The organism is Nocardioides sp. Root151, assembly GCF_001427925.1.
Taxonomy (GTDB): Bacteria; Actinomycetota; Actinomycetes; order Propionibacteriales; family Nocardioidaceae; genus Nocardioides.
Genome location: NZ_LMGG01000001.1, coordinates 1,124,349 through 1,178,822 on the forward strand (window position 1 = coordinate 1,124,349; position 54,474 = coordinate 1,178,822).

A 54,474-nucleotide genomic window follows, 5' to 3' on the forward strand; every position below is an offset into this window, starting at 1 on the left:
CGAGGATGTCTCTGGCGTGCTCATGAGGCCAGGCGTCCGGTCTGCTGGCGGGCCAGCTCGCCGAGGGTGCCGTCCTGTACGGCGCGTTCGATGCCGGGGTCGCCCTCGAGGAGCCGCAACGCCACCCAGCGCGCGTTGGCGATGCCGGGGAACTCCTCGACCAGCTGGGCGGCCAGCTCGTCGACGGCCCGCGAGACGTCCGGCTCGAAGCGCTGCGTGCGCAGTCGCCGCCCCGATCCATGACCGTGCCCGTGGGTGTGCCCGAGTCCGGGTGTGTGTCCGGGTGTGTGCCCGTGTGGGTGTGTGTGTGCGGGTGCCGATTCGGCGATCGCGGCCAGCAGCTCCGACATGCCCTCGCCGCGTCGCGCCACCATCGGCACTGCCGGTACGCCGAGTGCCCGGGTCAGGTGGCGTACGTCGATCTCGACGCCATGCCGCCTCGCCTCGTCCATCAAGTTGAGGGCCACGACAACCCGGTCGGTGACCTGCAGGATCTGCAGCACCAGGTTGAGGTTGCGTTCCAGCCGGGTCGCATCGACCACCACCACGGTCACGTCGGGGTCCCCGAAGAGCAGGAAGTCGCGTGCCACCTCCTCGTCGCTGCTGGTGGAGAGCAGCGAGTAGGCGCCGGGCAGGTCGACCACCTTGAACCCACGCTCACCGAACCCGTAGGAGCCCTCGGCCCGGGTGACCGTCGTACCGGGCCAGTTGCCCACGTGCTGCCGCAGGCCGGTCAACGCGTTGAAGACCGTGCTCTTGCCGGTGTTGGGGTTGCCGGCCAACGCCACCACCACGTCGGCGTCGTCGGCGGCCACACCGAACCTCCGAAGGTTCGCGACACCGTGGAGTGCACAGGTTCCGCAGGCCGGACCGGCGGGCCCGGGAGACTCGTTCGGCATCGGCAGATCGACGTTCATCGGTCGCCCCACAGGACGACATGGATGCCACGGGCCTGCACCCGACGCAACGCGATCACCGTGTCCCGGACCCGGTACGCCGTCGGATCCCCCAGAGGACTGGTGCCCTCCGCCGTCACCTCAACACCCGGCAACACACCGAGGTCCATCAACCGACGCCGCGCCGCACCCTTCGCGTCGAGACCGGTCACCATCGCCCGCCCGGAGCGGGGCAACTCGTCGAGGGTCATCGCCGCACCTCAGAGGGAACCAGTGCCCTGTCGCCGGCCCGGTCGGGCTCCGGGTCGCCGAGGGCCGCCCTGGCGTGCTCCATCCCGTGCGCGGTCAGGGTCACCCACCCGTTGCCCCCGGCCTCCACGAGACCGTGCTCGTGGAGGCCACGCAGGGTGACCCTGGCCGCAGCGCTCGAGGTGCCGACGCGTACGGCGATCGCCGCGACGGTGGCCCTTTCACGAACGTCGGCGAGGGCGAAGACCGCCGAGAGGAACGCGGCGAACCCCTGCTCCAGCTCGGGGTCGCAGCAGGTCCCCCGGTCGACGGCCGACCGGTCGTGGGAGGTGGACACCATCGTCATGCCGTGACCCTAGGGTGATCCACTTCACACCCCTGTCGCAATTTGAGAAAGCACGATGAGCGCGATGCCACCGAGCAGCACGGCCGTCGCCGCGACCAGGAGGACCGGCGACAGCCGGTTGCTGAGCCGGAGCCGGCCGGCCAGGCAGGTGGGCACCATGTCGGGCGTGACGTGGCCTGCTGCCGCGTTGCGCAGCAGCAGGCTCGTCACGAGCAATGCACCGACGGCCACCAGGAGCAGTCCGCTGTCCATTGCCCGATCACCTCAGTAGATGTTCGAGGGCCGGACCATGCCCTCGGCCAGGTCGCCGAAGCCGGGCGCCATGATCGCTCCCGGGTTCCCGAAGACTTCCTCGACCACTGCGGTCTCGGTGGTGATCAGCAGCGCGGCGATCGAGGCGGCACTCTCCAGCGCGGCCCTGGTCACCTTGAACGGGTCGATGACACCATCGACGAACATGTCGACGTACTCACCCGACAGCGCGTTGAAACCCTGCGCGGGCGGCAACGTGGCCACCTTCTCGACCACCTCGTCGCCGTCGTAGCCGGCGTTGATCGAGATCCAGCGCAGCGGCTCGGCCAGTGCTCGCCGTACGACCTCACGGCCGACCGCGTCGTCGCCGGTCAGCTCCACCCGCGACACCGCGTCCTGGGCGTGCACGAGTGCAGCGCCGCCGCCGGCCACCACCCCTTCCTCGAGCGCGGCCCGGGTCGCGGACAGGGCGTCGTCGACGCGCAGCATCCGCTCCCTGAGCTCGACGCTGGTGGCGCCTCCGACCTTGATCACCGCGACCGTGCCGGCCAGCCGGGCGAGCCTCAGCTGCAGGCTGTCCTGGTCGGCGTCGAGCCGGGCCCGCTCGAACTGGGTCTCCAGCTGCTTGATGCGGGCATCGAGCAGCTCCTTCTCCCCGTGCCCACCGACCATCGTGGTGTCGCTCTCGGTGATCGTGATCCGATCGCAGGAGCCGAGGTGCGCAGCGGTGACCTCGCTCAGCTCGAGCCCGGTGTCCTTGGCGATCACCTGACCGCCCAGAGCCACCGCGAGGTCCTGCAGCTCGGCGACGCGGCGGTGCCCGAAACCGGGAGCGCGGACGACGACCGACTGCATGGTGTTGTGCATGTTGCCGCCGACCAGGAGCTGCAACGCCGGCCCGTCGACGTCCTCGGCGAGGACCACCAAGGGTCGTTCAGCGCGCTTGGCGAGCTCGAGGGTCGGCATGATGTCCTGGACCTGGCTGATCTTCTTGTTCGTCAGCAGGATCACCGGGTTCTGGTAGACCGTCTCCATCTTCTCCTGGTCGGTGACCATGTAGCCGGAGATGTAGCCGTGGTCGAACTCGATGCCGTCGACCACGTCGACCGAGAGGCCCAGGGACTCCGACTCCTCGGTGGTGACGATGCCGTTGCGACCGACCCGGGCCACCGCCTCGGCGATCACGACGCCGATCGACTCGTCATCGCTGGCCGCCAGGGTGGCGATCCGCTCGAGGTCCTCCTGCCCGGTGACGTCGACGGCCATCTCGGCCAGGGTCTCGATCAGGACCGGGATGGTGCGCTCGATCCCGCGACGCACGCGCATCGGGTTGGCACCCGCAGTGACCGCGGCCATCCCCTCACGGACCATTGCCTGGGCGAGCACGGTGGCGGTCGTGGTGCCGTCACCGACCACGCCGTTGGTCTTCATCGCGACTTCCTTGACCAGCTGGGCGCCCATGTTGGCGAACGGCTCCCGCAGCTGGATCTCCTTGGCGATGGTCACCCCGTCGTTGGTGATCGTGGGTGGGCCGGTGAGCTTCTCCAGGACGGCGTTGCGTCCCTTCGGGCCCAGCGTCACCTTGACCGCGTCGGCCAGGGCGTTGACCCCGGACTCGAGCAGTCGCCGAGCGTCTTCGTTGAATCGCAGTTCCTTTGCCATGTCGAGCAACCCTTCACGTAGTGATCGATGGTCTGTTGATGGGTGGGTGGTGCGGGCCGTCAGGGCACGAGGATCGCCCGGCCCCTGACCCGGCCGGCGTCGAGATCGTCGAGCGCCCGCTGGAAGTCCTCCAGTGGGTACGTCGTCGTGTGCAGGCGTACGTCGCCCCTGGCCGCGAGGACCATGAGCTCCTGCAGGTCGTTGTAGGAGCCGACGAGGTTGCCGATGAAGTTGATCTCGGTGGAGATCACGTCGATCGTCGGGACGTCGATGTTCTCGCCGTACCCGACGACGTAGTAGTTGCCGGCCCGGCGCAGCATCGCGATGCCCTCGGCGGTCGCGCCGCCCTCACCGACGAAGTCGACGACGGCCTCGGCCCCGTTGCCACCGGTGAGCTCCAGCACCTTCTCGACGTGGTTGCCGTCGGCCAGGATCGCGTGGTCGGCGCCGATCTCGAGGGCCAGGTCGAGGGCCGCCTGGTTGCGGTCCACGACGACCAGCGTGGCCGCGGAGATCGCCTTCATCACCTGGATGCCGATGTGGCCGAGCCCCCCGGCGCCGATCATCACGCAGACGTCTCCCGGTCGCGTGGCGGCGGCCGTCTTGGCGACCGCGTGGTACGCCGTCAGACCGGCATCGGCGAGTGCGGCCACGTCGGCCGGTTCGAGCGAGTCGTCGATCCTGACGACGCTGCGTGCGTTGGTGAGCAAGTACTCGGCGTACCCGCCGTGGGTGTCAATGCCCGGGAACTGGCTGTTCTCACAGTGCACGTCGTCACCGAAGCGGCACGCGCGGCACAGGCCGCAGGTCATCAACGGGTGCAGGATCACCTTGTCCCCCACTGCGACGTTGGTGACCGCGTCGCCCACGGCGTGCACCCAGCCGGCGTTCTCGTGGCCGATCGTGTACGGGAGCTCGACGCCGGACTTGGCCTCCCACTGGCCCTCGAGGACGTGCAGGTCAGTGCGGCAGACCCCCGCGCCACCGATCCTGACGACGACGTCGAACGGTCCCTGCACCTCGGGGTCGGGAACCTCTGTCAACTGCATCTTGGTGTGGTAGCCCACGACCTGCACTGCCTTCATGACGCCCTCCTTGCTGACCCGCCACTCGAGGAGCGGGTGTTGGTGATGCGGGTGGCGAGGTCCTCCCCCTCCTCGTAGCGCGTGGCCAGCAGCCCGCGGCAGAAGTGGGAGTTGCCCTCGATGGAGATCCGGACGGCCTTGGCGAAGCGGAGTCGCAACGGCACCTCGTCCGGCGGCACGGGTTCCCCGTGCTCGTCGACGAACACCCGTGCGTGGGGGCCGATGCCCAGCCCGATCGCCGTACGCCGCCGCAGCAGCGCCTCCTTGAGTCGTCCGCCCGGCAGGTTGTTCAGCCGCAGGCGGTAGATGTCCGCCACGGTGAGGCCGGAGTGCTTGAGCCGGTCCTCGATGCAGCGCTCCATGGCCGCGGTGTGCGCCTTGCGCTGGAAGATCAGCCGTAGCTCGTCGAGGCTGTCCTCGGCCTCGACCCCGAAGGTGCCCCGGTAGCCGGCGTCCGCGGCCAACCCGGCGTTGATCTTGTCGGAGTCGTGGTGGTCGTCCAGGAACACCCGGACCTGACCGATGTCCTCCACGCGGCGCAGCGCGTCCACGGCGTCGGAGGTCATCAGGTAGGCGAAGTTCGGTGAGCAGAACGACGTCGGCAGCCGCACGTGCACGGTGACGCCGGTGTCGTCGATGTCCACCGAGCGGACGAAGCCCAGGTCCGTGATGGGCTCGTCCAGCTCGGGGTCGAGCACCGTCGACAGCTCGGCCATCACTTCGGACTCGAGGGACGTGGCCAGGAGTGTCATGACGCCACGGCCTGCTTCGCGCCCGGGGCGACCTCCGTCTCGGCGTCGCCGGCCGAGGTCGGCAACCGGAGGTGCTCGGGCACCTCGATGTCGTAGAGCGCGGCGGCATTGAGCCCCAGGATCTTCTTCTTCTGGTCGGTGGTGATCTGCGCGTAGTCGGTGAGGTCCTCGGGGATCTGGAAGTCCACGAACTTCTCGATCAGCCACTTCGGCGTCCACAGCGCGTAGTCGCTGGAGAACGTCATCTTGTCCTCGCCCACCCAGTAGAGGAGCTCGCCGATCACCTCGGCGAAGTAGCGCGGCCGGGTGTGGATGAACGGCATCACGACCGAGAGCCCGGCGTACACGTTCGACTCCTGGGTGGCGATCCAGCAGAAGTCCTCCAGGCGCGGCAGTCCGCAGTGCTCGACGATGAAGTTCAGGTCGAGGTAGTCCGAGGCCACGGCGTCGACGTCGGCGACGTCGAAGGCGTCGCGGTCCAACGGCTTGAGGGTCGGGCCCTTGTGCACGTGGATGTTGGTGATCCCCAGCTCGAGGCACTTCTCGAGGTAGGTGCGACAGCCCGGGTCGCTGAGCTTGTAGCCACGCGAGTCGCCGTTCCATTCAGCCGTGTAGAGCTTGACGCCCCGGAGGTCGAACTTCTCGGCGTCTTCCACGAGCTGCTTGAGACCCGCCTCACCGTTGCGCGGGTCGAAGGAGTGGTTGTAGGTCAGCTTGTCCGGGTGCTTCTGGGTCAGGGCCCAGCTCTCGTCGGAGCAGGAGAACCCACGCTCGTAGAACTCCATCAGCATCGTGGACTGGAAGATGGCGTGGTCGACGTACCCGTCGTCGAAGAGGTCCTTCATCAGGCGCTCGCCGCCGTAGTAGACGTACTCCTCGTAGCTCCACTTCTCGGAGTCGGGGCTCAGGTTGCTGTGGTAGTCGAAGAAGCAGTCGATGAACTCCTGTCCGTGGACGTTCTTCTGGTTCTCCTTGCGGCCGTCCCACAGGTGAACGTGACTGTCGACGATGAAGTAGTTCTCGCCATCCTTGGTGTACATGTCGTGCCTCGCTTCTCGTGCGTCTGGTGGTCTGTTGGTCTGTTGGTCTGCTGCAGGTCCCGCCCGGGGCCACAGACCCGGGCCCCGGACGGGACGCTCGTGGGTGGCTCAGCTGCTGGCCGTGAGGTCGAAGCCGATGTACTCGGCCGCGTCCTCCGGGCTGGCGAACAACATGGTCTTGTCGTCCAGGTGCACCATCCGGCCGTAGTGCGTGGAGCTGATCTCCTCGAAGACCGAGCCGTCGAACTCCGTGCCGAGTGCGTCGGTCAGCTCGTCGTACTCGAACTCGAGGAGCCGGACTCCGTCGACGCGGATCATCGAGGGGTACTCGGTCAGCTCGACGCCGTCCTTGCCGCCCATGACCTCCGCGACGACGCGCCCGATCGGGGTGTTCATCAGGGTGACGCCACACATGTTGGAGAACTCCGTGGCGGATCCGAATTGCATGTTCACTGGTCAAGCTCCTTCGGGATGTCGAGGCCGAGGTCCTCGAGGAGGGATACGAACTTCGCGGTGGCGTTGGCCTGGCTGGTCGCGAACGTGACCGGCTTCTCGGCGGCCTGGGACCAGATCGGCTGGAGGGCGTGGGCTGCCTCTTGGCAGCGGGGCACCCACTTGGCGAGCCACGAGCCGAAGAGCTCCTTGTTGGCCGCGCCGTGCTCCTCGTCCTGGGTGAGCAGGCGGAACAGCACCCGGGTGTAGCCCAGGTCGCGGTCGTAGTCGTTCTCGCCGGTGCCGACCAGGGTCGGGGTGATGTAGTCGCTGTTGCGGGCCGCGACCTGCATCACCAGCTCGGTGCGGAACAGGGACCCGATCAGCTGCTCGAAGACGATGTTGGTGGCGAACAACAGCTCGCACCAGTCGCCCACGGCGGTCAGCTGCTCGACGACCTCACGGGTGGGCTGCCACTCCGGCGCCTCCTGCCAGACCTCCTTGTGCGCCGAACCCTCGAACGCGACGTCGGCCTCCGCGAGGTCCAGGTTGAACAGCGCCAGGTCCTGGGCGAAGCGCATCTTGTGGGCGGCGTTGAAGGCCACGGCGGTGTTGATCATGTTGGTGGGGCCCGAGCGCTGGATCGAGGTGAACACGTGCAGCGCCAGACCGTTCTCGGCGTGCATCCACGCGCCCACGTTGCGCTCGATGAACTTCAGCCACGGGCCGTTCCACGAGTCGTAGACCCGGGCCCGCTTGGCGTTCTTCAGGCACAGCTCGACCTGGTGCACCACCGCGGAGTTGTTGCGGTAGATCGACTGCTCCCACTCCTCGTTGGGGTCGAGGAACGCGTGCCAGTTCGACGACTTCGCCGTCGTCCACTCCTGGGGGTAGCCGCCGGGACCGTCCCCGAAGCCGTAGATCCACCCTTGGGTGAGGTGCCGTTCGGGGTCAGGCTGTACGTCGACGGTGACGTCCTCGTACATCGTGGCCCGCAGCTTGGCCGGCTTGTAGTAGTTGTAGCTGCGGCTCTTCGAGCTCGGGAAGGTCAGCGCTCCGGCCTCCGAGTCGGTGAACTCGATCTTCGGAAAGCTCCGTTCCTTCTGATCGGTGATGTCTGCCATGTCTTTCAACTCCTTGGTTGATCTGCTTGTTGATCTGCCGGGTTGATCTGCTTGTTCGGCTCGGGTGGTGCTGCTCAGTCCCCGGTCACGGGGCTGGTGAACGAGTCGTGGAAGACCTGGTCCTTCGGCACCCCGTGCTGCTCGAGGAACTCCATCGCCGCGTCGACCATCGGCGGCGGACCGCACAGGTAGACCTCGGCCTTGTTCAGGCTCTCCTCGCGGCGGGCCATCACGTCGGTGACGTTGCCGGCCTCGGCCTCGAACGGGTACGCCGCGGGGTCCTCGGGCATCGACTCGGACAGGCAGACGACGAACTCGAAGTCCCGCAGGCCCTTGCCGATCGTGGTGATCAGGTCGACGTAGAAGAGGTCGTCGGCCGTCCTGGCGCCGTAGTAGAAGCGCACCGGCCTGGTGCTCCCGGTCTCCTCGAGGCACCGGAGCAGGGACAGGATCGGCGCCATGCCCGCGCCACCGCCGATGCAGACCACCGGCAGCACGTGACCCTCCTTGAGGGTGAACGACCCGTAGGGGCCGGTCAGCTTGATCTCGTCGCCGACCGACAGGCCGTCGTCGAGCAGGGCGGAGAACTTCCCGCCCGCGTACTTCTTGATCAGGAACTCGACCTCGCCCGGTGTCGACTGGGTCGTCGCCATCGAGAACGAGCGGGTCTCGTCGGTGCCGGGGATGGTCAGGTCGGCGTACTGCCCGGGCTTGAAGTCGTACGTCGTGGGCTCGGTCGCCGTCAGTCGCAGGGACACGATGTCGCGGGTCATCGGCTCGATCGCCGCGATCCTGGTCGTCACGTCCTGGATTGGGACGCCGCCGAGCAGCTCGTCCTCGTCGAAGTTGAGCAGCTCGATGGTGCAGTCGCTGTAGGCGTGCGCCCGGCAGAGCAGGACGTAGCCCTCGTCGACCTCGGCGTCGTTGCAGGCGAACGTGGAGTAGCGCTCCATCTGGATCTCGCCGTCCAGCACGTAGGACTTGCAGGCCGAGCACTGGCCTTCGCGACAGCCGTGCATCAGGTGGATGCCCTGGCGGAACGCGGCGTCCAGGATCTTCTCGTCCTCGCCGACGTCCATCTCGATGTCGACGGGCTCGAAGTAGATCTTGTGCGTCTCGGGCATGGGGGCTCCTCTCGTCGTGATGCTTCGATGTCCGTGGGGGCGGGTTGGCGGGAAGGTTGTCGGCCGGGTCGGCGGCGCCGCTGATTCGTGGCGGCGCCGCCGACCCGTGCTGGCCGAGAGTCCCGGCGGCGGACGTTGGTCGCTCAGGCGATCTTCGACATGTCGTTCAGCCGGTACTCGGCGATGTGCTTCTCGCGCTCGTCGTCGGACATCTGGTTCAGGAGCACGTTGGGGCTCATGAACTGGATGCCGCGCACGTCGTCGAGGGTCCACATCTTCTTCGGGTCATCGAGGTGGAGGTGCGGCTGACCGATGAGGGTCTTGCCGTCGTCGCGCACATAGCCCAGGTCCTCGACGATGTCGGCGAGGTCCTTGTCGTGGTGCAGCGTCTCCCACTCGCGGAAGCCGGTGAGGCGACCCATGTTGGGCGTCTCACGACCCTCGTACTCCGCACGGAACGCGACGGCGTCGGTCCAGTGGCAGGTCTCGGAGCAGTAGGTCTTCCACTGGCCGTCGACCTTCTCGCACACGGTGTCCTCGCGGATGAGGCACGGCACCATGCAGGTCCAGCAGCGGTGCGGGTAGTTGTAGCCCACGTCCTCGAAGGCGATCGGCTTGTTGTTGCCGGGGTAGGCGAGCCGGTTGTAGTTCTCCCACCACGCGCCGAACTTGCTGTACCAGCCTGGGTACTTCTCCTCGAACCACTCGAAGTCCGTGTCGGTCATCGTGTCGATCCGCCAGTAGTTGACCGGCCAACCGGTGGCGAAGAACTGCGCGACGCGGTGCACGTAGTCCTTGTTGACGATCCGGTTCCAGGCCTCCTCGACCAGGTCGTGCGGGATGGTCAGCCCGTACTTCTCCAGCGGGAGGAGGTAGCTGCGGTAGTAGTCGTCGTAGATCCAGCGACGCCACATCTCGGCGTAGCTCTCGCGGTCCTTGCGGCGGTCCTTCGTGCCGTACTCGATGAAGGTGCCGATCGCGGCGTCGACCACGCAGTGGTTGTTCCACCAGGCGTAGCGCATGTCGCGCTCGAGGAGGGGCCGGTTGCGCTCGTCGGCCAGTGCCATCAACAGGATGGAGTAGCCGTTGGAGATGTGCCGGGACTCGTCGGACTGGACCGAGTGGAAGACCGTCGGCAGCAGGTAGTCACCGTTGGCTGCCGCCTCGTCCGGCATCGCGACGAACAGGGTGTTGGTGAACGCCGTCTCGGCGACCACCGTGAGGTAGATGTTGGCTGCGGTGATCGCGTCACCGGTGATGAAGCCCTCGCCGAACTGGCGGCCGATGGTGCCGGCGTAGTTGTTGGCGAACGCCTTCTCCGTCATGTCGAAGCCGGCCGGGTCGATGTAGTTGTTCATGTACAGCTTCTTGAGGTTCATCTGGATCGTCGAGTGACGCACCTCGTCGATCATCTGGACCGCAAGCCCGTTGTGGATCTCCGGGTTCGGGACCGCGTCGATGGCCATCGGCATCGCACGGGCCGCCGAGATCTCCGGGAACGGGATGATCGAGAGGAACAGCTTCTGCCACTCGAGCCAGCGCTGCTGGACCTGGCGGAACATGTTGCCGCGGATGGCGCCGTCCATGGCGCCGTACACACGGTTGTCCTTCTCCTCCTCCATCGGGAAGTAGGACCGCATGATCTGCTTGAGCGGGTCCTTCTTGGGTGCCTTCTCGAACGTGTAGTCGGTGCCGAAGCGGGTTGCCGGGGTGGCGAAGGTCGGCTCCCAGGTGAGTTCGCTGATCTTGGCGTGGGCCTTGGTGAGACTCTGTCTGCTCATGTTGCCTCCTAGGTCGGGGCGGGGAGAGCACTGATGAAACCGGGGGGCGAACCCCGGTCCTGTCTCAATGTGAGACGCGGGTCACATCCGGCGGCGGTAGCCTGAGTTTTCGTGAGCACAGTCCGCCCGTTCATCCGCATCTCGTGGGAGCGCTCACTCGCCTCCCGCGTCGACACGGACCACCCAGACCCGACGTACGTGGAGAGCGCCCCCGAGTCGGTGCTCCTGCGCGCGGCCCGCCCCGTGCTGGCCTCACTCTCCGACGAGCTGGCCAACGAGCCGGCGTGCCTGATCCTCACCGACAGCAACGGCGTCGTGCTCCAGCGCGGCGGCGGCGACTCTCACCTGCTCAAGGCACTCGACGCCGTCCACCTCGCACCCGGGTTCTGCTACGCCGAGCAGGACGTCGGCACCAACGGCATCGGCACCGCCCTGGAGATCGGCGCGCCGATCCTGGTGAACGGCAACGAGCACTACACCGGCAACCTGCGACAGTTCTCGTGTGCCGGCGCCCTGATCAACCACCCGGTCACCGGAGCCCTGCTCGGCGTCATCGACATCAGCACGAAGGCCGAGAACTCCAACTCCCTGCTGCTGTCGTTCGCCAAGCTGGCTGCCCGTCGCATCCAGGAGCGGATCCTGGAGGAGGCCAACGAGCTCGACAGCGCCCTGCTCGGCGGCTACTACGCCGCATGCCGCCACTCCGGGGGCCCGGTGATCGCGGTCGGCGAGAAAGTCTTCATGATGAACGCGCTGGCCCAGCAGCACTTCGACGCCACGGACCAGGCGGCGCTGCTCGACCAGACCCGCGAGGCAGTGGGCATGCAGGACCCGTGCACCTTCCTGGCCGACCTGCCCAGCGGGGTCATCGCACGGATGGCCTACCAGCCGACCTTCGCCGGAACGGCGCTCGCGGGCGGGATCATCCAGATCAAGGAGCAGCGGACGGCCGGACATGTGCCCCGGCCGCGCGGGCCGGCCCTTCCCGGCATGGCGGGTGCCAGCGCGGTGTGGCGCCACGTCACCCAGGAGCTGCTCGAGACCGTCGCCAAGCGCGAGTGGGTGGTGCTCCAGGGAGAGTCCGGCGCGGGCACGCACACGCTGGTCACCGCCGTCCACCAGCACAGCGGGTCCAACCGCCAGCTGAGCGTGCTGGACGTCGAGACCGCGGGCGCGGACCTCGTGCTGCGGGCGCGCGCGGAGCTGGAAGCCGGGACAGACCTCGTGATCCGTCACGCCCACGCACTCGACGAGACGCAGCTCGACGAGCTCACCGAGCTGTTCCAGGAGATCCAGGACGCCTCGGTCGCCCAGGACCCCTGGGTGGCCCTGACCACGCGAGCCGGCGCGGTCGACGACAAGCTCGACCTCCACCTGCTGCACTTCTTCCCGCGCACCGTGCTGGTCCCGCCCCTGCGACACCACCTCGAGGACGTGCCGGCGCTGGTGCGCCTGCTGCTGAACCGTGCCGGCGCACCCGAGCTGATCCTGTCCAAGCCGGCGATGAACCAGCTCATGCGGCTCCCGTGGTCCGGGAACGTCACGCACCTCAAACAGGTGATGAGCGCGATCGTGCGGGTCCGCCGGTCCGGCGTCGTGGAGGTGGAGGACCTGCCGCCGGAGTGCCGTGCCACCACCCGTCGCAACCTGACGCGGATGGAGACCCTCGAGCGCGACGCCGTGATCGACGCCCTCGCCGACCACGGCAACGACAAGTCCGCCGCCGCTGAGGCACTCGGCATGTCGCGGGCCACGATCTACCGCAAGATCCGCGACTACGGCATCGTCACCTGACCCCGCCCCCTCGCGAGTAACGCGGGGTTACGGTCGCTCCACACGCGTTGTGCCGCGGGCGAAGCGTCAACAGCACCGCTGAAGTGCCGGCGTACGGTCTCAAATCGAGACTGAAGTCCTCCGGAATCGTGGTTTGCTGGGCCGATGATCTTCATCACCGCGAAGTTCCTCGTCCGCCCCGAGAGCGCAGAGACCTGGCCCGAGATCACCCGGGAGTTCACCGAGGCCACCCGGGCCGAGGAGGGTTGCCTGTGGTTCGACTGGTCACGAAGCCTCGACGACCCGACGGAGTACGTCCTGGTCGAGGCCTTCCGCGACGGTGACGCCGGCGGCGCACACGTCGGGTCGCAGCACTTCAAGGATGCCCAGAAGAACCTGCCGCCGCACCTGGTCGAGACCCCGCGCATCGTCTCGCTCGAGGCCCCCGGTGACGACTGGTCGCGACTCGGAGAGCTCGCCGTCGACTGATCCACGGTCGCCGGCGTACGGCGGCACTACCGCGCCCCTCTTGACGCTTTGCACCCGGCCAGAGGGGTGCAGAGCGTCGTGGACAGCGCGTTACTCGCGGAGGGCGACGACGCGCCACGGCGGCACGAACCCGTCGCCGATCCGCTCGTCCCAGACATGGAACGTCGCCCGGATGCTCTCGGCGGTCTCGGCAGTGGTCTGGTTCTGCGGACCGGAGGCGATCGCCAGCAGGCCGTAGTGGAACAGCGAGGCCACCTGAGCCTCAGGCGTGTCCTTGAGCCGCTCCAACTCGCCGACCGCGGCGCCGAGGAATCGGGTCACCAGCTGATGTACGCCGTGTCCCCCGCGCCCCGCGAACCGATGCGCACCGTCCACGATCGCCGTACGGGCCGCGGCCGCAGCGGCGTCCCGGTCATCGGGCTCGACGACCAGGTCCACGGCTGCCGAGTCGGCGGCGGCCCTGAGCAGCAGGCTGGCGATCGCGGCACCGTGCTCCACCGTGTACGGCGCCGCTGGCGCGTCCGGGCCGAGCAGGTGAACGGCCAGGGCATCGAGATAGATCAGCTCCATGGCAGGCATGGCCTCTACACGGAGTCGGGCCAGGCCCTCGGCACTGTGACTCTGCCAGTCCACTGGCGCGGCGTTCATCGACGGCTCCTCTGCTCGGCTCGATCCGGCGTCCGCCTCGGTCACCCTCGTCGATCGGAGGGCTCGATGCGGCCACCTGTCATTGAACCGGTGCTGAACCGGCCCGACGTCTCAATGTGAGACGCGGGCCGAGCCGGGACGTCGGCCTCAGGCCTTGGCTTCCTCGTCCTCGCGGCCGTAGTCGTCCTCGAGGCGGCAGATGTCGTCCTCGCCGGTGTAGGCGCCGTGCTGCACCTCGACGATGACGAGCTCCTCGGAGTGCTCGTTGGTGATGCGGTGCGCAGCGCCGACGGCGACGTCGATCGACTCGCCGGGGCCGGCCACGATGGTCTCGCCGTCGATCACGCAGGTGGCGATGCCGAAGATGATCACCCAGTGCTCGGAGCGGTGCTTGTGGGTCTGGTAGGACAGCCGCTGACCGGGCTTCACCTGGATCCGCTTGACCTTGTAGCCCTGGTTCTCATCCAGGACGTGCCACGATCCCCACGGACGCTCGGCAGATTCGAGAGCCATACCTATCCATTCCTTCGACGGGACTACGGCCGACAGCCTACGGGTCGCGGGTTGTCCCGACCAACCACCACCCGGCGACGTTCGACACGCCAGCATCGACAGCGCGGAACATTGCAGGCATCACGTGACCCGGATCTTCCGCGTTGTCGCGTTCCGCGCTCGTCGTGCCGGTCAGCCGCGAAGGTTGGGCCGCACGTGGAGACCGGCGTCGGGGTCGACGATGACCTCCTGGCCGGCAGGCATGCCGTCGACGGTGAGGTCGGCATCCGTCGGGACGTTGCGCTTGACCATCGCCAGCGCGATCGGGCCGAGCTCGTGGTGGCGTGCCGACGTACCGACGAAGCCGACCGCCTTGTCACCGTGGTGGACCTCGGCGCCCTGGTCGGGCAGCCGGTTCTCCGAACCGTCGAGGTGCAGCAGGGTCAGGCGACGCGGCGGACGACCGAGCGTGTGCACGCGGGCCACCGTCTCCTGGCCGCGGTAGCAGCCCTTGTCGAGGTGGACCGCGGTGGTGATCCAGCCGGCCTCGTTCGGGATGGTGCGGTGGTCCGTGTCGAGGCCGAGTCGCGGCTCACCGCGGGCGATCCGCAGCGCCTCGAAGGCCCACAGGCCGGCTGCCGGGCCGGCCGCCTCGGCGTACGCCGTCAAGCGGTCGCGCGGGATGAACTCGTAGCCGTCGAACGGGACGCCGATGCGCTTGGAGGGGCGCCAGGCCACCGCGGTGTCGGCGGTGACGTCGTCGACCTCGACCCGCATCATGAACCGCATCTTGAGCAGGAAGTCGATCAGGGCCTGGGCCTGGCCCGGCTCGACGTGGGCGGTGAAGGTCTCGCTGTCGGCATCGTCCACGCCGTACATCGCGTGCTCGACGTGGCCCTGCGGGCTCAGGATCAACGCCATCGTCGGGCGTCCGGAGCCGAGCTCGCTCTCGTGCTGCGTGGTCAGGTTGTGCAACCAGGTCAGTCGGTCCGGCCCGGTCAGGCGGATGACCTCGCGGTGCGACAGGTCGACGAAGCCGTCGCCGGCCTCGAGCGCGCGCTGCTCGGTGTTGAAGGAGCCGTAGTGCGCGGCGACATCGGCGTCGATTCCGTTGCCGGAGACCGCACCGGGCAGGTCGAGGAGAGGGCTGGTCACGCTCCCCAGCGTACGTCGTGCGTTCAGGGCTGCATGTCGGTGGTTTCCTGACGGACCCGTCCCTCGAGCCCCTCGATGACGGTGGGCGTGGCGGCACCCCCCATTTGGGGGTCGAACGGCTTGACAGATCTCGCTAGTGTGGACGATTGCGCGGGTCGCAGCCCTCCCCCCGATTGGGCTGCGGCCCGTCTCCCTTTTCCGGGGCCGGACGCCACGGCCGCACGCTATCCGGGGAGGCAGTCGGCGCAGTGTCCGAACACCGTGAGGTGCCCGATGTCGGCGACGAAACCGAACTCGTCGTCGAGCCTCCGCGCCACCGGGGCCACCACGTCGGGATCGACCGAGACCACCTTGTGGCAGTCCCGGCAGACGATGTGGAAGTGCTCGTGCTCGCCCACCGAGTGGTACGTCGGAGCGCGGTCGCTGAGGTGCGCGTGGCGAACCAGCCCGAGCTCCTCGAGGACCTCGAGGTTGCGGTAGATCGTCGAGGCGTTGACCGCGGCGGAGTGCTTGCGGACCTCGGTCAGGATCTCGTCGGGGGTGGCGTGCTCGAGCGCCTCGACAGCCCGGAGGATCAGCTCGCGCTGCGCGGTGAGCCGCTTGCCGCTCGAGCGGATCCGGTCCGCGAAGTCGTCACTCATGTCTGGCCACTCACTGGCGCTGGAGGCGCGCCCAGATGTGCGGTTGCAGGCCCTGGCCCATCGCGGCCATGTCGAACGCGTAGAGCAGGTCGCCCTCGACGTACCCGTAGAGACGCTTGCCGGCGGTGTACTCCTTGGCGGTCTCGGTGCGGGCGATCGCGTCGGTGACGATCTCCATGCGGGCCTCGCCCGCGGTGCCGTACCAGATCTCGGTGAAGCCGGTGTTGTGCGCCATCACGACCTCGACCTTTCCCTCGGGCTTGCAGCGCACGAAGCCGGTCTCGATCGCAGCGTCGCGGACCTTGTTGCCCTCGTCGTCGACGACCCAGGCCCGCGCCATGTAGTGGAAGAACGGGCGGCCGTCGTGGGTGAAGATCAGCTCCTGGCCGAACTCGAACTTCTCGATCGTCGGGTAGTCGCCGTGGCCGTTGCCACGCCAGGTGCCCAGCATCCAGGCGATGGGGGCGCAGTCGGGGTGCAGGTTGTCAGGGAGCTCGAACGGCATGGGCGGCAGTCTAGTCCGCGACCCGGACCATCAAGAGTTCCCGGTTCGCGCATCAAGGATCCACGGTTGGCGCATCAAGAACCCACGGTTCGCGCAGATAGGGTCGGGGCATGGCTCGCAGACTCTTGATCAAGGTGACCTGTGGCGTCGAGGACCCAGAACGCTGCAACCAGGCGTTCACGGTCGCCGCGGCGGCGGCCGTGTCCGGCGTCGACGTCGGCCTCTGGCTGACCGGCGAGGCGGCATGGTTCGCCGTACCCGGCAAGGCGGAGGAGTTCTCGCTGCCGCTGGCCACTCCCCTGGCAGACCTGCTGGCCACCGTGCGCGAGGCCGGGCAGGTCACGCTGTGCACGCAGTGCGCGGACCGTCGCTCGATCACGGCCGAGAACGCGTACGACGACATCCGCATCGCCGGAGCGCCGGTCTTCGTCGAGGAAGCCCTGGGCGACGGAGTGCAGGCGCTGGTCTACTGACCCAGGCATCGCTGAAGGGAATCCGGCGGAATCCGCGCGATTTCCTGCAGCGTTGACTCAGACCGGGTCCACCAGGATCGCGGCCAGGCGGTCGATCTGGTCGGCCATCAGTGTGGCGACGCCGTCGTAGGTCTCCGGCGAGCGCCCGATCGGGTCCGCGATGTCGTACTCCTCGAGGCGAAGGGCGCCACGACCTTCGGCGCATTCCTCGACCAGCCGGCGGAGGCGCTGGTCGTCGGACACGACCGGTGCATGCGTGCGCCTGCCGGGCTGTACGTCGCCCGCGGCCCGGTGCGCTTCGGCGAGCGCGACGAACTCCAGCAACGTGAAGGTGCGTCTCAGCGCCCGCGGCGCCTCCTCGAGCAGTCGCGACCGGATGTCGCGGGTGGCGGCCAGGACCAGCCCACCGGTGTCGGCGACGGTCGCGTCGACCAGTCCTGACTGGAACTGGCGCGCGGTGAATCCGTCCGGGGACCCGCCGCGTTCGACCAGGGTGCGCGCCGACTCGGGGTGCATCGGGCGGCCGGCCATCGCCCGGACTCCGGCGCTGGAGACCTCGAACCGGTCACCGATGCCCAGCGCGTCCAGGCGCGTGCGCAGCAACCGTTCGGCGAACGGGGAGCGGCACACGTTGCCGATGCAGACGAACAGGACGGGGAAGCTCACCTCGAAAGGCTAGTTGGTCGGCGAAGTCCGTCAGTAGGCGCCGCGACCGAGCAACACAGCCCGGACCGTCTTCAGCATGATGATCACGTCACCGATCAGCGACCAGTTGTCGACGTAGTACAGGTCCATCCGCACGGCCTCGTCGAACGACAGGTCGCTGCGACCGGAGACCTGCCACAGCCCGGTCAGCCCGGGGCGCACCAGCAGCCGGCGGTGCATGTCGACCGGGTAGTCCTCGACCTCGGCGGGCAGCGGCGGGCGCGGGCCGACCACGCTCATCTCGCCGGAGAGCACGTTGACCAGCTGCGGCAGCTCGTCGAGGGAGAACTTGCGCAGGAAGTGGCCCAGGCGGGTGATCCGCGGGTCGTCCTTCACCTTGAACAGCACGCCGTCGGCCTCGTTCATCGCCGCCACCTCGGCCAGCCGGCGGTCGGCGTCGACGACCATCGAGCGGAACTTCAGCATCCGGAACGTGCCACCGTCGCGACCGCTGCGGGTCTGGCGGTAGAACACCGTCCCGCCGTCCTGCAGCTTGATGGCCAGCGCGATCAGTGCCATCAACGGGGAGAGTACGACGAGCATCGCCGAGGCCACCACGACGTCGAAGATGCGCTTGACCAACCCGCCGGCGCGACCGACCTGGGGCTTGTCGACGTGCACCAGCGGCAGCCCCCCGACCTGGCGCATGTGGATGCGGGGGCCGGCCACGTCGATCAGGCCCGGCACGACGACGAGGTCGACGTCGAGCGTCTCGAGCTGCCAGCCGATGCGCCGCAGCGCCTGGGAGGACGTGTGACCGCCACCGGCCACCAGCACCGTGTCGGCGCCGGTGAGCTCGCAGGCGGCGACGATGTCGTCACTGCCGCCGAGGATCGGCACCGACGGCTCCGAGCTGAGCTCACCGAGGTGGTGGGACGGCACGCAGGCACCGACCAACGTGTAGCCTGCCCACGAGAGTCGTTCGAGGCTGGCCTTCACCTCGTCGAGCGCGGTCGGTGAGCACACCGCGACCACCCGTGCGTGCAGGCGGCCGGTCTGGCGCAGGTGGTGCAGGACCTTGCGGACGGCGTACCGCGTGGAGAGCAGGAGGACCGTGCCGACCGCAAAGCAGAGGATCACGTAGCCGCGGGAGATGTTGCTGCGACTGAGGAACGACACGGTGCCGACCGCGCCCACCGCCATCAGGGAGGCGATCGCGACCCGGCGGAACTCCTCCGTGCCTCCGCCGAGGTTGCGGCGTGCGTAGGCGCCACCGAGGGCAAGGCAGACCAGCCAGAGCAGGAAGACGAACGGGGTCATTCCGCTCAACAACGCGAACTCGAGATAGGTGTCCTTCTCGAGGACCCCGTCGAGCCGGGCCCGGAACGAGACCGCGATGAAGGCGGTCAGGGCCAGGACGAGTACGTCGCACAGCGCCACGACCGCCACCACCCGAGAGAGGCGGCGGGCGAGCGGCACGCGCCGCGGGGGGAGGTCGAGTGCGGCGTCCTGCTGGGCCGTCGGCGCCTGGGCCCCCGGCGCCCGGGGACCGGGCTTTCGGGCCAGCGGAACCGACGCCGTACGCACGGGGTGGACGCTCGGCGTGAGGTCGGTCAGGGCGACCCCGGCTGCAGGCAGCGTGGCACCGTGACGCACCGTGCGCGGAGCGAGCTCCGTCATGCTCGACCTCATTCCCGGATGGCGGGTTCTCGGGAGGTCAACGAGCCATCCGCGGAGAGGTCACGGACGCGCCGGACGAGTAACGGATCGCCCTAGACTTCGTTGACCTGACGACAGCACCTCTATGCAAAGGTTCGGCGTGGACTTCAAAGACCTGATGCGCACTGCCCGGCGACGCTGGAAGACCATCGTCGCCCTGTTCCTGGTCGCCCTGGTGGCCGCCGGTGCGTACTCCTTCCTCGTGACTCCTCAGTACCAGTCGACTGCGCGCGTGTTCATCTCCACCGACGTCGAGGACTCGTCCGAGGCGATCGCCGCCAGCCTCGTGTCGTCGGGCCGGGTGGCGTCGTACGCCGATCTCGCCACGAGCCGCGAGATCATGTTGAAGGTCATCAAGGAGCTCGGCCTCAAGCAGTCGCCCGAGGAGCTCGCCAGCCAGATCAAGGCCGAGGTCGAGCCACTCACGGTCATCATCGACGTCACCGTGACCGACCCCGACCCCAAGGCCGCGCAACTGATCGCGGAGGCGCACTCCGAGCAGCTCACCAAGTTCATCACCCGCGTCGACGCTCCTGACCGCGCGGCGACGCCGATCCGCGCGACGGTGGCTGACCCGGCCAGCTACAGCTCCGACCCGGTCTCCCCGCGCACACTCCTGAACCTCGTCGTCGCGGGCCTGATCGGCCTGGTCATCGGCTTCGGTGTCGCAGTGCTGCGCGAGATCACCGACAACACGGTCAAGACCGCCGAAGACGTGCGCAAGATCAGCGGTGTCGGCGTGGTGGCCTCCATCGGGTACGACGCCGACGTGCCCAAGCACCCCCTGCTGACCGACCTCAACGGCTTCGCACCGCGTGCCGAAGCGTTCCGCGTGCTGCGCACCAACCTCGACTACCTCGACCTCGACGCCCAGCCGAAGTCGTTCGTGATCACCAGCGCACTGCCCGGCGAGGGCAAGACCACCACCTCGACCAACCTGGCCGTGGCGCTGGCCCAGGCCGGACGCCGGGTGCTGCTGGTCGACGGCGACCTGCGCCGTCCGCGGATCGCCGGGCTGCTCGGACTCGAGGGCCGGGTCGGGCTGACCACCGTGCTGGTCGGCAAGACCTCGCTGGTCGACAGCATCCAGCAGCACACCGAGACCGGCGTCGACTTCCTCAGCGGCGGCCCGATCCCGCCGAACCCCACCGAGGTGCTGCAGTCCAATGCCACCCGCGACCTGATCGGCAAGCTGCGCGACATGTACGACGTGGTCATCATCGACGCTCCCCCACTGCTGCCGGTGGCCGACGCGGCGATCCTGGCCCGCGCGGCAGACGGTGCCCTGCTGGTCACCCGTCACGGCAAGACGACCAAGGAGCAGCTGCACGACGCCTGCCAGCGCATCGAGCAGGTCGACGCCAAGCTGTACGGCGTGATCGTCAACATGGCCCCGCGTCGCAGCAACCAGGACTATTACTACTACTACGCCGACGAGGACGACGCGGCGAACAAGACCGGCCGCTGGGTCTCGCTGAAGCCCTGAGATGAAGCCTGTCGCCACCTACGGTTCGGGCCTGCTGGTCCTGGCCGGCCTGCTGGCGCTGGCCTCCGTCAACACGATCACGATGATCCTGGCGGTGGTCCTCGCCGTCGGGCTCACCATGCTGGTCGCCCTCGGCACCGAGCGCCTCGGCACCCTTGCCATGATCGCGGCGATGGTGTTCGCACCGCTCAACAACGTGCGTCCCGCCGAGGCCGTCAACTTCGTGACGTTCAGCGACCTGTTCTTCGCCGCCGGCTTCGGACTGCTGGTGCCGACGATGCTGATGCGCAAGTCCCGGGTGCCGACCGGTTTCGCCGTCGCGGGCAGCCTGATCCTGGTCCTCACCGTGATCGCGTCGCTGCTCAACGAGGCGCCACTGATGAGCCTCAACTACGGGTTCCGGCTCGTCGCCGCGGTCGTCGTACTGCCTTTCCTGTTCCTGTGGTGGCGACCCTCGATCAAGCTGATCGACGGGTTGGCGTGGTCGTTCGTGGCCGGGCAGGTGATCAGCCTGGTCGGCGGCATGGTGGTCGGGGCCAACCCCAACGGCCGCTACATGGGCCTGACCACGCACACGAACTTCTTCGCACTCGGCGCCCTGATGTCGTTCGCGATGTTGATCCACCTCTACTCCCGCTACGAGACCACCGGCATGCGGTTGCTGGTCTGGGCGGCGGGCGGCGCGGTGATCGCCAGCGCGATCCTCTCCGGTTCGCGGGCCTCGCTCCTCGGCATGGTGATGCTGGCGGTGCTCTACCCGCTCGTGGAGCGCTCGGTGCTGTCGGCGTACCTCGTGGTGTCGGCGGCGATCCTCGGCCTGGCATCGCTGAACTGGCTGATCTCGATCGCCGGCGAGAGCTCGGCGCTGGCCCGGCTGAAGGGCGACTCGACCGCGTCGTACTCCGACCAGGCCCGCGAGCGCGCGTTCACCACCGGCGTCCAGGAGTTTCTCGCAAAACCCTTGCAGGGCAACGGATTCGACATCACCGCACTCGACGCGCACAACGTCTACCTGCAGGTCGCGGTGGGCATCGGCATCTTCGGCGCGGTGGCCTTCGTGATGGTGCTCTGGAACCTCGTCGTGCCACTGTTCCGGCCCGGCCCGTTGCGGCGACTGGGCTACGTGCCGCTGGCGTACGCAGCGGTCGCGGTGATCACGAACTCACTGTGGGACAGGTTCGTCTGGGCCGGCCTGGCGCTGGCCGCACTGGCTGCCGTCTACTCGGACGACGACGTTCCCGCCGACCCGTCGCCAGTTCGGGGCGACCCGTCGCCAGTTTTGGGCGACCCGTCGCCAGTTTCGGGCGCCCCGTCGTCGCGGCGCTCCGCGACCAACCTGACTGCCTGGGAGCAGTCGTTCACCGCGGGCAAGCATCGCGCCCCCACCCACACCCCGGAGATCATGTGAGCCGCCGTCCCGCCCTCGCCGCACGCCGCGTGAGGCAGACCCTGCAGTACGCCAACGGCGCGTCGCTGCTGTTCAACCTCGCCTCCGCGCGGACGCCGTGGGCGCGGTCGTCGCTGACCTACCGGCTGCGCGGCGGCGGCACCGTCTCCTGCCCCAACGTGGCCGGTGCCCGGGTGCCGATCTACGAGGTGTTCTCCGAGGACACCTACCGCATGAAGGAGACGATCTCGGGCCTTCCACCGTCGCTGGTCGCCCTCGACATCGGCGGCCAGGTCGGGTGCTTCTCACTTGCCCTGGTGCGTGCCGCCAAGCGGGTGCAGGTGCACGCCTACGAGGCGTCGCCGTCGACCGCCGCGTGGCTGCGCCGCAACGTGACCGACAACGGCTTCTCCGCGTCGATCACGGTCCACGCCACCGCGGTCTCCGACCACGAGGGCACGATCTCGTTCAACGACAACGGCCAGGCCTCCGGCCTGAACGGGCTGACTGCTCCCGATGGCACCCTGGTCGAGGTGCCGTGCATCCGCTTCGCGGCAGCCGTCGCCGCTGCCGGGGGGCGGGTCGACCTGGTCAAGATCGACACCGAGGGCGCTGAGTACGACATCGTCCTGGGCTCCTCGCCCTCCGACTGGGCGTCGGTCTCGCGCGTGGTCATGGAGTACCACGACGTGCCGGGCCACTCGTGGGACGAGCTGCACGCGTTCTTCACCTCGTGCGGCTTCACCCTGCGCCGCCACGAGCCAGCCGGCCCGCGCCAGGGCACCGTCTGGTTGGCGCGCTGACGTGTCCCGACTGCCCAACTGGCTCGAGCCGGCCTTCCCGGTGGTCAAGCGCGCGCACCGCTTCGCCACCCGTCGCGTCGGCGCGCTGACCCGTCGCCAGTTCGTGCCGACCCGTCGCCAGTTCGTGGCCCGAGCCGAAACTGGCGACAGGTCGATGCGGGCAGTGCCGTGGACCGGGACCGAGTCGGTCGACGAGACGTGCCGCCTCGACCCGGCGGCCGTCGTACAACCCCTGGCGCCGGCGCGCCCGGCCCCACGCCTCGAGCCGACCGGTCACTGGTTCTGGCGCGGCCTCGGGTCGTACGACGAACCGCGCCGGTTCCTCCTCACGATCGAGAACGGGCTCGTCGTCGGCGACTACGCGGCACACGTGACACCACGGGGTGTGCTCGACTACGAGACGTCGGAGTACTACGGCGTCAACGGCTGGCAGGAGCACCCGATCTACCTGCGCCGGCGGATGCCGCCGGTCACCCCGGTCGACGGGTCGCTGCTGTCACTCGCCACCCGCGGCACGGGCGGCAACTACTACCACTTCGTGATGGACCTGCTCCCGCGTTGGGGCGTCCACCAGGAGGCCCGGCCCGGGGACCTGCCCGACCACTTTCTGCTCAGCCGCGGCTCGCGCTACCAGGAGCAGCTGCTCGGCATGCTCGGCCTCGACACGGTCTCGACCCTGCAGCCGGCCAAGCACCTGGCGCTGAGGCCCGACACGTTGCTGGTGCCCTCGATGTCGAACCCCGACACGATGGCGCCCCCGTGGACGACGCGGTGGCTCTCGACGAACCTGCCTCCGAGCGCCGCCGCCTCGACCCTGCCCGACCGCATCTACATCACGCGTGGGTCGGCGAGGAACACCCGGCGCCTGGTCAACGAGGACGAGATCTTCGCGGTCCTCGAGCGACAGGGCTTCGTGAAGATCGACTGCGGCGCGCTGTCCGTGCAGGAGCAGATCGACCACTTCGCCGCGGCGTCGGTGATCGTCGCGCCCCACGGTGCCGCGCTGACCAACCTGAACTTCTGCTCGCCCGGCGTGCGCGTGCTCGAGCTGTTCGCACCGCGCTACCTGAACAAGTGCTTCTGGGCGATCGCGTCGAACATCCCGGAGTCGACGTACGCCTTCCTGGTCGGCACGTCTGGCCGCCCGGTGCGCGAGGGCAACCCGATGGGCGGCGTACAGGATGACATCACCGTCCCCGTGGCCGACTTCACGGCCGCACTGGAGTCCCTGCTGGCAACGGCCCCGGTGTCACCGGCAACGCCGTCGCCGGGCACAAGCTTTCCGGGCGCTCTGCCCGGTCGTAGTTGAGGAGTAGATCGAAGTGGGCAACCAACAGCGCGTCGTCGTCCTGGGCGGCGCCGGATTCCTCGGGTCGCACCTGTGTGAGCGGCTGGTCGGGGAAGGACACGAGGTCGTCGCGGTCGACAACTTCATCACCGGCTCGGAGTCCAACGTCGAGCACCTGTCGGGCACCCCGTTGTTCTCGCTGGTCGAGGCCGACGTCTCCGACGGCATCCCCGTCGAGGGACCGGTCGACGTCGTGCTGCACTTCGCCTCACCGGCCTCGCCGATCGACTATCTCGAGTTCCCGATCGAGACTCTCAAGGTCGGCTCGCTCGGCACCCTGAACGGCCTCGAGCTGGCCCGCGCGAATGACGCCCGCTTCATCATGGCCTCGACGTCCGAGGTGTACGGCGACCCGCAGATCCACCCACAGCACGAGGACTACTGGGGCTACGTCAACCCGGTCGGCCCGCGCAGTGTGTACGACGAGGCGAAGCGGTTCTCCGAGGCGCTGGTGACCGGCTTCCGTACGACGTACGGCACCAACACCGGCATCGTGCGCATCTTCAACACCTTCGGCCCGCGGATGCGCCCGAACGACGGCCGCGCGATCCCCAACTTCGTGCGCCAGTCGTTGCGTGGCGAGCCGATCACGCTCGCCGGCGACGGCAGCCAGACGAGGTCGATCTGCTACGTCGACGACCTGGTCGACGGCATCCTCGCGCTGACCCGCGCGTCGATCCCGGGGCCGGTCAACATCGGCAACCCGCACGAGATCTCGATGCTCGACCTGGCCCAGTGGATCGTGAAGCTGGTCGGGTCGTCCTCCGAGACGGTGCACATCGAGCGGCCCGTCGACGACCCGACCGTCCGCCGCCCCGACATCACCCTGGCCACCCGCGAGCTGGGCTGGGAACCGCAGATCTCCGCCGAGGAGGGCCTGCGTCGCACGATCGAGTGGTTCCGCACCCACCCCGACGTCACCCGCTGACAAGGTTCGCGTCCCTCGACCGCCGAGAGTGAAGTTCATGTCGGGTCCGCGACTCAGACCCGACACACAGTTCACTCTCGGTGCGGGAACGGCCACCGCGGCATCTCCCTGGTCACCCGCTCCCCATCCCTGCCCAGCTCACGGGCCCGGATGCGTTCGTCCAGCGTGAGCGGCGGTACGCCGTCCGGAGGCTCGAGGGTCCACGTCTGCGGCAGACGCGCCTTCCCCGCCCTGGTCACGGCTGCCACCATGCGTCGTACGGCAGCTCGTCGGTCATGCAGTTCACCGGCGACGAAGCTGAAGAACTCGAGCCCGTGGGTACGCAACCGCGTCTCACGAGAAATGTCACGACTGCGCCGTGCGGTCTGCGCGTGATGCAGCCCGTCGTACTCCCCGACCACGCCGAGCCCCGGCGCCAGCAGGTCAGGTCGGGCCAGGTGCTGCCCTGCCGGGCCGTAGACGTCGCGATTGCTCAGCGGAGGGGGCAGTCCTGCGTCCTCCTGCCACACCAGACGCATTGCGGTCTCCTGGCGAGACTCCGCCCCTTCCACCGCCAAGGCGAGGGCACGTCGAGCCTGCTGGATGCCACGGCGCGGAGGTACGGCGGCCAGGTACGTGGCGAATCTCGCGCGTGAGGTGAGCTCGGCGTGGAGGACCATGTCGATGTCGGCCACGGCACGGCGTACGTCGATGGCCGCACAGATCTCGTCGGTCAGGGCCCGGTGCACGTCGGTGCACGGCACCCCGTATCGCAGGACGATCTCGGACGGGTGCACGGCCGCCCTCGTGAACGCGACGTTGCCGTGCACCCGTTGCGTCGGGGTGATCACCTGCACCGGAAGCTCGACGCCGGGCCGCACTGTGCCGTCGAAGTAGCGCGCGCCCGCCAGGTGCAGACTGGCCCAGCCGGTGACCGCGAACCCCGGCGGCAGGTGAGCGACCGCCTCGATGATGCGCTGTTCGGGTTGCTCGAAGACCGCATCGGCAGGCAGCACGCGACCGGGCCCCGTTCGTCTCCATCGGCGTCCTCGCGCCTGTCCCGGAGTGGGCCCATCCCTACCTGATGCGTCGATCTTCATCGGCACGACCAGGCGCGGCCGCCCCAGCCTGGGGGGCGGGAGGACGCGTCGAACCCCGGCGAGGGGATCGGGTGGCAGGTGCATGGCCCGAGCGTGCCTGAACCGGAGCGAACGCGCGCGCCGTCATCCACAGGCTCCGCCTGACCGCGCGCGACGCGCAACTCCGCGATGACCACCGAGAGTGAATTCTGCGTCGAGTCTCGGGCCGCAACCCGACACAGAAGTCACTCTCGATGCCCACGACCGGACCGCGTGGGCGGCTCGAAGATGACCCGTTCTGGGGAGGCCGAGGACCGACGCCACGACCTACGCTCCGGACATGAGGCAGCGACTCCTGGGCAAGGCTGTCGCCGCCGGGGTGTCGGTCGTCCTGCTCCTCTCCCCGGCCGGCGCGTCCGGGGACGTGACCTGGACGCGGGTCGGCACCGGCATCACGCAGGGGGTCAGCGGCATCGCTCCCGCGGCCTCGGGCTGGGTGATCGTGCGCGACAACAAGACCAGCGGCCAGAACCGGGTGGCGCTGCTGAGCGACGCCCATGTCGTCACCAACCTGACCTGGCCGGGCACCGCGCCGTCCGACCTGGAGGCCATCGATGCGGTGCCCGCGCAGGCCAACCGGTACGCGGTGGTCACGAGCACGGGCGCCGGGCGGATCATCACGATCTCGGGAACCACGCTGAAAGTCGTCCGCAGCTTCACCCTTCCGGCCGGCAGGGTCGAGAACGAGTCGTTCGCGCTCACCCGCTTCGGCACGACGACGGTCGCCGTGTGGGCCAACCGTGGCTCGACGACGACGCCGGGGAGGTTGTTCGCCGCCACGTTCAACCCGTCCACCAGCGCCTTCGGTGCCGTGGCGCAGGCGAGTGTCTCGGTGCCGTTCCCGACCACCAACGTGCGTCCGATCAGTGACACCAGGGTGCTCTCCGACGGGCGCATCGTGATCTCGAGCGCCTCCGACAACGGCAACAACGGCCCCTTCGACACGGCTCTGTACGCGGTCGGAACAGTCAGGCTCGGCTCCGGTCGCGCGCAGCTCGCGATCGTGGCACCCGTCTCGCTCGGGACCTATCCGGGCCACAAGGTCGAGGCAATCGCCTGCAAGGGCTCCGCGGGGATCCTCGGCACCGACGACGAGAACCTGGGCGGCTGGACCGCCGTCGGCACGTTCTGCGACTGAGCGGTCCGGAGCATCGGACCGGGGCAGACCCGTGCGCTGGCGGGCCCCCCGACGGCCCGCCAGCGCCCAGGCTGGTCTGGGTTCAGGCGAACTGGTGGCGCCCCAGGGATCGGTAGTCGAAGCCCGCGGCGATCCAGGCGGCCGGGTCGAGGCAGTGCCGGGCGTCGATGATCACCGGGCGCCGCACGATGTCGACCAGCTCGGCCGGGTCGAGCTCGACGTAGTCGGCCCAGTCGGTCAGCAGCATCACGAGGTCGGCCTCGTGACAGGCCTTCACCAGGTCCTCGGCGTACTCGAGCTTGGGACGCTCGCGCCGGGCCGGCTCGATCGCGCGCGGGTCGTGGACGACGACGTCGGCCCCGGCCAGGTGCAGCTGGCCGGCCACGTCGAGCGCAGGCGAGTCGCGGATGTCATCGGAGCCGGGCTTGAACGCGGCGCCGAGGATGGTGATCCGCTTCTCGCGCACGTCGCCGTCGAGCAGGGTCTCGGCCAGCGCCACCACGTGCTCGCGGCAGCGGCGGTTGATCATGTCGACCTCGTGCAGGAAGCCGAGCGCGTGGGGCACGCCGATCTCGGACGCGCGCGCCATGAACGCGCGGATGTCCTTGGGCAGGCACCCGCCGCCGAACCCGAGGCCCGGGTGGAGGAACCGCCCACCGATGCGTACGTCGTGGCTCAGCGCCTCACTGAGCGTGACCACGTCGCCACCGGCCGCCGTACAGACCTCGGACATCGCGTTGATGAACGAGATCTTCGTGGCCAGGAAGGCGTTCGCGCTGGCCTTCACGAGCTCGGCGGTCTGGAGGTCGGTGGTGATGACGGGTACGCCGTCCTCGGCGATCGGCGTCGCGAAGATGCGGCGTACGACGGCCTCGGAGCGGCTGTCGTCGGGGTGCAGCCCGATCACGATGCGGTCGGGGTGGAGGGTGTTGCGGATCGCGTTGCCCTCCTGGAGGAACTCGGGGTTCCAGCACAGCTCGAGCGCGTCGCCGGCCGGCGCCAGGGCCCGGGCCTCCTCACGGAACCGCGCCGCGGACCCGACGGGCGTGGTCGACTTGCCGATCACCACGACCGGCCTGGTGAGCAGCGGGAAGAGCGAGGCGCAGGCGGACTCGAACTGGCTCAGGTCGGCCTGCAGCTCGCCGTGCACCTGGGGAGTGCCGAGGCAGAGGAAGATCGCATCGGCGTGGTCGGCGACCTTCTCGAGGTCGTGGGTGAACTCGAGCCGACCCGAGGCGACGCCCTCGGCGACCAGGTCGTCGAGGCCGGGCTCGAAGAACGGGGTCTGTCCGGCAGAGAGTGCGGCGATGCGTTCGGTGCTGATGTCCTGGGCGATCACGTGGAAACCCAGGGCGGCCAGGCACGACGCCGTGGTGGCACCGAGGTAGCCACAACCGATGACGCCGATGCGCAGGTCTGATGTCACGCCGATCCCCTTCGTGGAAGCATTGCGGAGGATCAACGACGGGGTGCCCGAAATGTGACGGCCTGCGACGGGGGCGGGTTTCGAGCTGGTTCCTCGTTCCTCGACCACCGGGGCCCGTACGACGCAGATCGGCCCGCCGCGCACGAAGCGCGACGGGCCGAATGACACCCACAGGGGCGGGGTGGATCAGATGGCGATGGCCACCTCGGCCACCGAGCCCACGGCCGCGGTCACCTTCGTGTCCACGACGTCGGCCTTGGCGGCCAGCGTGCGCAGGGTCCACTCGCCGTCGTTGGCGAAGAACCGGAAGTGACCGGTCGCCGAGGTCGGCACCTCGGCGGTGAACTCGCCACTCTTGTCCAGCAGACGCACGTAGGCGTTGCCGACCGGCTCACCGTCACGGGTGACCTGGCCCTGGACCACTGCTTCCTTCGCGACGTCTACCCCGTCGAGGGAGAGGCCGCCTTCAACTGCACCGCACATGTTGTTTCCTTCGTGGTTCGGCCTGGTTTCGAGACGGTCGCGGGGCGACCTCCTCAACCAGCGGGGATGCCTGGTTTCGAGACGGTCGCGGGGCGACCTCCTCAACCAGCGGGGATGGGATCAGGCTTCGCCGCGCTCGTCACCGAGGACGATCGGGACGCCGACGAGGGAGCCGTACTCGACCCAGGAACCGTCGTAGTTGCGGGTGTTCTCGTAGCCGAGGAGCTCGTGCAGCACGACCCAGGTGTGCGACGAGCGCTCACCGATGCGGCAGTAGGCGATGGTGTCCTTGGAGAAGTCGACGCCGGCCTCTTCGTAGATCTTGGTGAGCTCGTCGTTGGACTTGAAGGTGCCGTCGTCGTTGGCCGCCTTGCTCCAGGGGATGTTGGCGGCGGTCGGCGGGTGGCCGGCGCGCTGGGCCTGCTCCTGCGGGAGGTGGGCCGGGGCGAGCAGGCGCCCGGCGTACTCGTCGGGGCTGCGGACGTCGACCAGGTTCTTGGCGCCGATGGCGGCGACGACGTCGTCACGGTTGGCGCGCTTGGTGGTGTCGAGCTCCTGCGCGGTGTACGTCGCGGCGGTGCGCTCGGGCACGTCCTGGGTGAGCTCGCGGGACTCGAGCTCCCACTTCTTGCGGCCACCGTCGATCAGCTTGACGTCGTTGTGGCCGTAGAGCTTGAAGTACCAGTACGCGTAGGCGGCGAACCAGTTGTTGTTGCCGCCGTACAGCACCACGGTGTGGTCGTTGCTGACGCCGTTCTTGGAGAGCAGGGCCTCGAAGCCCTCCTTGTTGATGATGTCGCGGCGGACCTGGTCCTGCAGGTCGACGGACCAGTCGAACTTGATGGCGCCACGGATGTGGCCCTTGTCGTAGGACGTGGTGTCCTCGTCGACCTCGATGAGGACGACCTGGTCGTTGTCGATGTTGTCCTCGGCCCACTGGGTGGAGACAAGGGTGTCTTCGCGGCTCATAGTGCTATCTCTCTTTTTCCGTTGGGTGCAGCGTGTCAGTTGGTTGCCGGCGTGGCGCTGCGGCGGGCGAGTCGCCCGTGCAGTCGCCGTCCGAGGAGGTACATCTCGCAACCGAGGCAGAACGCGAAGACCGCGTTCAGCAGTGCCGCGGCCAGCGCGAAGCCGACCGCGATGTCCCCCACGAGCGTGGCGCCGGTGAGGTATCCGAGGAGACCGACCGCCGCGAACGCCAGGCCGACGGCCTGGGCGAAGCGCGGAGGTGCGGCGTCCTCGAGTTCTTGGGGGGCAGCCAGTCGAGGGCGGATCAGGTTGCGGAACACCCATGCGTGAGGGGTCTTCCGGACTCCGAGGCCGGCACCGATCGCGAACAACACGGCCTGTACGCCGAGCAGCGCGACGCCGAGGGCGTTCGGTGCGGTCAGAAGTACGACGGCGAGCACGACCGCAGTCACCACAGCGTTGAACTGTGGTGCGCGCGGATCGATCTGCTGGCTCATTGCACTCCTGAGGAATTGTCCTGAATCTTAGTCGACTTTGTGCCATTAGGCACGGGACGCAGGAGCGAGCGACATGGCGGCACACGGCCGTGATCGGCCAGGCCTGCTCAGCTCGGGAGATTGCGTCCCGTCAGGACATTCGACACAGCGCCGAGCGCGTGCGGCAGTGATCCACTGCGCGGCGCTTGGTCAGCATGGTCGTGAACATGCGGGCAACAGTACGCGGGGCACGATCGGGGGCGAAGTCCGAATCTCGCGGAATGGACACTCCATCCACATCATGAGACTCGCTGCGGCGTCCTGCGCACGAGGCGGACCGCAACTTCCCGGAAATACAGAACGCGCCAACCGGGTCTCGGGTCCCGGTTGGCGCGTCGTTGAAAACTATAGCGCCCCGTGCCCAGCGGACAACCCGAAACGGAGAAATTCCTCGAAGAAAACTTCCGACGAAGTCCGGGTGGCCGGACGGGGCGCCCGGGCAGCTCGAAGGGTGGGCAGCTCAGCCGGTCACGTGGTGCACGAAGCACCAGCGCCACGACTCCCCGGGCTCCACGGAACGCATCACCCGGTGGCCGGTGTCCTGGAAGTGCAGCGAGGCATGACGACGGGGTGAGGAGTCGCAGCAGCCGACGTACCCGCAGTCCAGGCACATCCGCAGGTGCACCCACGACGTCCCCTCCTCCAGGCAGCCGGCGCACTCGCCCGGCGTGCCCGGGGACACGTCACCGAAGTCGCGCGTGAGGTCCTCGCAGAGGTCGCCGGTCGCCCGCGCCTCGGTGCGGGTGGCCCGCACCCGGTCTCCGTCGGCGACCGCGACGTCGATCATGGACTCCTCGATGTCGAGCATGGACAGCACCTCCTGGACGACGTTGTGCGGCACCTGCCCGCCGCTGCGCACCTCGAGCACCTTGGTGCGCTCGGCCTCGATCATCTGGAGCCTCAGTCGAGCATACGTCTGGCTCGGGGTCTCCTGGTCGCCGTCGGGGTTGCCGAGCTGCTCCCACACCGCGAAGTTGCGCTGGTCGAGGCGGGCCTTGATCAGCTCGAGCGCGCCGAGCGGGTCGTCCTCGACGTCCTCGACGACCTCGAGCCCCGCGGCGGTGGCCTGGTGGAGCAGGGTCGCCCGGGCCAGCGCCTCCTCGGCCGGGTCGGGCGAGGGCACCTTGAGGCGGCGGGCCACCCACGGCAGCGAGAGCCCCTGGAGGAAGAGCGTGCCAGCCACGACGGTGAAGGCGATCAGCAGGAGGATCTCGCGGTGCTCGGTGTGCTCGGGGATCAGGAAGGCCGCGGCCAGCGTCACGACACCGCGCATGCCGGCCCAGCCGAGCACGAACGTGCTGGTCCAGTGCGTGCCCACCTTGTCCCTGCTGGGCAACGTGAGCAGGTAGCGCAGCGGGAAGACCCAGACCATCCGGAGCGCCATCACCGCGATCAGCGACAGGCCGCAGATCAGGGCGATCCGGCCGGCGGACAGCTCGCTGTCGGCGACGTCCTCGACGATCCAGCGACCCTGCAGGCCGATCAGCAGGAAGACGGTGTTCTCCAGGACGAACGCGAGGGTGCGCCAGTTCATCCGCTCGGCGATGCGGGACTGCGCGGTCTGCAGCACCGGCGCCTTGTGGCCCAGCAGCAGGCCGGCCACCACCACCGCGATCACGCCGCTGGCGTGGATCTGCTCCGCCGCGAGGTACGCCGCGAACGGGGTCACCAGCGACACACCGGTGTCGAGCAGCGAGTCGGTGATCAGCTTGCGGACCTTGGCCACCACGACGAACGCGATCAGTCCGACGATGACGCCACCAACCGCCGCGCGCAGGAAGTCCCAGCCCACGTCGTACAACGCGACCGAGCCCGACATCGCCGCGATCGCCGTACGCAACGCGACCAGCGCGGTCGCGTCGTTGAGCAGCGACTCGCCCTCGAGGATCGTGACCACGCGTCTGGGCAGTCCGATGCGCCGGGCCACGGCAGTTGCGGCGACCGCGTCGGGCGGCGCCACCACGGCACCGATCGCGATCGCGGCCGGCCAGCCGACGCCCGGCAGCAGGAGGTGTACGACGAGCGCGACGCCGGCCGTGGTGAAGATGACCAGCCCGATCGAGAGCAACAGGATCGAGCGGCGGTTGGCGTTGAAGTCGACCAGGGAGGTCGACAGCGCGGCGCTGTAGAGCAGTGGTGGCAGCAGGCCCAGCAGCACGACGTCGTGGTCGAGGTGCACTTCGGGGACCACGGGCACGAAGCTGGCCGCGATGCCCGCCGCGATGAGCAGCATCGGGGCCGGGAAGTCCAGGCGCTGGGCCAGGCCGGTCAGGGCCAGGACGGCCACGGCCAGCACGATGAGCTGAAAGGCGATCTCCACGAGCGCCATCATCCCCGTCCCCGCCCCCACCTCGAGCAACGCGGGGGTCACGGTCGCTCCACACGCGTCATGCCGCGGGCGAACCGTCCACACCACCGCACAAGTGGGGCCTCGACGTCAGGCGGTCGGCTGGGCCACCCACAGCATCGGGTCGCCCCAGCCGAGCTCGCTGATGCCGTGGCTGTCCAGGGCCAGCACCACGAGGGTGCGGCGGTGGGCGGCGAAGGTCAGCACGTGCGCGATCATCCCGCCGTAGGTGAACACCTCCGGCTGCTCGCAGATCGCGTCCACGAACGTGTCGTCGAGACGCCCGGCGGCCACCACGTCGCGCACGTGGGCGAGGTACGTCGGCCCCTCGTCGGCGAGCCTGGACCGCATCGAGGCCAGCGACTCGTGGTCCTCGAGGGACCAGTCGTAGTCGCGGTTGGCCATCGCGGCGTTCCACATGCCCATCTGGCCGATCAGCCGGGAGAGCAGCGCGCGGATGGTCTGCTCGTCCTCGTCGACGTCCAGCCCGATCCTCCGGTCGAGCTGCTCGTCGGTGAGCCGCTCGGCCAGTCGCACCATCTCGCCGGTCAGCCAGACGTGGTGCTCCACCATCTTCGTCAACAGATCCATCGAACTCACCTTGTCTCTCGCCGGCAGGCGCAGGCTGGCCGGCGGGTGGAAGTGCACGCCGCTGGGCGCGGCGATCTGGATGTGACCGGGCTTGCGGCGCCAGGCCGACGGGGTCGTCCCGTAGGCCTTCGCGAAGGCGCGGGTGAACGCCTCGTGCGAGCCGTAGCCGGCCTCGACCGCGATGTCGATCAGCGGTGCCTTCGTCGAGATCATGCGGTACGCCGCCCGCTCGAGGAGCACTCGACGGCGCAGGGCCGAGGGTGGCTCGCCGGCCACGGACCGGATCATCCGGTCGAAGTGGAACCGGGAGAAGTGCAGCCTGGCGGCCAGCTCCTCACCCGTCGCCTCGTGGTCGTCGAGCGCCTCGGTGAGGTGGTCGACGAAGTCCACGAAGGTGTCGGTTGCGGTCATGTCACCCATCCTCTGCGGCAGGTGCGACCGGCCGCTTGATCGGCCTTGCCGCAGTTTCGGTCCGGCGTCAGGCCGGGGTCAGCGAGCCGATCCCGCTGCCGTAGTGCGTCTCATAGGTGTAGCGCACCTGCGCGTCACCGGGTGGCAGGATCAGAGACGCGGCCTGTCCGATGATGTCGCCCTCGAGGTGGACGCTGACGTGCACGTTGCGGTCGGCCGGGATCTCGAACGACACGAGTCCCCACACGACGACGTACTGCCGGCCGTCGATGCTGGCCAGCGGGCGGTACTTCGAATGCACCATGCCGTTGCCGGTGGTGAGGTTCAACGACAGCAGCCGCGTGGCGCCCGTGTGGAAGTCGACGTACGGGATCACGGAGGCCTGGCGGCTCAGCTCTGAGGGTTCACTCATGACCGCCTCCTTCCCCGATGGCGACGGTTCAACCCGCCGGCTCAACCAGCAGGTCGGATCAACGGGTCGAGGACCGAGCGCACGGCAGCGACGAGTCGGTCGGTGTCGAAGCGGTCGGGGTCCTCGAGGACGAGCCGGCCGAAGTGCTCGAGGACCGCGAGGACCGCGTGCGCCAGGACCTCACTGTCCGAACCGGGCAGGACCGAGTCGATGAGCACGGCGACGTGGTGGCGCACCAACTCACGGTCGGCGTCGATGCGGGAGCGCACGGCGTCGGGGGTGCCGTGGCCGGCGAGCAGGATCGGCTGCCAGGTCAGCGGGTCCTCGCGCAGCTGTCGCACCATGGTGGCGACCGTCACGTCGATCAGCGCGTCGAGGTCGTCGGGGTCGGCCTCGTCGGGCAGGGCAGCCAGCAGCTGGGCCATCGCACGGACCTGCTGGCGGTCGAGCAGGGCGAGCAGCAGCGGCCCGAGCCCGTCGTAGGCGCCGTACACCACGGGCCGGGTGACGCCGGCCTCCTTGGCGATCGCGTCGATCGACACCCGGTCGTAGCCGTCGCGCACGATGATGCGGATCGCGGCGTCGAGGATCTGCTCCCGGCGCTCCTCGATCGGCACGCGTGCGGCGTACGGGCGACGGCGCTGCGTCTGTGACGACATGGGAAACACCTTAGGTGGACGACCCTTCACAAATTACTACATGTGTGTAGTAATTAGGTCATGGCGCCGGCACCGAGAGCGGCGCGACACGAGAAGGAGGGCCGCAATGGCCATCGCGATGCGCAGGACCAAGCAGGTCGAACCCCACGAGGACTACGGGTTCTTCGGCCCCGACTCCGTGACCTGGAAGGTGTGGAGCTACCCCTCGTCCCTGACCGTGGGCTTCCAGCGCGCGGTCGTCGTCGAGGAGCTCGACCCCGCCCTGATCGCGGCCGTCGACAAGACCCACGACATCTACAAGCGACCGCGCACCCGCTACGACCGCACCCTGCGCTACTTCGCGATGGTCGCGTTCGGCGACTCGCGCTCGACCTCCCAGGTCGCCGACGTGCTGGTCAAGATCCACTCCAAGGCGATCGGCACCGACGAGGTCACCGGCATCCGGTACGACGCCAACGACCCCGAGTCGCAGCTGTGGATCCACCTGACCGCGTGGCACTCGATCCTCAAGGCCTACGAGATGTACGGACCCGGCAAGCTCTCCGCCGAGGACGAGGAGCAGTACTGGGCCGAGTGCAGGGTCGCCGCCGAGCTGCAGACCTGCGACCAGTCCGACATCCCGCGCAACCGCGAGGAGCTGCACGCCTACTACGAGCGGATGCGGCCCCAGCTGCTCGGCTCCGACATCGCGAAGCAGGCGATGCACCACCTGCTCAACGCCAAGGTGATGCTGCCCCCGGCGCCCTTGTTGCTCCGGCCGGGGATGCTGGCGGTCAACGCAGTGCTCCGCGCGGCCACGATCGCGACCATGCCGCGCTGGATGCGCGAGATGGGCGGCCTGCGCCAGTCGCGGGCGGTCGACGTGGCCGTGCTGCCGATCATGAAGGCCTCGCTGTGGCTGGTGCAGGTGCACCCGAGGATCGAGCTCGCCGTGCTCGGCCTGCTCTCCCCGGCAACCGTGCCCGTAGTGACGCCGATCCTGCTCGGCGTACCACCCACCAACCCGGAGGTCGTCACACCGGCGGAGGCGCGCGAGCGCTACGGCTACGACCGGCCCCGCGAGGCGCACCTCGAGTGGCGGACCAAGCAGCACCAGCGCGTGTTCGGCGAGGGTGCCGCGCCCTCCGACGCCGGTCTCGTCGAGTCCCAGGAGATGCTCGGCCGGTTGGGCTGACAGAGCCGTCCCGGAACAGGACGGGCCCGGCCAACCGGCCGGGCCCGCCTTGTTGCCATCACTCAGGCGCAGGTGTGATCGCCCTGCGTGTTGTCGGCGACCTTGTCACCCTCGAGGGTGAGGGTGCGGGCCCTGGTGCCGTCGGGGCCGACGCAGACGTCCACGGAGCCAGACTCGACGCCCACCACGGTGACCATGAACGGCCCGTCGTGGCCGGCGTGACGCTCCACGTAGGCGCTGGCCCGCTTGAAACGGTCGGCGGTCGTGGCCGCCTGCAGGTCGCCGAGGTCGGCGCCACTCGAGGCCACCGCGGCCTGACGGGCCTCGAAGAACCCGGCCGCCGCCTGCGCGCTCGGGTCGTCGGCGAACTCACCGAGGTCGACCGTGACATTTCCGGACCCGGCCGCGCCTGCGTCCGACCCGGCGTCGGTGCCGTCGCCGGCTGCCTCGTCAGCCGACTCGTCGTCCGACATCCCGGCCTTGTCCTTGGCCTTGGTCTTGGCCTCCTCGGCCTTCGCCTTCGCCTTGCCCTTGGCCTCCTCGGCCTTCTGGGAGGCCTTCTCGGACGCCTCGGCCTTGGCCGACGCTGCGGCCTCGGCCGCCTTGTCCTTGGCGTCGTTGCCTGCCTTCTCCGCCTCCGAACAGCCCGTCAGGCTGATCGTGACGAAGACCGTGGCGGCAACTGCTGTCATCACTCGTGTGTGGCGCATGTACGTCCTTTGACTACTTGGCAAGTCCCCGAGAGGGACATCTGTGCACCGGGCGCAACGGAGCTGACACGGGGGCGTTATGCGGCAATGCCACGAAGTGAGACGGCCACGCTCAGACCGGCCCCGAATTCATCGCAGCGCCCGGATCCGTTCATCCAGCGCACGACGGTTGTCGCGACGGCAGGCGACCTCGACGACCTCGATGCCGCCGTTCGGGCTGGCCAGCGCCTGCTCCAGCTCGGGCAGCGACCCGACCTTCCAGTGCGGGGTGCGAGTGGCCGCGCACAGGCTGGCCACGTCGACGCCGTGGGGGGTGCCGAAGAGCTTGTCGTAGCGGTCGGCGAACCGGTCGTCCCCCTGCTCGAGCATCGCGAAGATCGATCCGCCGTCGTCGTTGACCACCACGATCGTCAGGTCGGGCCGGGCCTCGTCGGGGCCGATCACCAGCGCGTTGGCGTCGTGCAGGAACGTCACGTCGCCCATCAGCACGAGGTTCCGCTCGCCGTGCGGCCTGGCCAGGGCGGCACCGATGGCGGTCGAGATGGTGCCGTCGATGCCGGCCAGTCCGCGGTTGGCGACGATCCTGCGCCGCTCCCCCACTGTGTAGGGCCGCGCCATCAGGTCGAGGTCGCGGATCGGGCTCGACGCACCGATCAGGAGCAGGCCACTGGGCGGTACGGCGGCACTGACCGCGCGCGCCACGTCGTACGGCGTGGGCCCGGGCTGCTCGGCGAGCAACCGGTCCAGGTCGCGTGAGACGCGGGCATCGGCGGCGCGCCACTCCTCCAGCCAGGCCGGGTCGTCCTTGCCCGGCGTGGTCAGCGCGGAGACCTCGCGGTCGACGGGGAACGGGCGCCGGGCCCACCAGCCGCGTGCCTGCACCGAGACCACCTCGACGTCCTCGCGCTCGAGGAGCCGGGTGACCGGGCGGGAGAGGGTCGGGTGACCGGCGACGACCACGCGCTCGATGCGGCCGCCGAGCTCACCGTCGAGCAACAGCCGGTAGCAACGCAACGCATGGGTGCCGTTGCGGGATCCGCTGCTCGGCTCGGCGAGCAGCGGCCAGTCGGCGTTCTCCGCCAGCACCCGGGCCGGCGGGCCGGCGTCGTCCCCGGCGACGACGACGGTGCGGGGACCCAGCGGAAGGGTCTCGGGGTCGGGGCGATCCGGCTTCGGTCGGGTCGATGCGTCGGCCGACGACGGGTCGGCAGGTGCGGTGCGGTGCCACGGGGCGTCGGGCACCAGCGGCGGGGTGAACTGCACGTTGAGGTGCACCGGCCGGCCACCGTGACGGCTGGCGCGGGGACCGGCCGCGGAGCGGAGCTCGCCGAGGGCCTCGCGGGCCGCGTCGAGGTCGTCGGGTCCGGCGAGGTCGACGAAGGACGCCGCCTCCCCGAAGATGCGCACCTGGTCGGTGGTCTGGCTGGCACCCGTGCCGCGCACGGACGCCGGCCGGTCGGCGGTCACCACGACCAGCGAGACCCCGGCATGGGCGGCCTCGAGCACGGCGGGGTGCAGGTTCGCCACGGCCGTGCCCGACGTGCACATCACCGCGGCGGGCGCCCCGACCTTCGCCATGCCCAGCGCCAGGAAGCCGGCAGTGCGCTCGTCGAGTCGGGTGTGCAACCTGATCCGGCCGTCGCGGGCGGCGTCCCAGGCCGCGAAGGCCAACGGTGCGTTGCGCGAGCCGGGCGCGAGCACGACCTCGGTGATGCCGGCGGCGACCAGGTCGTCGAGCACCGAACGCGCCAGCAGGGTCGAGGGATTGGCACGCGGCGGCGGGGTCATGGTGTGTGATCCTTCCGCAAGGCCTCGCGCAGCGCATCCACGTCGGCACGCCGGTTGGCCCAGTGCGCCACGCGAGCGGGCGGCGCGGCCAGCCGGACGAGCGCCTCGTCGAGCACCGTCGGCCGGCCCACCGGGAGCATGCCGCCCACGGGGCGCAGCGGCTCGGCCACCACGTCGTCGGTGAAGAGCTGCACGGTGGCCAGGCCGCACGCGTGCGGGAGCTCCGGGAGCGCGGCGGCCAGGGCCAGTCCGGCGGCGATGCCGACCGACGACTCCAGGGCGCTGGAGACGACCACCGGCAGCCCGATGTCCTCCGCAATGCGCAGGCAGGCGCGCACGCCGCCGAGGGGCTGCACCTTGAGCACGGCGATGTCGGCGGCCTCGAGGTCGCGCACCCGGTAGGGGTCGGCGGCCCGGCGGATCGACTCGTCGGCGGCGATCGGCACCTCGACCACCCGGCGTACGGCGGCGAGGTCCTCCACGTCGGCACAGGGCTGCTCGACGTACTCCAGCCCACCGGCTGCCCGGTCCAGCGCGCGGATCGCGGCGACTGCCTCCTCGACGTCCCAGCCGCCGTTGGCGTCGACCCGGATCTGCCCGGTGGGTCCGATCGCGTCGCGCACCGCCTCGACGCGGGCCAGGTCGTCACCCAAGCTCTGGCCGCGCTCGGCGACCTTGACCTTGGCGGTCGCACAGCCCCCGGCGACCACGATCTCGTGTGCACGCTGGGGATTCGTCGCCGGCACGGTCACGTTGACCGGCACCTCGGCGCGGACGGCGGCTGGCCAGTCACCGGCCGCGGCCTCCTCGGCGCAGCGCAGCCACGGCTCGGCCTCGGCCGCGTCGTACTCCAGGAACGGGCTCCACTCACCCCAGCCACCCTCGCCGCGGATCAGCACGCCCTCGCGCACCGTGATGCCGCGGAAGCGGGTGTGCAGCGGGATCGAGTAGACGTGGTTCATGCGGGTCCTTCCGCGAGGCGGCGCAGGGTGAGTCGGTCGACCTTGCCGTTGGGCAGGTGCGGGAGGGCGTCCAGGCGCACGAGCCCGCGCGGCGCCCAGGCCCGGGGGTGCTCGGCCGAGACCCAGTCGCGGGCCTCGTCCAACGTCAGGTCGCCCACCACGAAGGCGACCAGTCGCTGGCCCCACTCGTCGTCGGGTACGCCGAGCACCTCGACCGTCTGGACAGAGGGGTGGGCGCGGAGCCGCTTCGCGACGGCCGGTGCGGGCACGTTGATGCCACCGGTGATCACCACGTCGTCGACGCGACCGAGCACCCGGAGGCGGCCGTCGACGATGCGGCCCAGGTCGGAGGTGACGAACCAGCCGTCCACCAGGGCGCGGGCGGTGAGCTCCGGGTCGGCGTCGTAGCCGTCGAAGAGCACGGGCCCACGGATCCGGATCGGTTGCCCCTCCGGCACGTCGAGCTCCACGCCGTCGAGCGGCAGGCCGTCGTACACGCAGCCACCGGACGTCTCGCTCGAGCCGTAGGTCACGACCACCCGGACGCCCTGCTCCTCGGCGCGGGCGCGCAGCGCCGGGTCGACCGGACCGCCGCCGAGGAGCACCGCGTCGAACCCGGCCAGCACCGCGGCGTCCGTCTCGAGCAGGCGGTGCAGCTGCGTCGGCACCAACGAGACGTAGCGGCACCCGGTCGCGGCGGCCGCGAACGACCCGTGGTCCTCGAGCACGACCGGCTCGGCTCCGTGCAGCAGGGCGCGTACGACGACCTGCACTCCCGCGACGTACGACGCCGGCACGGTCAGCAGCCACGTGCCACTGCCCCCGAGGCGCTCATGAGCGGCGTGCGCGGACGCGAGCACGGCCCGGCGGGAGAGCACCACCCGCTTCGGTCGACCGGTGGACCCGGAGGTCTCCACCATCAGTGGCTCGGGCTCGGCCTCCGCGTCGAGCCACGCACGCACCGCGCCGAAGACCTCGGGGGCGGTGCCGTGCACGGGTCGGAGAACGCTCACCCGACGAACGCTAGCGGCATGCCCGCGAGGCCCGGCGAGGCCACCAAGAAATGAGAGGCGTGCCCGCGGCCTCGCTGGAACAATCGGTCCGTGGAACTCACCTGGCTCGGATCACACCACGACGACCTCACCGCCCGACAGATGCACGACCTGCTCAGGCTGCGGCACCGCGTGTTCGTGATCGAGCAGGACTGCCCCGACTACGAGGACATCGACGGACTCGACGTCGTCGAGGGCACGCACCACGTGCTGGGCTCCGACGGTGACCGGCTGCTCGCCTACGCGCGCGTGGTGGCACCCGGCGCGCAGAGCCCGCAGGCCCGCATCGGTCGGGTCGTGGTGTCCGGCGAGGCCCGCGGCACCGGCGTCGGGCACGCCCTGATGCGCGAGACGCTGGCGCTCTGCGAGCGGGTCTGGCCGGGTCAGGAGCTGATGCTCGCCGCGCAGGCGCACCTGGCCGACTACTACGGCCGTTACGGCTTCGCCCCCGTCGGCGAGGTGTACGTCGAGGACGGCATCGACCACCTCGACATGGTCAGGCCGTCATGAACGCGCTGCTGGTGCGCCTGCTGCCCGACTCCGCGCTGGCCCGACGACTGTCCTACCAGTCGGTGCTGTTCGCGATCGGCGAGGGCGTCTTCATCACCGGCAACGCCGTGTTCTTCACCCAGATCGTCGGGCTGACCGCCGCCCAGGTCGGTCTCGGACTGTCCATCGCGGGGCTGGTCACCTTCGTCCTCTCGGTGCCGGCCGGCAAGCTGGCCGACCGGGTGGGGCCGAAGCGCATCTGGTCGATCGGTGCGGTCGCGGGCGCCCTGCTCTACCTCACCTACCCGTGGATCCACGGGTTCATCGGCTTCGTGGCCATCGTGTGCGGACTCGCGCTCGTCGAGGCCGCGGGCGGTGCCGGCCGCGGCGCCTACACGATCGACGTCTTCCCGCGCGAGGAACGCGTGCGGTCGCTGGCGTTCATGCGCAGCGCCCTCAACATCGGCTTCACCCTCGGCGCCCTGATCGGCGGGCTCGCGCTCGCCATGCACGACGACGACGTGATCCGGGCGGTCCCGCTGTTCACCGCCGCGATCCTGTTCGTCAACGCCTGGCTGATCACCCGCCTGCCCGACGCGGCCCACGACCACCCGGCACCACCGGCGCCACCGGCCGAGGTGGTGTCCGCCGGCGCCGACGAGATCGCCCCGGCCGTCGAGAGGCCGGCGTCGACCAGCGCGCTGCGCAACCGGGGCTTCGTGCTGCTCGGCCTGATGAACGGGGTGCTGGGCACCAACCAGGTGCTCCTCAACGTGGTGATCCCATTGTGGCTGGTCACCGAGACCGACGCGCCGCGCACCTTGCTGGCCTGGCTGTTCGGCACCAACACCGTCCTGGCTGTCCTGCTCCAGGTGCGCGCCGCCCGCGGCTCGGAGACCGTCGACGGCGCCCTGCGGGCCACTCGCCTGTGCGCCATCTCGTTCGTGCTCTCGTGCGTGCTGATCATGGTCACCGCCGACACCCTCAGCTGGGTGACGATCCTGCTGATCTGGCTGGGCCACGTGACGATCACCGGCGCCGAGCTGTTCCAGTCGGCCGCGGCGTGGGGCTTCATGGCCGAGCTCTCCGACCCCGATCGCCGTGGCGAGTACCAAGGCGCCTGGCGGCTGGGCAACCAGTTCACCTGGATCATCGGACCCGCGGCGTACACCTGGCTGGCGATGCACTGGGGCATGTCGGGGTGGATGCTGATCGCCGGCCTGGCCGTCGCCGCCTCGGCGATCGCGCACCCGGCCGCCCGGTCCGCCGAGCGCCACCTCCAGCGCGAGGTCGTGGCCGTGCGATGAGCCTGGTGCAGCAGTTCGCGCCGCCGACCCCGCTGGCCGGTCGGCTGTCGGTGCAGTCGTTGCTCTTCGCCATCGGCGAGGGCACGTTCATGACCGGCTCGGCGGTCTTCTTCACCCAGGTCGTCGGCCTCACCGCCGCCCAGGTCGGCCTCGGCCTGACCATCGCGGGGGTCGCCGCCTTCCTGGTCGCCGTCCCCATGGGCAAGGTGGTCGACCGGTTCGGACCGCGTCGCATGTGGGCGGTCAGCGCCGCGGGCCAGGCCGCGATGTTCGCGGTGTGGCCGTTCATCGGCAGCTTCGAGGGCTACGTGTCGATGGCCGTCGGCATGGAGGTGATCGGCGCGCTCGGCGGGGCGGCGTACGGCGCCTACACGCTCGACGTGCTGCCCCACGACGAGCTGGTGAAGTCTCGGGCCTACATGTACTCCGCGCTGAACCTGGGCTTCACCGTCGGGTCGATGCTCGGCGGCATCGCGCTGGCCTTCCACTCCAACGACGTGATCCGCCTGGTGCCGTGGTTCACCACGATCGTGTTCGCGATCAACGCCGTCTGCATCATCAAGCTGCCGCGCGCCCCGCACGACCTGCGCACGAAGGAGGAGCGCGCGGTCAAGATTCCCGGCCCGAGCGCACTGCGCAACGTGGGCTGGCTGCTGGTCACGTTCTTCGTGGGCGTGCTGTGGACCAACCAGGTGCTGCTCAACCTGGTCATCCCCCTGTGGCTGGTCGAGGAGACCGACGCCCCGCGCGTGCTGCTGGCCTTCCTCTTCGGCACCAACACGGTGATGTGCATCTTCCTGCCGATGCTCGCCGCGCGTGGGGTCAAGGACATCCCCACCGCCCTGCGGGCGACCCGGTTCTCGACCTCGTTCTTCGTGCTCTCCTGCCTGATCACGCTCTTCACCCACGACACGATCGGCTGGCTGACCATCGCGCTGGTCTGGCTCGGCCACGTCACCGTGACCGGCGCCGAGCTCTATCTCTCGGCGGCCAGCTGGTCGTTCGAGGCCGAGCTCATGGACCCGAGGCGCCGCGGCGAGTACCAAGGCGCGGCCGAGCTCACCGGCACCCTCGGGCGGGTCTGGGCTCCCGCCGTCTACACGTTCCTGGCCATGGAGTGGGGTGCCACCGGCTGGTTGCTCATCGCCGGCATCGTGGTGGTCGCGACGATCGGGCTGGTGCCGGCCAGCGCCGCGGCCCAGCGACACCTGGAACGCCACGGCGAAGCCGTCCCTGCTTGAATCACTCCTCGTGACGACTCCTGCGCAGTGGATTGCCGGCTCCCGCCCCCGCACGCTCCCGGCTGCCGTCGCCCCCGTGCTCGCCGGCACGGGCGTCGCGGCGTACGCCGACGAGCCGGTCTGGTGGAAGGCCGCGCTCGCCCTGCTCGTGTCGCTGGCCCTGCAGGTGGGCGTCAACTACGCCAACGACTACTCCGACGGCATCCGCGGCACCGACGAGGACCGGGTCGGTCCGATGCGCCTGGTCGGCTCGGGTGCCGCGACCCCGCGGGCGGTGAAGCTCGCCGCGTTCTCGGCGTTCGGCGTGGCCGCCGTGGCCGGACTGGTCCTGGCGATCACGACGGCCTGGTGGCTGGTGCTCCTCGGCGCGGTCTGCATCGTCGCGGCCTGGTTCTACACCGGGGGCAGGCACCCCTACGGCTACCTCGGCCTGGGCGAGGTGATGGTCTTCGTCTTCTTCGGGCTGGTCGCGGTGATCGGGACGACGTACGTCCAGACCGGGACGTTCGAGCTGGCCGCCCTCTACGCAGGTACGGCGATCGGAGCGCTGTCGTGCTCGATCCTGGTCGCCAACAACCTGCGCGACATCCCGACCGACCGCGAGGTCGGCAAGCGCACCCTGGCCGTGGTGCTCGGCGACGCCCGCACCCGCGGCTTCTTCGCGCTGCTGGTGATCGCCGCCGCGGTGGCCTTGGTGGGCGTCGCACTGTCGACGACGTGGTGGGCCTTCCTGGGCCTGGCGTACGTCGTTCCGTCGGCGCGGGCACTCGGCATCGTGCTGGGGCAGAAGGCGCAAGGCCCGTCACTGGTCCCCGTGCTCCAGCTGGCCGGCGTCTCCGAGCTGCTGCTGGGGGCCGGTCTGTTCGTCGGACTGCTTCTGGGATGATGCCCGCCTGAGGCACGCACACCGGAGGAGCAGGGTTCATGGGGCTGGCGTTCTACCGAAATGACGGCGCGTCACTCATGCCGCTGGGGCTCTCCCGCAGCCTGTGGAGCAAGGAGCAGATGCACGGCGTCGCGATCAGCGCCGGTCTGTCCCGGGCTGCCGAGGGTGCGTTGCGCGACCTCGGCCGCGACGACCTGCAACCGGCGCGCTACACCGTCGACCTGTTCCGCCCGGCGATGATGACCGCCAGCACCTTCACCACCGAGGTGGTGCGCGAGGGACCGCGCATCTGCCTGGTCGACGTGGCCATGGTGCAGGACGGCGAGCGGGTCGCGCGGGCCAGTGCCCTGTTCCTCAAGAAGGGCGAGACCCCGGCCGGTGAGGTCTGGTCTCCCGACGAGCGCCCGGTGCCGCCGCCGCTCGACCTCGCCCCCGAGGGCACCGAGCCGCACATCCCGTTCTTCCACAGCAGCGCCGGCTGGTCGCAGGACTTCCGCGCCCACCAGAACTCCTCACGCAAGGCGACCTGGCAGACCGGCGTACCTCCCGTCGACGGCGAGGAGGCGACCCCCTTCACGGCGGTGGCCGCGATCGCCGACGCGACCACGATGGTGACCAACTGGGGCAGCAAGGGCGTGGAGTTCATCAACACCGACATCACGGTCACGCTCGCGCGGCTGCCCGACGGCATCCAGCTCGGGCTCTCCGGGCTCGACCGCGTCGTCCACGACGGGATCAGCGTCGGCACCGCCACGATCTTCGACCGTCGCGGCCCGATCGGCACCACGGTGATGACCGCGATCGCCAACGCCAAGCGCACCGTCGACTTCGACGCGATCGACTATCGCGAGGACGGCTCCCGCAGCTCCCCCGGCGTCTGACCCACGACCCCGCAACCCTCGTGTCGCGAACCGTGCATTCTTGATGCGCGAACCGTGGATTCTTGCGCTTCGAGCCGTGGGTTCTTGGTGCTCACAGCGCAATGACTGCCGGTTCGAGACGCAACATTTGCAGGGTCGTGGGAAAGTGGGCGCATGACGTTCTTCCTGATCCTGCTCGCCGTGATCGCCGCCGGCTTCGTGGTCTACAAGATGCGCGCACCGATCCTGGCCAAGATCCTCGGCCAGCCCCGGTCGCGCATCGAGCGACGCCTCAAGTAGGTCGCGCTCAGGCCGGCGGTTGCCAGGCGCCGGTGCGCCCGAACTCCTCCAGCGTGCGCTCGTACGGCGCGATGTCGATGCCCTGCGCCTCGAGCCAGGTGTCGGAGTAGTAGGTGTCGGTGTAGCGCTCGCCGCCGTCGCACAGCAGCGTCACCACCGAACCCTGTTCGCCGCGTGAGCGCATGCCCGCGATCTGGTGCAGGGCGCCCCACAGCGACGTACCGGTCGAACCGCCGACGAACCGGCCGGTGACCTCGGAGCACCAGCGCGCCGCGGCGATCGAGGCGGCGTCGGGGACGGTCATCATCGCGTCGACCACGCCGGGCAGGAACGACGGCTCCACCCGCGGCCGGCCGATGCCCTCGATGCGCGACGCGGTGCCCGTGGCGTCGGGGTCGGTCCAGCCCTCGAAGAACGCGGAGTTCTCCGGGTCGACCACGCAGACCTGTGTCTGGAGCCGGCGGTAGCGGACGTAGCGGCCGATCGTCGCCGACGTGCCTCCGGTGCCCGCACCCACGACCACCCAGGTCGGCACCGCGTGCCGTTCGCGGGCCATCTGCTCGAAGATCGACTCGGCGATGTTGTTGTTGCCCCGCCAGTCGGTGGCGCGTTCGGCGTAGGTGAACTGGTCCATGTAGTGCCCGCCGGTCTCCTCCGCGAGGCGACGCGACTCGGCGTAGATCGTGGACGGGTCGTCGACGAGGTGGCAGGTGCCGCCGTGGAACTCGATCAGCGAGATCTTCTCCGGCGACGTCGAGCGCGGCATCACCGCCACGAACGGGAGGCCCAGCAGCCGGGCGAAGTAGGCCTCCGAGACCGCCGTCGACCCGGAGGAGGCCTCGATGATCGTCGTACCCTCACCGATCCAGCCGTTGCAGAGCCCGTAGAGGAACAGCGACCGCGCCAGCCGGTGCTTCAGCGAGCCCGTCGGGTGGACGGACTCGTCCTTGAGATAGAGGTCGATGCCCCAGTCGTCGGGCAGCGGGAAGACGTGCAGGTGGGTGTCTGCCGACCGGTTCGCGTCGGCCTCGACCTTGCGGATCGCCTCGTTGAGCCAGGCCCGCTCCCCACCGTCGGAGCGGGTGCCGACCGAGCAGCAGCCTTCCCGCCGCCGGTCGATGCTCACGGGGAGTCCTTGTCGTCCTCGCGTGCGCTGATCTCCTCGAACTTCTGCGTCGCCTTCTCGGCCCGGGTCTGCACGACGCGGGCAAATCGCTCACGCTGCCGGTTGAGCAGGAACAGTGAGGCGAGGCCGGAGACCACGAACGCGATCACCACGGCCCAGATCATGGGGACCCCGTTGTTCGAGACGAGCCCCCAGACACCGACGGTGATTCCGAGGGCTCCGAGGAACAGCGCGATGCGCAACAGGGTGTAGACGATGAACTCCTTCACCCCTTCAGCCTAGATTGCTCGGGTGCAGGCCGTACTCTTGAGGGGTGGGCAAGTTCATCCTCGTCATCGTGCTCGTCACACTGGCGGTCTATCTGGTCGTCCGGCTCGTCGAGACCCGGGGCGCACTCTTCCGGCGCGGCAACGGCGGGTCCACGGCCAAGCCCGAACGCCGCCCCTCCGGCCCGCTCGGACCCGACGACGATCCCGAGTTCCTGCGCGACCTCAACCGCCGCCGTCCGCACAAGGACAAGCCGACCGACGGCTGAGCAGGGCTGCGCCCAGTTGAGCAGGCCGAGCCCGCCCGCCGCTAGATCAGGTCGTACGACGACCGCACCGGCTCCTGCACCACGGACGGGGCGGCGTACGAGTGCTGCGAGCTGCCGCCGAAGAAGTAGTTGATGCCGATGAAGTTGAACCACAGGGTGCCCACGCCGACCAGCGCCACGATCGCGGCGTTGCGGCCCTTCCACCCGGCGGTGGCGCGGGCGTGCAGGTATGCGGCGTACACGACCCAGGTGATGAACGCCCAGACCTCCTTGGCGTCCCAGCCCCAGTAGCGCGACCACGCGTAGTGCGCCCAGATCGGGCCCGCGATCAGCACGGCGAAGGTCCACACCGGGAACGCGAAGGCGTGGATGCGGTAGGAGATGCGGTCGAGCGCGTCGAGCTCGGGCACGCGGGCCAGGAAGCCGGTCGTGGTGTCGGGCTTGCGCTCCTTGACCAGGTAGAGCACCGAGAGGATCCCGCCGAGGGTGAAGGCACCGGTCGCGATCACCGCGGCGACCACATGGATCACCAGCCACGGTGAGGAGAGCGCCTCGGTCAGCGGGACGACCTCCTCGTAGAGGGTCAGCTCGGCGACCATCAGGACGGTCAGCGCGAAGCCGACCACGATCGGGGCCAGCCACTCAAGGCTGAAGCGACCGCGCAGCACCAGGTAGGCGAGCACGAGGACGAAGGTCCCGGTGATCACGAACTCGTACATGTTGCCCCACGGCACCCGGTTCGGGTCGGCGGCCATGCCACGGCCCACGAGCGCCACGAGCTGGACGGCCGCGCCGATCACGGTGAGCAGGAACCCGAAGCGGCCGAACGTGCGGGTCCGCTGGTCGAGAGGTGCGTCGGTCGGCAGCTTGCGCAGCGCCGCCCATTCCACGAGGTGGGCGAGCAGCGCCAGGAAGTAGACGACCGCGACGACCGCCAGCGCCTGGACGCTGAGGTTCTCCCACTGGGTGTTGCTCACGATTTCTCCTCACGCACGTCGCCCGCACGGAGCGACGCGACAATTTCGGCGAGCTCGGTCCCGACCTCGCCACCCCCTGAACGGTCGAGGGCCGCGATCTCGACCACGGTCTCCTCATCCTCACGACGCGCCCGCACCCACACCCGGCGGGGGCGGATGAACAGCGAGCCGAGCAACCCGACCAGGGCCAGGATGACCCCACCGAGCGCGACGCCCTTGCCGGGGGTCTTGCTGATCTGGATGCGCACCCACGGCCGCATGCCCTCGAACGTCACCGATCCGGCGCCGTCGGGGAGCTTCTTGGTCTGGCCGGGGAACAGGTCGACCCGGAACATCGAGCCGTCGTTCTTCTTCAGCTCGGTCATCCGGCTCTTGTCGAGCACGTAGACCGACTGCGAGTCGCCCGAGTCCATGCCGAGGTTGCCGACGTAGGCCAGCATCGAGATGCGCGGGTTGCGGTCGTCGCCGAACAGCGAGACCGGGTTGCCGTCGACGTTGGCGTACGTCGGGTAGAGCAGGCCCTCGAGCCCGATCTGGCGGGGCCGGGCGTCGGGCGCCTTGACCACACCGAACGACGTGAACGTCGCCTGGTCCTCGGGCAGGAAGATCACCGGCCCCGACCACGCGACGTCGCCGTTGCCGTCGCGCACGGTGATCGAGGGGGCGTAGCCGTGGCCGATCAGGAACAGGTCGGTGCCGCCGATGGAGAGCGGGTGGTTGACCTTGAGGTCGTACTCCTTCTCCTCGCCGTCGGGGGTCTCCCGGTAGTCGAGGTGGGCGACGAACTTCTGGGCCATGCCCTTGCGCGGCCCGCTCATCAGCCAGTTGACGTCGAAGTCGGTCACCTCGAAGGAGAACGGCTCCATGTCCTCGGCCTGCATCAGGCTGCCCGGCACGAAGTCGTCGTACTGGGTGAGGTTGTTGGAGAACCCGCCGTCCTTCCACACGATCACGCCGCCCTGGTAGCCGAACAGCGACCCGATCCCGAAGCCGGCCAGCACGATCAGCACCGAGATGTGGAAGAGCAGGTTGCCTGCCTCGCGCAGGTAGCCGCGCTCGGAGGAGACGGCACCTTCGGCGGCGAGGACCCGGAAGCGCCGCTTCCTGAGCAGCACCTGGGCGCGTGCCAGGACGTCGTCGACCGGCTCGGAGGTGCGGTACGTCGCACTGTCCGGCAGGCGGGTGAGATTGCGCGGGGCCTTCGGTGGCGCAGCCCGCAGGCCACGCCAGTAGACCCGGGTGCGGGGCAGGATGCAGCCGACCAGCGACAGGGCCAGCAGCAGGTAGATCGCGGCGAACCACACCGAGTCGAAAACCGAGAACAACCCGAGCTTCTCGTAGATGGGCGCCAGGTCGGGGTGGTCCTCGCGCCACTGTGACGCCTTGAACGCGTCGATGTTGTCCTGCGGGATCACCGAGCCCGGGATCGACGCGAGGGCGAGGAGCAGCAGCAGGATCAGGGCGGTGCGCATGGAGGTGAGCTGGCGCCACGACCAGCGCAGCAGTTCACGGAGGTTCAGGTCGCCCATCAGACGCTCGTCTCGAATCCGAGGATGAGGTGCACCTGCATCCAGTTGACGATCCAGTCCCACCAGCCGGTGACCAGCAGCACGCCGATCACCACGAGCATCACGCCGCCGATGCGGGTCACCCATGCCTGGTGGCGGCGGATGAACGCGAAGGCGCCCAGTGCCCGGCGGTAGGCCAGCCCGGCGATGATGAAGGGGATGCCCAGGCCGAGGGTGTACGCCGCGGAGAGCACCGCGCTACGCGGCACGGTCGCCTCGTTGATGCCCAGGGTCAGGATCGCGCCGAGCGTCGGGCCGATGCACGGCGTCCAGCCGAGGCCGAAGAGGAACCCGAGGAACGGGGCGGCGGCCAGGCCGACGGCCGGCACCTTGTGCACGCGTACGTCGCGTTGCAGCAGCGGGATCAGGCCGACGAAGGCGAGGCCGAGCACGATGACCAGGCAGCCGAGCACCACGGTGATCGTGCGGTCGTACTGCAACAGGGTGGAGCCGAAGTAGCCCGACAGGGCCCCGAGGGCGACGAAGACGCTGCCGAAGCCGAGCACGAACAGCACGGAGCCGGCCAGCATGCGGCCGCGGTGCGCGTCTTCCAGCTCGGCACCGGAGAGGCCGGTCGCGTAGGAGAGGTAGCCGGGCAGCAGCGGGATCACGCACGGCGAGAAGAACGACACGAGGCCGGCGAGCAGGGCGACGGGCAGCGCGATCAGGAGCGACCCCGACATCACGGAGTCCTGGAAGTACTCAGCCATCTTCAGCGACGACCTCGTCGATCAGCGTCTCGAGGGTGCCCTTGCTCGGCATCACGCCGAGCACGCTCGCGGCCACCCGGCCCGACCGGTCGATGATCACCGTGCTCGGCGTGGAGTACGGCGTCAGCGTGCCGTGGAAGGCCAGCAGCGTCTTCGCCGACGGGTCGAAGATCGAGCGGTAGGGCAGCTTGAACGTGCGCACGAAGCCGTTCGCGTTCTCACGGGAGGGATCGCGGTTGTTCAGCCCGAGGAAGACGACGTCGTCGGGGTCGACGCCGTTGGCCACCTCGACGATGTCCGGCGCCTCCTTGCGGCACTCGACGCACCAGGCCCCCCACACGTTGACCACGACGACCTTGCCGCGGAAGTCCTCCAGGGAGAGGTCCTTGCCGTCGAGGTCCTCACCGCTGAGCGCGATCGGCTTGGTGCGGTCGCCCGGCTTCAGCTCGGTGATCTGGCCGTTCCCGGACACGTAGCCCTTGTCGCCGGTGCCCTCGAGGGAGCCGCATCCGGTGAGCAGGAGGCAGCCGGCCGCGAGCGCGGCGATCAGGCGTCGGGTGAGGAGTGCGGGCATGCGGATCAGGGCTTCTTCTCCTCGGGGGCGTTGCCCGCCGAGAACGGGGCCGCCTTGTCCTTGGTGGGGATCAGGTGCCCGGCCGGCTCGGAGTAGGTCAGCGAGACCAGCCGGTCGCCCTCGAAGTTGAGCGAGGTCAGCGAGCACAGGGTGCACTGGCGCTTGCGCGGGTCGTGGAGGAACGAGCGCTTCTCCACGAAGAGCCGGGTGGTCCAGATCGGCAGCTGGTGGGAGACGATCACCGCCTCGTGGCCACGCGCGGAGTCGCGGGCGTCGTACACGGCGGCCATCATGCGGGCGGCGACCTCCTTGAAGGGCTCACCCCACGACGGCTTCATCGGGTTCCAGAGGTGGCGCCACGTCAGCGGGTTGCGCAGGGCGTTGTTGCCCTTGCCGAACGTCTGGCCCTCGAAGACGTTGCCGGACTCGATGACCCGCTCGTCGGTGACGATCTCGAGGCCGCGGGCGTCGGCCAGCGGACGCGCGGTCTCCTGGGCGCGCTCGAGCGGGGAGACCCGCAGGTGGGTGATGTCGCGGCCCTTGATCGCCTCGGCGACGACCTCCGCCATCTCGCGACCGCGGTCGGAGAGGTGGTAGCCGTCCATGCGGCCGTAGAGCACGCCCTTCGGGTTGTGCACCTCACCGTGGCGGAGCAGGTGCACAGACGTCTTCTCGGTCATGGGGTTCCTTCGGTGGTCGGCTGGCCATCGTTGGCGGCGGCCGCGGCACGGGCCGCGGCCGGCAGGGCGTCGAGGACGGTCTGCATGGCGCGGTCGTCGTGCGCGCCGGAGAGGAACCATGCCTCGTACGCCGAGGGCGGCAGGTAGACGCCGGCGTCGAGCATGGCGTGGAAGAACGCGGTGTACGCCGGCAGCGACTGGTCGTTCGCGTCGTCGAAGTTGCGGACCTCGCCGTCACGGAAGAAGACCGAGAACATCGTGCCGGAGGCCTGCACCCGGTGGGGCACACCAGCGACGGTGAGCGCCTCGGCGGCGGCGGCCTTGATCACGTCGCCCGCGGAGGTGATGTGCGCGTAGACCTCGTCGGTGGCCAGGCGCAACGTGGCGAGGCCGGCGGTGGTCGCGATCGGGTTCCCGCTCAGGGTGCCGGCCTGGTAGACGGGGCCCTCCGGGGAGAGCCGGCTCATCACGTCGGCCCGGCCACCGAACGCGGCCGCCGGGAAGCCGCCGCCCATGACCTTGCCGAAGGTGACCAGGTCCGGACGCCAGCCCTCGACCGCACCGTCGAGGCCCCACTGGCCCTGCTTGCTGGCCCGGAACCCGGTCATCACCTCGTCGGAGACGAACAGGGCGCCGTGCTGGGTGCACAGGTCGGACAGGAGCTTGTTGAAGCCCGGCGCCGGCGGCACGACGCCCATGTTGCCGGGGGCGGCCTCGGTGATCAGGCAGGCGATGCGGTCGCCGTGCTCGGCGAAGACGGCGCGGACCGCCTCGGGGTCGTTGTAGGGCAGCACCAGGGTCTGCTCGACGAAGATGTCCGGCACGCCCGGGGTGCTGGAGATGGAGTGGGCGTGCTGGTGCGTGGCCAGGCCCGAGCCGGCCTGGGCCAGCAGGGAGTCGACGTGCCCGTGGTAGCAGCCGGCGAACTTCACGATCAGGTCGCGGCCGGTGAACCCACGGGCCAGCCGGATCGCGGACATGGTCGCCTCGGTGCCCGACGACACGAAGCGGACCTTGTCGATCGGCGTACGGCCGACGATCTCCTCGGCCAGCTCGACCTCGGGCACCGTCGGCGTGCCGTACGACGTCCCGCGCGAGACCGCCTCGGTGACCGCGGCCAGCACCTCGGGGTGCGCGTGGCCGAGCAGCATCGGGCCCCACGAGCAGATCAGGTCGACGTACTCGTTGCCGTCGACGTCGGTGAGCCACGCTCCCGACGCGGAGCGGATGAAGCGGGGAGTGCCACCGACGGCGTTGAAGGCCCGCACCGGGGAGTTGACGCCACCCGGGGTCACCGCCTGCGCCCGGTCGAAGAGCTCCGCCGATCGCTCAGTCGATCGGCCGGTGGAGGAGGCAGGCACAGCAGAAGTCACCGGGTCATTGTCGCCGACCGACCAAATCTGGCCACATCGGGGGTGACCTGCCCTTTTCGCGAAAATCCGGCCTTCTCCGCGTCATGAACCGCCCGCCCGCCCGTTTCCTCCCCGAGGTAGGGAACAGGCTTCTCAATGAACGAGATGCAGATCACGTCGGGTACCGGTGCGTAACCCCGCGTGTCAGACTTCGTTGATTGAAGTGCCTGTGCTTGAGGGAGTGGCAGGTTACGGATGCAGACAATTGGGGAGATTCGCGCAATGAAGACCACACGCTTCGGCGGTGCACAGCGAGCCATGGCGCTCGTTCCGTTGGCCTTGCTGTCGACCGCCTGGACGGCCAGCCTGATCGGCGTCGGTGGCAGCACCATCGCCTCGGCCTCCGACAACGACGGCCGCCTGCCCGACGGCACCTCGATCCCGACGCAGGCGATCGAGGACCCGGCCAGCTACTCCCAGCCCGGCGAGATCGGCCTCGGCGTGCCCCNGTCCGCCGCCCTGGCCGCCTACCAGCGCGCCGCCACGGTCATCAACGCCGCCGACAAGACCTGCCACATCCCGTGGCAGCTGGTCGGCGCGATCGGCCGCGTCGAGTCCGACCACGGCCGCTACGGCAACAACACCCTCGGCACCGACGGCATCTCCCGCCCCGGCATCTACGGCATCGCGCTGAACGGCTCCAACAACACCCAGGCGATCCTCGACACCGACGCCGGCCAGTACGACCGCGACGCCAAGCACGACCGCGCGGTCGGCCCGATGCAGTTCATCCCGCAGACCTGGTCGGTCGTGGGCGTGGACGCCGACGGTGACGCCAAGCGCAACCCGCAAGACATC

57 protein-coding genes are annotated in these 54,474 nt (G+C 69.4%); 17 read left to right on the top strand and 40 right to left on the bottom strand.

Annotation, left to right across the window (positions count from 1 at the left end; translation table 11 throughout):
- Positions 1–20: 20 nt before the first annotated feature.
- The 12 genes from ASD66_RS05325 to ASD66_RS05380 form a co-directional block, all read right to left on the bottom strand.
- Positions 21–815: a FeoB small GTPase domain-containing protein gene (locus tag ASD66_RS05325; RefSeq protein WP_162254248.1), complete on the bottom strand. Its 795-nt coding sequence runs from the start codon at positions 813–815 to the stop codon at positions 21–23.
- Positions 816–913: 98 nt separating this feature from the next.
- Positions 914–1,147: a FeoA family protein gene (locus ASD66_RS05330; RefSeq protein ID WP_056890234.1), complete on the bottom strand. Its 234-nt coding sequence runs from the start codon at positions 1,145–1,147 to the stop codon at positions 914–916.
- Positions 1,144–1,491 (bottom strand): hypothetical protein, encoded by a 348-nt coding sequence (locus ASD66_RS05335; RefSeq protein WP_056890235.1) that lies wholly within the window; start codon positions 1,489–1,491, stop codon positions 1,144–1,146. The genes ASD66_RS05330 and ASD66_RS05335 overlap by 4 nt, the downstream gene beginning before the upstream one ends.
- A gap of 24 nt (positions 1,492–1,515) precedes the next feature.
- A complete protein-coding gene (locus ASD66_RS05340; protein ID WP_056688537.1) occupies positions 1,516–1,743 on the bottom strand; it encodes a hypothetical protein in 228 nt (75 codons plus the stop codon).
- Positions 1,744–1,755: 12 nt separating this feature from the next.
- Complete coding sequence (gene groL, locus ASD66_RS05345) at positions 1,756–3,405, bottom strand: chaperonin GroEL (protein WP_056688936.1); 1,650 nt, start codon at positions 3,403–3,405, stop codon at positions 1,756–1,758.
- 59 nt (positions 3,406–3,464) lie between these two features.
- On the bottom strand, positions 3,465–4,490 hold the full coding sequence (locus tag ASD66_RS05350; protein ID WP_056688540.1) for an NAD(P)-dependent alcohol dehydrogenase: 1,026 nt from the start codon (positions 4,488–4,490) through the stop codon (positions 3,465–3,467).
- The gene (locus ASD66_RS05355) at positions 4,487–5,242 is read right to left on the bottom strand and encodes an iron-sulfur cluster assembly protein (protein WP_056890236.1); all 756 of its coding nucleotides are present in this window, start codon (positions 5,240–5,242) and stop codon (positions 4,487–4,489) included. The genes ASD66_RS05350 and ASD66_RS05355 overlap by 4 nt, the downstream gene beginning before the upstream one ends.
- Complete coding sequence (locus tag ASD66_RS05360) at positions 5,239–6,282, bottom strand: amidohydrolase family protein (protein ID WP_056890237.1); 1,044 nt, start codon at positions 6,280–6,282, stop codon at positions 5,239–5,241. The genes ASD66_RS05355 and ASD66_RS05360 overlap by 4 nt, the downstream gene beginning before the upstream one ends.
- A gap of 108 nt (positions 6,283–6,390) precedes the next feature.
- Positions 6,391–6,729 (bottom strand): propane 2-monooxygenase effector subunit MimD, encoded by a 339-nt coding sequence (mimD, locus tag ASD66_RS05365; RefSeq protein ID WP_156388542.1) that lies wholly within the window; start codon positions 6,727–6,729, stop codon positions 6,391–6,393.
- 2 nt (positions 6,730–6,731) lie between these two features.
- Complete coding sequence (locus ASD66_RS05370; RefSeq protein ID WP_056890239.1) at positions 6,732–7,838, bottom strand: aromatic/alkene monooxygenase hydroxylase subunit beta; 1,107 nt, start codon at positions 7,836–7,838, stop codon at positions 6,732–6,734.
- A gap of 74 nt (positions 7,839–7,912) precedes the next feature.
- Positions 7,913–8,962, bottom strand: coding sequence for an FAD-binding oxidoreductase (locus tag ASD66_RS05375; RefSeq protein WP_056890240.1), 1,050 nt, complete (start codon positions 8,960–8,962; stop codon positions 7,913–7,915).
- A gap of 143 nt (positions 8,963–9,105) precedes the next feature.
- A complete protein-coding gene (locus ASD66_RS05380; protein ID WP_056688558.1) occupies positions 9,106–10,743 on the bottom strand; it encodes a methane monooxygenase in 1,638 nt (545 codons plus the stop codon).
- A 111-nt stretch (positions 10,744–10,854) separates the two neighbouring features.
- Here ASD66_RS05380 and ASD66_RS05385 point away from each other — a divergent pair, with 111 nt between their 5' ends.
- Both ASD66_RS05385 and ASD66_RS05390 read left to right on the top strand, forming a co-directional pair.
- A complete protein-coding gene (locus ASD66_RS05385) occupies positions 10,855–12,537 on the top strand; it encodes a sigma-54-dependent Fis family transcriptional regulator (protein ID WP_200949878.1) in 1,683 nt (560 codons plus the stop codon).
- Between the two features lie 144 nt (positions 12,538–12,681).
- The gene (locus tag ASD66_RS05390) at positions 12,682–13,005 is read left to right on the top strand and encodes a putative quinol monooxygenase (RefSeq protein ID WP_056688562.1); all 324 of its coding nucleotides are present in this window, start codon (positions 12,682–12,684) and stop codon (positions 13,003–13,005) included.
- 90 nt (positions 13,006–13,095) lie between these two features.
- Here ASD66_RS05390 and ASD66_RS05395 read toward each other — a convergent pair whose 3' ends face one another.
- The 5 genes from ASD66_RS05395 to ASD66_RS05415 form a co-directional block, all read right to left on the bottom strand.
- Complete coding sequence (locus tag ASD66_RS05395; protein ID WP_156388543.1) at positions 13,096–13,653, bottom strand: hypothetical protein; 558 nt, start codon at positions 13,651–13,653, stop codon at positions 13,096–13,098.
- A 147-nt stretch (positions 13,654–13,800) separates the two neighbouring features.
- Positions 13,801–14,166: a phosphomannose isomerase type II C-terminal cupin domain gene (locus ASD66_RS05400; protein ID WP_056688567.1), complete on the bottom strand. Its 366-nt coding sequence runs from the start codon at positions 14,164–14,166 to the stop codon at positions 13,801–13,803.
- Between the two features lie 171 nt (positions 14,167–14,337).
- Positions 14,338–15,300, bottom strand: a complete 963-nt coding sequence (locus ASD66_RS05405; RefSeq protein ID WP_056688570.1) for a YgfZ/GcvT domain-containing protein — start codon at positions 15,298–15,300, stop codon at positions 14,338–14,340.
- A gap of 224 nt (positions 15,301–15,524) precedes the next feature.
- Positions 15,525–15,941 (bottom strand): Fur family transcriptional regulator, encoded by a 417-nt coding sequence (locus ASD66_RS05410; protein ID WP_056688573.1) that lies wholly within the window; start codon positions 15,939–15,941, stop codon positions 15,525–15,527.
- A gap of 10 nt (positions 15,942–15,951) precedes the next feature.
- Entirely contained in the window at positions 15,952–16,446 is a 495-nt protein-coding gene (locus tag ASD66_RS05415) for an FABP family protein (protein ID WP_056688576.1), read from the bottom strand.
- Between the two features lie 110 nt (positions 16,447–16,556).
- On the opposite strand from ASD66_RS05415, the gene ASD66_RS05420 reads away from it, so the two are divergent.
- Entirely contained in the window at positions 16,557–16,919 is a 363-nt protein-coding gene (locus tag ASD66_RS05420; protein ID WP_056890241.1) for a DsrE family protein, read from the top strand.
- A gap of 57 nt (positions 16,920–16,976) precedes the next feature.
- Here the strand turns inward: ASD66_RS05420 and ASD66_RS05425 are convergent, their stop codons facing one another.
- Complete coding sequence (locus tag ASD66_RS05425; protein ID WP_056890242.1) at positions 16,977–17,585, bottom strand: low molecular weight phosphatase family protein; 609 nt, start codon at positions 17,583–17,585, stop codon at positions 16,977–16,979.
- A 30-nt stretch (positions 17,586–17,615) separates the two neighbouring features.
- On the bottom strand, positions 17,616–19,244 hold the full coding sequence (locus ASD66_RS05430; protein WP_056890243.1) for a sugar transferase: 1,629 nt from the start codon (positions 19,242–19,244) through the stop codon (positions 17,616–17,618).
- A gap of 139 nt (positions 19,245–19,383) precedes the next feature.
- On the opposite strand from ASD66_RS05430, the gene ASD66_RS05435 reads away from it, so the two are divergent.
- The 5 genes from ASD66_RS05435 to ASD66_RS05455 are packed head-to-tail and all read left to right on the top strand — an operon-like array spanning position 19,384 to position 25,235.
- Entirely contained in the window at positions 19,384–20,769 is a 1,386-nt protein-coding gene (locus ASD66_RS05435; RefSeq protein ID WP_056688590.1) for a polysaccharide biosynthesis tyrosine autokinase, read from the top strand.
- 1 nt (position 20,770) lies between these two features.
- Positions 20,771–22,177, top strand: coding sequence for an O-antigen ligase family protein (locus ASD66_RS05440; RefSeq protein ID WP_056890244.1), 1,407 nt, complete (start codon positions 20,771–20,773; stop codon positions 22,175–22,177).
- Positions 22,174–22,959: an FkbM family methyltransferase gene (locus ASD66_RS05445; RefSeq protein WP_056688596.1), complete on the top strand. Its 786-nt coding sequence runs from the start codon at positions 22,174–22,176 to the stop codon at positions 22,957–22,959. Before ASD66_RS05440 ends, ASD66_RS05445 begins: the two co-directional genes overlap by 4 nt.
- A 1-nt stretch (position 22,960) precedes the next feature.
- Positions 22,961–24,268 (top strand): glycosyltransferase family 61 protein, encoded by a 1,308-nt coding sequence (locus tag ASD66_RS05450; protein WP_056890245.1) that lies wholly within the window; start codon positions 22,961–22,963, stop codon positions 24,266–24,268.
- Positions 24,269–24,281: 13 nt separating this feature from the next.
- Positions 24,282–25,235, top strand: coding sequence for a UDP-glucuronic acid decarboxylase family protein (locus ASD66_RS05455; protein ID WP_056890246.1), 954 nt, complete (start codon positions 24,282–24,284; stop codon positions 25,233–25,235).
- A gap of 71 nt (positions 25,236–25,306) precedes the next feature.
- Here ASD66_RS05455 and ASD66_RS05460 read toward each other — a convergent pair whose 3' ends face one another.
- Positions 25,307–26,230 carry a hypothetical protein gene (locus ASD66_RS05460; protein WP_056890247.1) on the bottom strand — a complete coding sequence of 308 codons (924 nt, stop codon included), beginning with the start codon at positions 26,228–26,230 and terminating at the stop codon, positions 25,307–25,309.
- Between the two features lie 403 nt (positions 26,231–26,633).
- Here ASD66_RS05460 and ASD66_RS05465 point away from each other — a divergent pair, with 403 nt between their 5' ends.
- On the top strand, positions 26,634–27,491 hold the full coding sequence (locus ASD66_RS05465) for a hypothetical protein (RefSeq protein WP_056890248.1): 858 nt from the start codon (positions 26,634–26,636) through the stop codon (positions 27,489–27,491).
- A gap of 82 nt (positions 27,492–27,573) precedes the next feature.
- On the opposite strand, the gene ASD66_RS05470 is transcribed toward ASD66_RS05465, so the two are convergent.
- The 8 genes from ASD66_RS05470 to ASD66_RS05505 all read right to left on the bottom strand — a co-directional run bounded on the left by ASD66_RS05470 (position 27,574) and on the right by ASD66_RS05505 (position 35,325).
- Complete coding sequence (locus tag ASD66_RS05470) at positions 27,574–28,917, bottom strand: UDP-glucose dehydrogenase family protein (protein ID WP_235529964.1); 1,344 nt, start codon at positions 28,915–28,917, stop codon at positions 27,574–27,576.
- A gap of 186 nt (positions 28,918–29,103) precedes the next feature.
- Complete coding sequence (locus tag ASD66_RS05475) at positions 29,104–29,400, bottom strand: DUF1416 domain-containing protein (RefSeq protein ID WP_056688609.1); 297 nt, start codon at positions 29,398–29,400, stop codon at positions 29,104–29,106.
- A 120-nt stretch (positions 29,401–29,520) separates the two neighbouring features.
- Positions 29,521–30,369, bottom strand: coding sequence for a sulfurtransferase (locus tag ASD66_RS05480; protein WP_056688612.1), 849 nt, complete (start codon positions 30,367–30,369; stop codon positions 29,521–29,523).
- Between the two features lie 35 nt (positions 30,370–30,404).
- Positions 30,405–30,866: a DUF4395 domain-containing protein gene (locus ASD66_RS05485; RefSeq protein ID WP_056688615.1), complete on the bottom strand. Its 462-nt coding sequence runs from the start codon at positions 30,864–30,866 to the stop codon at positions 30,405–30,407.
- 499 nt (positions 30,867–31,365) lie between these two features.
- A complete protein-coding gene (locus tag ASD66_RS05490; protein WP_235529965.1) occupies positions 31,366–33,276 on the bottom strand; it encodes a Na+/H+ antiporter in 1,911 nt (636 codons plus the stop codon).
- A gap of 66 nt (positions 33,277–33,342) precedes the next feature.
- Positions 33,343–34,254, bottom strand: coding sequence for a helix-turn-helix domain-containing protein (locus ASD66_RS05495; protein ID WP_056688618.1), 912 nt, complete (start codon positions 34,252–34,254; stop codon positions 33,343–33,345).
- 67 nt (positions 34,255–34,321) lie between these two features.
- Positions 34,322–34,666: a hypothetical protein gene (locus ASD66_RS05500; protein ID WP_056688623.1), complete on the bottom strand. Its 345-nt coding sequence runs from the start codon at positions 34,664–34,666 to the stop codon at positions 34,322–34,324.
- A 41-nt stretch (positions 34,667–34,707) separates the two neighbouring features.
- The gene (locus tag ASD66_RS05505) at positions 34,708–35,325 is read right to left on the bottom strand and encodes a TetR/AcrR family transcriptional regulator (RefSeq protein WP_056890249.1); all 618 of its coding nucleotides are present in this window, start codon (positions 35,323–35,325) and stop codon (positions 34,708–34,710) included.
- 106 nt (positions 35,326–35,431) lie between these two features.
- Between ASD66_RS05505 and ASD66_RS05510 the strand changes: the two genes are divergently transcribed.
- Positions 35,432–36,499, top strand: a complete 1,068-nt coding sequence (locus ASD66_RS05510) for an oxygenase MpaB family protein (RefSeq protein ID WP_056890250.1) — start codon at positions 35,432–35,434, stop codon at positions 36,497–36,499.
- Positions 36,500–36,561: 62 nt separating this feature from the next.
- Here the strand turns inward: ASD66_RS05510 and ASD66_RS24360 are convergent, their stop codons facing one another.
- From ASD66_RS24360 to ASD66_RS05530, 4 genes are all read right to left on the bottom strand, one after another.
- Positions 36,562–37,191: a hypothetical protein gene (locus ASD66_RS24360; protein WP_056890251.1), complete on the bottom strand. Its 630-nt coding sequence runs from the start codon at positions 37,189–37,191 to the stop codon at positions 36,562–36,564.
- A gap of 147 nt (positions 37,192–37,338) precedes the next feature.
- Positions 37,339–38,997, bottom strand: a complete 1,659-nt coding sequence (menD, locus tag ASD66_RS05520; protein ID WP_056890252.1) for a 2-succinyl-5-enolpyruvyl-6-hydroxy-3-cyclohexene-1-carboxylic-acid synthase — start codon at positions 38,995–38,997, stop codon at positions 37,339–37,341.
- A complete protein-coding gene (locus ASD66_RS05525; RefSeq protein WP_056890253.1) occupies positions 38,994–39,959 on the bottom strand; it encodes an o-succinylbenzoate synthase in 966 nt (321 codons plus the stop codon). Before ASD66_RS05525 ends, menD begins: the two co-directional genes overlap by 4 nt.
- Entirely contained in the window at positions 39,956–40,972 is a 1,017-nt protein-coding gene (locus ASD66_RS05530) for an AMP-binding protein (protein WP_235529966.1), read from the bottom strand. The genes ASD66_RS05525 and ASD66_RS05530 overlap by 4 nt, the downstream gene beginning before the upstream one ends.
- A 90-nt stretch (positions 40,973–41,062) precedes the next feature.
- Here ASD66_RS05530 and ASD66_RS05535 point away from each other — a divergent pair, with 90 nt between their 5' ends.
- The 6 genes from ASD66_RS05535 to ASD66_RS25500 all read left to right on the top strand — a co-directional run bounded on the left by ASD66_RS05535 (position 41,063) and on the right by ASD66_RS25500 (position 46,094).
- The gene (locus ASD66_RS05535) at positions 41,063–41,521 is read left to right on the top strand and encodes a GNAT family N-acetyltransferase (RefSeq protein ID WP_056890255.1); all 459 of its coding nucleotides are present in this window, start codon (positions 41,063–41,065) and stop codon (positions 41,519–41,521) included.
- Complete coding sequence (locus ASD66_RS05540) at positions 41,518–42,807, top strand: MFS transporter (RefSeq protein WP_056890256.1); 1,290 nt, start codon at positions 41,518–41,520, stop codon at positions 42,805–42,807. The genes ASD66_RS05535 and ASD66_RS05540 overlap by 4 nt, the downstream gene beginning before the upstream one ends.
- The gene (locus ASD66_RS05545; RefSeq protein ID WP_056688648.1) at positions 42,804–44,048 is read left to right on the top strand and encodes an MFS transporter; all 1,245 of its coding nucleotides are present in this window, start codon (positions 42,804–42,806) and stop codon (positions 44,046–44,048) included. Before ASD66_RS05540 ends, ASD66_RS05545 begins: the two co-directional genes overlap by 4 nt.
- A gap of 10 nt (positions 44,049–44,058) precedes the next feature.
- On the top strand, positions 44,059–44,934 hold the full coding sequence (locus tag ASD66_RS05550) for a 1,4-dihydroxy-2-naphthoate polyprenyltransferase (RefSeq protein ID WP_056890257.1): 876 nt from the start codon (positions 44,059–44,061) through the stop codon (positions 44,932–44,934).
- 38 nt (positions 44,935–44,972) lie between these two features.
- The gene (locus ASD66_RS05555) at positions 44,973–45,815 is read left to right on the top strand and encodes a thioesterase family protein (protein WP_056890258.1); all 843 of its coding nucleotides are present in this window, start codon (positions 44,973–44,975) and stop codon (positions 45,813–45,815) included.
- A 153-nt stretch (positions 45,816–45,968) separates the two neighbouring features.
- A complete protein-coding gene (locus ASD66_RS25500) occupies positions 45,969–46,094 on the top strand; it encodes a hypothetical protein (protein WP_268788305.1) in 126 nt (41 codons plus the stop codon).
- Between the two features lie 7 nt (positions 46,095–46,101).
- Here ASD66_RS25500 and ASD66_RS05560 read toward each other — a convergent pair whose 3' ends face one another.
- Together ASD66_RS05560 and ASD66_RS05565 are read right to left on the bottom strand one after the other, a co-directional pair.
- On the bottom strand, positions 46,102–47,214 hold the full coding sequence (locus ASD66_RS05560) for a PLP-dependent cysteine synthase family protein (RefSeq protein WP_056890578.1): 1,113 nt from the start codon (positions 47,212–47,214) through the stop codon (positions 46,102–46,104).
- Between the two features lie 2 nt (positions 47,215–47,216).
- Positions 47,217–47,489, bottom strand: coding sequence for a DUF4229 domain-containing protein (locus ASD66_RS05565; RefSeq protein WP_056890259.1), 273 nt, complete (start codon positions 47,487–47,489; stop codon positions 47,217–47,219).
- A 44-nt stretch (positions 47,490–47,533) separates the two neighbouring features.
- Between ASD66_RS05565 and ASD66_RS05570 the strand changes: the two genes are divergently transcribed.
- On the top strand, positions 47,534–47,755 hold the full coding sequence (locus ASD66_RS05570) for a hypothetical protein (RefSeq protein ID WP_056688656.1): 222 nt from the start codon (positions 47,534–47,536) through the stop codon (positions 47,753–47,755).
- 41 nt (positions 47,756–47,796) lie between these two features.
- On the opposite strand, the gene ccsB is transcribed toward ASD66_RS05570, so the two are convergent.
- The 6 genes from ccsB to hemL are packed head-to-tail and all read right to left on the bottom strand — an operon-like array spanning position 47,797 to position 53,637.
- A complete protein-coding gene (gene ccsB, locus ASD66_RS05575; protein ID WP_056688658.1) occupies positions 47,797–48,732 on the bottom strand; it encodes a c-type cytochrome biogenesis protein CcsB in 936 nt (311 codons plus the stop codon).
- A complete protein-coding gene (locus tag ASD66_RS05580) occupies positions 48,729–50,261 on the bottom strand; it encodes a cytochrome c biogenesis protein ResB (protein WP_082564158.1) in 1,533 nt (510 codons plus the stop codon). Before ASD66_RS05580 ends, ccsB begins: the two co-directional genes overlap by 4 nt.
- Positions 50,261–51,010, bottom strand: a complete 750-nt coding sequence (locus ASD66_RS05585) for a cytochrome c biogenesis CcdA family protein (RefSeq protein ID WP_056688660.1) — start codon at positions 51,008–51,010, stop codon at positions 50,261–50,263. The genes ASD66_RS05580 and ASD66_RS05585 overlap by 1 nt, the downstream gene beginning before the upstream one ends.
- Complete coding sequence (locus ASD66_RS05590) at positions 51,003–51,584, bottom strand: TlpA disulfide reductase family protein (RefSeq protein WP_056890260.1); 582 nt, start codon at positions 51,582–51,584, stop codon at positions 51,003–51,005. Before ASD66_RS05590 ends, ASD66_RS05585 begins: the two co-directional genes overlap by 8 nt.
- Before the next feature lie 5 nt (positions 51,585–51,589).
- Positions 51,590–52,264 (bottom strand): histidine phosphatase family protein, encoded by a 675-nt coding sequence (locus tag ASD66_RS05595; protein ID WP_056890261.1) that lies wholly within the window; start codon positions 52,262–52,264, stop codon positions 51,590–51,592.
- A complete protein-coding gene (hemL, locus tag ASD66_RS05600) occupies positions 52,261–53,637 on the bottom strand; it encodes a glutamate-1-semialdehyde 2,1-aminomutase (RefSeq protein ID WP_235529967.1) in 1,377 nt (458 codons plus the stop codon). Before hemL ends, ASD66_RS05595 begins: the two co-directional genes overlap by 4 nt.
- Between the last annotated feature and the right edge of the window lie 837 nt (positions 53,638–54,474).

Bases quoted from the DNA above. Each gene is read 5' to 3' on its own strand.
- ASD66_RS05475 (WP_056688609.1), bottom strand. From the start codon at position 29,400: ATGTGCGGTGCAGTTGAAGGCGGCCTCTCCCTCGACGGGGTAGACGTC.
- ASD66_RS05485 (WP_056688615.1), bottom strand. From the start codon at position 30,866: ATGAGCCAGCAGATCGATCCGCGCGCACCACAGTTCAACGCTGTGGTG.
- mimD (WP_156388542.1), bottom strand. From the start codon at position 6,729: ATGCAATTCGGATCCGCCACGGAGTTCTCCAACATGTGTGGCGTCACC.
- ASD66_RS24360 (WP_056890251.1), bottom strand. From the start codon at position 37,191: ATGACAGCAGTTGCCGCCACGGTCTTCGTCACGATCAGCCTGACGGGC.
- ASD66_RS05590 (WP_056890260.1), bottom strand. From the start codon at position 51,584: ATGCCCGCACTCCTCACCCGACGCCTGATCGCCGCGCTCGCGGCCGGC.
- ASD66_RS05545 (WP_056688648.1), top strand. From the start codon at position 42,804: ATGAGCCTGGTGCAGCAGTTCGCGCCGCCGACCCCGCTGGCCGGTCGG.
- ASD66_RS05465 (WP_056890248.1), top strand. From the start codon at position 26,634: ATGAGGCAGCGACTCCTGGGCAAGGCTGTCGCCGCCGGGGTGTCGGTC.
- ASD66_RS05420 (WP_056890241.1), top strand. From the start codon at position 16,557: ATGGCTCGCAGACTCTTGATCAAGGTGACCTGTGGCGTCGAGGACCCA.
- ASD66_RS05360 (WP_056890237.1), bottom strand. From the start codon at position 6,282: ATGTACACCAAGGATGGCGAGAACTACTTCATCGTCGACAGTCACGTT.
- ASD66_RS05410 (WP_056688573.1), bottom strand. From the start codon at position 15,941: ATGAGTGACGACTTCGCGGACCGGATCCGCTCGAGCGGCAAGCGGCTC.
- ASD66_RS05585 (WP_056688660.1), bottom strand. From the start codon at position 51,010: ATGGCTGAGTACTTCCAGGACTCCGTGATGTCGGGGTCGCTCCTGATC.
- ASD66_RS05525 (WP_056890253.1), bottom strand. From the start codon at position 39,959: ATGAACCACGTCTACTCGATCCCGCTGCACACCCGCTTCCGCGGCATC.
- ASD66_RS05495 (WP_056688618.1), bottom strand. From the start codon at position 34,254: ATGACCGCAACCGACACCTTCGTGGACTTCGTCGACCACCTCACCGAG.
- ASD66_RS05335 (WP_056890235.1), bottom strand. From the start codon at position 1,491: ATGACGATGGTGTCCACCTCCCACGACCGGTCGGCCGTCGACCGGGGG.
- ASD66_RS05400 (WP_056688567.1), bottom strand. From the start codon at position 14,166: ATGGCTCTCGAATCTGCCGAGCGTCCGTGGGGATCGTGGCACGTCCTG.
- ASD66_RS05540 (WP_056890256.1), top strand. From the start codon at position 41,518: ATGAACGCGCTGCTGGTGCGCCTGCTGCCCGACTCCGCGCTGGCCCGA.
- ASD66_RS05370 (WP_056890239.1), bottom strand. From the start codon at position 7,838: ATGGCAGACATCACCGATCAGAAGGAACGGAGCTTTCCGAAGATCGAG.
- ASD66_RS05505 (WP_056890249.1), bottom strand. From the start codon at position 35,325: ATGTCGTCACAGACGCAGCGCCGTCGCCCGTACGCCGCACGCGTGCCG.
- ASD66_RS05355 (WP_056890236.1), bottom strand. From the start codon at position 5,242: ATGACACTCCTGGCCACGTCCCTCGAGTCCGAAGTGATGGCCGAGCTG.
- ASD66_RS05340 (WP_056688537.1), bottom strand. From the start codon at position 1,743: ATGGACAGCGGACTGCTCCTGGTGGCCGTCGGTGCATTGCTCGTGACG.
- ASD66_RS05350 (WP_056688540.1), bottom strand. From the start codon at position 4,490: ATGAAGGCAGTGCAGGTCGTGGGCTACCACACCAAGATGCAGTTGACA.
- ASD66_RS05415 (WP_056688576.1), bottom strand. From the start codon at position 16,446: ATGCCGTTCGAGCTCCCTGACAACCTGCACCCCGACTGCGCCCCCATC.
- ASD66_RS05375 (WP_056890240.1), bottom strand. From the start codon at position 8,962: ATGCCCGAGACGCACAAGATCTACTTCGAGCCCGTCGACATCGAGATG.
- ASD66_RS05430 (WP_056890243.1), bottom strand. From the start codon at position 19,244: ATGACGGAGCTCGCTCCGCGCACGGTGCGTCACGGTGCCACGCTGCCT.
- ASD66_RS05380 (WP_056688558.1), bottom strand. From the start codon at position 10,743: ATGAGCAGACAGAGTCTCACCAAGGCCCACGCCAAGATCAGCGAACTC.
- ASD66_RS05390 (WP_056688562.1), top strand. From the start codon at position 12,682: ATGATCTTCATCACCGCGAAGTTCCTCGTCCGCCCCGAGAGCGCAGAG.
- ASD66_RS05555 (WP_056890258.1), top strand. From the start codon at position 44,973: ATGGGGCTGGCGTTCTACCGAAATGACGGCGCGTCACTCATGCCGCTG.
- ASD66_RS05510 (WP_056890250.1), top strand. From the start codon at position 35,432: ATGGCCATCGCGATGCGCAGGACCAAGCAGGTCGAACCCCACGAGGAC.
- ASD66_RS05440 (WP_056890244.1), top strand. From the start codon at position 20,771: ATGAAGCCTGTCGCCACCTACGGTTCGGGCCTGCTGGTCCTGGCCGGC.
- ASD66_RS25500 (WP_268788305.1), top strand. From the start codon at position 45,969: ATGACGTTCTTCCTGATCCTGCTCGCCGTGATCGCCGCCGGCTTCGTG.
- groL (WP_056688936.1), bottom strand. From the start codon at position 3,405: ATGGCAAAGGAACTGCGATTCAACGAAGACGCTCGGCGACTGCTCGAG.
- ASD66_RS05395 (WP_156388543.1), bottom strand. From the start codon at position 13,653: ATGAACGCCGCGCCAGTGGACTGGCAGAGTCACAGTGCCGAGGGCCTG.
- menD (WP_056890252.1), bottom strand. From the start codon at position 38,997: ATGACCCCGCCGCCGCGTGCCAATCCCTCGACCCTGCTGGCGCGTTCG.
- ASD66_RS05480 (WP_056688612.1), bottom strand. From the start codon at position 30,369: ATGAGCCGCGAAGACACCCTTGTCTCCACCCAGTGGGCCGAGGACAAC.
- ASD66_RS05330 (WP_056890234.1), bottom strand. From the start codon at position 1,147: ATGACCCTCGACGAGTTGCCCCGCTCCGGGCGGGCGATGGTGACCGGT.
- ASD66_RS05595 (WP_056890261.1), bottom strand. From the start codon at position 52,264: ATGACCGAGAAGACGTCTGTGCACCTGCTCCGCCACGGTGAGGTGCAC.
- ASD66_RS05580 (WP_082564158.1), bottom strand. From the start codon at position 50,261: ATGGGCGACCTGAACCTCCGTGAACTGCTGCGCTGGTCGTGGCGCCAG.
- ASD66_RS05500 (WP_056688623.1), bottom strand. From the start codon at position 34,666: ATGAGTGAACCCTCAGAGCTGAGCCGCCAGGCCTCCGTGATCCCGTAC.